Source organism: Christiangramia crocea, assembly GCF_022410465.1.
GTDB classification, from domain to species: domain Bacteria; phylum Bacteroidota; class Bacteroidia; order Flavobacteriales; family Flavobacteriaceae; genus Christiangramia; species Christiangramia crocea.
Window position 1 is genome coordinate 115343 of record NZ_JAJSON010000018.1, and the last position, 57671, is coordinate 173013.

Below are 57671 nucleotides of genomic sequence, written 5' to 3' on the forward strand. Positions count from 1 at the left end.
TATTGCAGAGACGACAAAATAAATTATGGCAATCCAGGTATTCTTAGAAAAGCTTCGAACTGCCTGGTATCCATAAATATCGACCAGAAAGTAAAAGGCAAGCAGGATGATCCAACGCATTGATAGAAATTTTTTACGAATATAAGTTTAATGCAAAGCTTTTTGATTTACATAATGATAATTTAATCTGATGGTTTTCCAAATATTATCGATAGTACACTAAGGTTTAGTCTTTCATTTTTCAAAATCCTATCTTTAAGAAATTTTTTTCAAAAATGAAACGTAGAAATTTCTTAAAAAATGCCGGAATGGCGGGAGTGGCTTTAAGTACTACACCCTCGCTCATTTCCCAATCTGCCTTAAATAATCTGAAAATGCTAAAACCATCCCCGGTAGCCGTGGCTACATGGAATTTTCAAAATGCGACCAAAATGGCCGGAACTATGCTTTACAGTGGTGCCAGTGCGCTGGATGCTGTAGAAAAAGGAGTAATGATAGAAGAATCTAATTTGAAAAACACCACAGTAGGGAATGGCGGAGCTCCAGATCGTGATGGAAATGTGACCCTGGACGCCTGCATAATGTCGCCGGAAGGAAATGCAGGATCTGTGGTTTACCTGAAAGAAATTGAACATCCGGTGTCGGTGGCCCGTAAAGTCATGGAAGAAACCCCTCATGTTATGCTCGCAGGAGAAGGCGCCCTTCAATTTGCGATTCAGCAGGGATTCAAAAAAAAGAACCTGCTTACGGAAGAATCTGAAAAGGCCTGGAAAGAATGGTTGAAAGATAAAGAATACAAACCCATTATCAATATTGAAAATCACGATACCATTGGGATGCTGTGTATCGATGAGAATGGCGATATGGCGGGAGCCTGCACCACTTCAGGCTTAGGTTATAAAATGAATGGAAGAGTTGGCGATTCTCCCATAATAGGAGCTGGATTATACCTGGATAATGAAGTTGGCGGTGCCGTTGCTACGGGAATGGGAGAAGCAATAATGAAAAGCCTGGGAAGCTTTTTGGTAGTAGAGTTAATGAGACAGGGAAAATCACCACAGGAAGCCTGTGAAGAAGCAGTAATGAGAACAGTGAATAAAGATCCGAATTATAAGGATTTCCAGATTGCTTTTGTTGCAATGAACAAAGCCGGAGAAATTGGTTCCTATTGCATTCATAAAGGATTTACTTATGCCAAATATTATGAGGGAGAGAGCACCAACAATCCAAGCTCTTCTTATTTAAATGAGTAACTATTCTGTCACGCTATTGAAATTTCAGATTTTTTTTGAAGAACTGAAAATTACTGCCTTCATTACTCCAGGGTTTCAGTCTTAATTAATTCGATTAACAAGGAAGAGTGATTTTATCTTTGTAGTTTTGAAATATTCTCAAATTCATTTTTAAACAATACACATGGCCGAGCAAAAACGCCTTTTTTTACTTGACGCATACGCCCTTATTTTTCGTGGATATTACGCTTTTATAAAAAATCCCAGGATCAATTCTAAAGGTTTCAACACCTCAGCGATCATGGGTTTCACAAATTCATTATTTGATGTAATTCGAAGGGAAAAACCAGATCATCTGGCCGTATGCTTTGATAAGGACGGAAGTGAGGCCAGAACTGAAATGTTTGAAGATTACAAGGCCCACAGGGATGAAACCCCCGAACCTATCCGGGATGCTATTCCCATTATTCAGGACATTTTAAGAGCCATGCACATTCCCGTGGTGGAATCCTCTGGGATGGAGGCTGACGACATTATAGGAACCCTTGCCAAACAAGCTGAAAAGGAAGGCTACAAGGTTTATATGGTAACTCCAGACAAGGACTTTGCCCAACTGGTTTCCGAAAACATCTTTATGTACAGGCCCGCAAGAATGGGCAATGGAATAGAGATATGGGGAATCCCTGAGGTTCAGAAGAAATTTGAAGTGGAACGCCCGGAGCAGGTTGTCGATTTTCTTGGAATGATGGGAGACTCCGCAGATAATATCCCGGGGCTGCCGGGAGTGGGAGAGAAAACTGCCAAGAAATTCATCAAGCAGTTTGGCAGCATGGAAGCCCTTCTGGAAAATACCGATCAGCTTAAAGGCAAGATGAAAGAAAAGGTGATGGAAAATGCGGAGCTTGGGCGGCTATCCAAAAAACTTGCCCGCATCTTCACAGATTGTGATGTGCAATTCCATGCTGAAGACTATGAGCTTTCGATGCCCGATGCTGAAAAGGTTCAGAAAATATTTGAAGAACTGGAATTCAGAAGATTGAAGGATCAGTTTATCAAATTGTTCAGCGGTGAAGAAGACACAACTCAAACCCAGGTGACCAATTCACCTTCAGCAAAAAAGAATGCCCAGGTAGCCGGGGCTGGCCAGTTCTCTTTATTTGGTGAAGAAGGAGAAAGCATTGAAAGCACTTCATCCAGAAAAAACCTTAAAGATACCGCACATATGTACCAGTCGGTGAAAACCGTTATGGCACGTAAGATCTTTATTGAGAAATTACTAAAACAAAAAAGCGTTTGTTTCGACACTGAAACCACCAGCCTGAATCCGCTGGAAGCTGAACTCGTGGGAATCGCTTTTTCATGGGAAGCCGGCAAGGGTTTTTACCTTCCGTTTCCCGCAGAAAGAGAAGAAGCACAGAGAATCATTGAGGAGTTGCGCGAATTCTTTGAAAATGACAAAATCGAAAAAATAGGCCAGAACCTTAAATATGATATTGAGGTGCTGGATAAATATAAACTTGAGATTAAAGGGCCGTTATTCGATACCATGATCGCTCATTACCTCATCAACCCGGATATGCGTCACAATATGGATGTGCTGGCCGAGACCTATCTTAATTACAGTCCGCAGCCTATTTCGGAATTAATAGGTAAAAAAGGAAAGAACCAGGGTAATATGCGGGATGTGCCATTAGAGCAACAAACCGAATATGCCGCCGAAGATGCTGATATCACCTTTCAGCTAAAGAACTTTTTTGAAAAGGAACTGGAAGATGCCCAGACCCGCAAATTATTTGATGAGATCGAGATTCCGCTGGTCGAGGTTCTGGCCGATATGGAGATTGAAGGTATAAAGCTGGACGAAAAGTATTTAAAATCCCTTTCCGAAGCCCTTTCGACAGACATCAAAGAGCTTGAAGCAAAGATTTATGAAGCTGCAGGTGAAGAATTCCTGATAAGCTCTCCTAAACAGCTTGGAGTAATACTGTTCGAGAAGATGGCCATTGCGAAAAAGCCGAAGAAGACAAAAACCGGGCAGTATTCCACCAGTGAAGATGTACTTTCAGCTCATATTAAGGATAATCCTATTATCCAGCATGTACTTGACTACCGCGGACTCGTAAAACTGCAAAACACTTATGTGGATGCGCTACCAGGCCAGGTTGAAAAGACTACCGGAAGAGTACATACAGATTATGTGCAAACCATTGCGGCAACTGGAAGGTTAAGCTCGAACAATCCAAACCTTCAGAACATTCCAATTAGAACCGAACGCGGAAGACAGGTTAGAAAAGCTTTTGTTCCAAGAGACGAGAATTATGTCTTGCTGGCAGCTGATTATTCTCAGATTGAATTAAGAATCATCGCCGCATTAAGCAAGGAAGAGAATATGATCAGGGCTTTTAAGGAAGGTGAAGATATTCATGCTTCAACAGCCGCGAAAGTATTCAATGTACCCATCGAAGAAGTCACAAGGGAGCAACGAAGCAATGCTAAAACAGTAAATTTCGGGATCATCTACGGGGTATCTGCCTTTGGGTTAAGCAACCAGACAAGTCTTTCCCGAAGGGAAGCAAAAGAACTGATCGATACTTATTACAAAACCTATCCAAAGCTCAGTAATTTTATTGGTGAGCAGGTGGAATTTGCCAGGGAACATGGTTATGTTTCAACCGTGCTAGGGCGAAGAAGGTATCTGAAAGATATCAATTCAAGAAATGCCGTGGTACGGGGAGCAGCAGAAAGGAACGCTGTAAATGCCCCGATCCAGGGAAGTGCAGCAGACATCATCAAACTGGCCATGATTAATATTCATAAGAAACTAAAAGAAGAAAACTACAAATCCAAGATGCTTCTTCAGGTACATGATGAACTGGTATTTGATGCGCATAAAGAGGAACTGGAGAAAGTAAAGACCATGATCAAATCTGAAATGGAAAATGCCTATAAACTGGAAGTTCCCTTAGATGTAGATCTTGGCGTTGGTGAAAACTGGCTGGAAGCCCACTAGTTGGTAGTTCCCAGTGGCAGCAGGCAGTAGGCAATAAAACTAAAATTTAGAAGTACGAAAAAAGAAATTAGAAATTCAATCTTGTAATTCGTACTTCTAAAATCTAACTTTTATAAGATAAACCTATAGGTTGCCTTAATAAGAAAAGTATTTTGTGGCCTCTGTCTTAAAAGCTGGTTATCTACGATCCCACTAAAGTCTCTATTCACATCTCCATAACCATTGATCCCCTGCGACCATACAAAATAGATCTCGCTTCCGGGTATATACTCCCAGCGAGCCACAAGGTTCGACCTGAACTGTACAAAAGCGAAATCTGGATTACTCACCCTATAGTCTACAACATCATCCCGGTTTTCATCAATTAGATAGCTCCCCTCTTCAAAGGACACCTGGTTTTCATCATACCAGTTTACCTTGTCATTTATGTCTTCAGCCGTGGCATCCACAACATAATTAAGATTGGAGTAATCTGCCTTAAAGATAAAGGGCTGTCCGTAATACTGGATAGTAAGATTAGGATTGATATTATAGTTTAATCTTAATGTTGCACTCAAAGTTTCCTGATCTATATTACCAAGAATGTAACGGGATTGATTATTGAAATTTCGTTCGGCCACATACTGGGTCCTGTTCGGGTTCGCTTCATATTCTAAATTAAGCGACAGGCTTAGAGAGTTCAAAGGCTGATACCTTGTCCTGAAAACATATCTCCTTAGACCAAAAGCATCCTGAGCAGCCTGTGAGTGTACATAACCCAAATCAAAACTCATTTTTTTCCGGCGATCGGTTCCTGAGAATACATAAAAATAATTTTCTTCATTGAAGCGCCATCTCGGGCCACCTCTTAGAAAAGAATTTATAAAGATCCTTGGTTTATGGGCTCCACCAAATTCGCTCCACCAGTTATTCTTATAATTTATAAAACCCTTTGTTTCATACTGAACCCTATTATAGTTCCCTTCAAAATCGAAAGCCGTCATCTGTTCCAGACCAATAACGGCACGTCTAAACCAGCTCGTTGGTTTATTGAAGAGCCTGCGAACTTCTGCATATTGCCGTATATCATCAGCCTGTCTTAAAAATCCTATATCATTGGTTTCGAGTTCGGGGGAAAGCCACTTTCCTCCCAGACTATAACGCCAGTTACCGCCTCCGCCTTTCCCTATTTCAAGTCGCCCACCGGTTCCGGTAAGCGAAGTTCTCGTAGGGTCAACCTCTATGTGACCGGCATCAACTCGTTGAAAAAGATGTACAATAGAATTTTGAGTGTTTTGAATTGCTTCTGCACTTCCGCGCACCTGACTCATTACCGCATTACCCTCCAAATAATATTCTCTATCCTTCCAGTTATGTTTGAAATCAATTCCGCCAGAAAATGCCTGCGTATGAAGGAAGGAGAGTTCATCTTCTATATTTCGGTGTGTGGCTGTAAACATTCCTCCTACATAGCTGTTCCGGTCATTAAGATCCTTCTGAATCCTTCCTACAAAATAATTAGTAAGTGGCTCAACCAGTTTCTCGGTTTCACTCCCGTTATCACCTATAACATCCGCAAACTCCCTTGCTGTAACCGATTCCAGGACTCCTATTGTCCAACCATTTTCTGTTTTTCCACTGAATTTTGCAGCTCCTAAAATAGTAGTATTATTTGGCTGATCTACATAGGCAACATTAGGTCCCATAGCACTACCCTGCGGAGTCCTGCCAATCCTTCTTGAGAAGAAAAGATTGTCCTGACTGTTCGCAAAACGGTAATCGAAGACACTTTTGTTCTCAACGAAAAAAGGTCGTCTTTCTTCAAAGAATATTTCAAATCCATCAAGTGAAACTGCTCCCGGATCAGCTTCTACCTGGCCAAAATCCGGATTTATAGTAAGATCTACGGTAAGGTCGTTGGTCACTCCTATTTTAGCATCCAGTCCCACGGTCAAATCCCCATCCTTTCCATCTTTAAAAGGATTCCCAGATACTGCTTCATAGGAATTATATTTGCCCACTGAGTAAGGCTGTATTTCCAATTGTTTTTGAGGTTTCAGGTTTTTCAAACCTCGCAGCTCTCCAAAAGAACTAACCCATCCAGCCGGGTTTGCCGGAACAGGCTGCCAGGTAGACCTTTCTTCATTATTAAAATACCTTCTTGTTGACTGAATTCCCCATACCTGATCTTTATCAGCACTAAAACGCAACTGACTAAGAGGAATTCTTACCTCTGCAGTCCAGCCTTCATCATCTATATTTGTTTTAAGATACCAGATTGGATTCCAGCTTGGATCAAAATTCCCATTATTTGAAACAAATTCATCTCCTTTAACCCCACTTGCAGACATTGTGAAAGAAAAGGCAGTCCGGTCATCATTATAACTATCAATGTTTAGTTCCACCCAATCACCGGGAAAATCATCACGTCTACCCATTCGCTGAACTATCATTTCAGGATTTGGCTCATAACACCGAAAAGCCGCATACAGATTCTTATCGTCATAAACGATCTTCATTTTTGTTTGATAAGTTGGCGGAGTATTGTTATCAGGCTCCCATTCCACATAATCTGAAGTCCATTCTACCGCATCCCAGGCCGCATCTTCAATAAGCCCATCAATTTTAATAGGTGTTTTCCCGGTTACAGAAGTAGTTGTGTAGGATCTTTTTGCAAAACTAAAGTTTGCTTCTGCTTTATTTGAATTACCCTGGGCATTGATTTTAAAAGAAGTAAAGGTTAGAACGAGAATAAGTAGGTTCAGCTTGATAAATTTCATTATTCTTTTGATTGATGATTTATTTAAGAGACTATAGAATTTTGAAAATGTGACAAAACCCGGGACCTTTTAATCTTTTTTTAACATTCAGGGGTGCAAATATAGCATATTCAATAAAAAACCTCACAGGTAAACACCTGTGAGGTTTTCCAACTAACACTAAAAACTACAATTAGGCTGGATTACTCTGCCTTAGTATACTCCAGCTCTAAAATTCTTATTTCTGATGCCTGCGTATTTCCCGGATCATCCACATATTGATCTGATTCAATTTTAGTAACATCAAAGGAAAAAGTATTGCTGGTCATGTCTATCGCTTTAGAATGAGTATATGTAAACCCATCGATATCCATAGTTAGCACCAGATTGTCATTCTCCACCTTCCAGTCGCCGGTGTCTATTCTATCGGCAATACAAGAGAACTGGTCCCCGTTGCTGCCTGACTCAAAAGTCATGGTCGCATTATTAGTTATAAACGTACCATCACTGTTAAATGTTATACTCATATTGTTAAAACATGAAGTTTCATCCATTAAATTGGTACTGTAGCTTCCATCCTGGTTTAAATTCACAGCGGTATCAGAAACCATTCTGGATAATTTCCAGTGACCAATAAGATCATTTGAGGTTATGGTAGCGTTACTCACTTTGATCATTTCATCTTCCATATAAGCTTCTTCCTTGCTACAACTCATCAGAAGCAAAGCTACGAGGGAAAAGAACGCTAACTTTTTAATTTCTAATACATTCATCATCGTCATTGGGATTAGATTTGGGATACAAAAGTAAAAAAGGGAAACAAATTTTATGACTTTTTTAACACTAAAAATGTATTTTATCGGACTTTAACGCTTTTTATCGGTTATAGATAAAATATTCTTACTTTAAATATATTTATCATTCTTACATTGGAAACAGACAGGATTAAAAATCCGGGGCAAGTAGATTTAATTGAGAATCAGCTCTTTTGAAGCATTTAAAATAATCATCACCCTATTTGCTATATGAATTTATAATTGTACATTTGCACCCCTGTTTTCCCGATTGAGATTCGGGCAAACGGGATTGGAATGTTTAATAATTAGTAAAATCAATTGGTGTGGACACATTAAGTTACAAAACAGTATCGGCCAATAAGGCCACCAGAACCAAGGAATGGGTTGTGGTAGATGCTGAAGGACAATCATTGGGTCGTCTTGCCTCCAGAGTAGCATACCTGCTTCGAGGAAAGCACAAGCCTAATTTCACCCCACATGTTGACTGCGGAGACAATGTAATTGTTCTTAACGCATTAGGAGTTAACCTGACAGGAAAAAAATGGGACGCGAAAGAATACATCCGTCACACAGGTTACCCGGGTGGACAGAGAAGTCTAACAGCTTCAGAATTATTCAATAAGAATCCGGAAAGACTTGTTGAAAAAGCCATTAAAGGCATGCTTCCAAAGAACAAACTTGGAGCAGATTTATTTAGAAATCTTAAGGTTTATGCAGGATCTGAGCACGATCACGAAGCGCAAAAACCTAAAACTATTAACTTAAACGACATTAAGTAATGGAGGTAATTCACAAAATTGGCCGTAGAAAGACTGCTGTGGCCCGTGTATACGTTTCAGAAGGAAAAGGAAACGTTACAGTAAACAAGAAAGACCTTAAAGATTACTTCACTACAGGAACCTTATTATATAAGGTGAATCAACCGATGATGCTTACCGAAAATGAAGGAAACTTTGATGTAAAAATCAATGTTTACGGTGGAGGTATCACTGGTCAGGCTGAAGCGATCCGTCTTGCACTTTCCAGAGCTATGGTAGCGCTTGACGAAGAAAACCACGGTGTTCTTAAACCGGAAGGTCTTCTAACAAGGGATCCACGTATGGTAGAACGTAAGAAATACGGTCAGAAAAAAGCCCGTAAGAAATTCCAGTTCTCTAAACGTTAATATTATTTGCCGGAATCATAACCGGAAAGTTCTTAAAAAATTAATCAATTTGTTGTTACTCTGTTCATGCCGAGCAGGGGTTAGTTTAGCATCTAAACAGTCAGGGCCGTACTTAATAGTAGCCACCTGAATGTTGCTATCTCAACAGAAAGTAAACTATTACAAAAATGGCAAACAAAGTAGAAGTAAAAGAATTACTTGATGCTGGTGTTCATTTTGGACACTTAACAAGAAGATGGAACCCAAATATGGCCCCGTATATCTATATGGAGCGCAACGGTATCCACATCATCAACTTATATAAGAGTGCTGCAAAAATGCAGGAAGCCGGTGAGGCCCTTGCAAAGATCGCAGCCAGTGGTAGAAAGATCCTTTTCGTAGCCACTAAAAAACAGGCTAAAGAAATCGTTGCTGAGCAGGCAGAAAAGGCAAACATGCCTTATATCACTGAGCGTTGGCCTGGTGGTATGCTTACCAACTTCGTGACTATCCGTAAAGCTGTTAAGAAAATGGCTTCTATTGATAGAATGAAGAAAGACGGAACCTTTAACTCTCTTTCCAAAAAAGAGCGTCTTCAGGTAGACCGCCTTAGAGCAAAGCTTGAAAAGAACTTAGGTTCTATTTCTGATATGTCCAGACTTCCTGGAGCATTGTTCGTAGTGGATATCACTCGTGAGCACATCGCCATCAAGGAAGCCCAAAAATTAAACATTCCAATTTTCGCAATGGTAGATACAAACTCAGACCCACGTGAGGTTGAGTACGTAATACCATCTAACGACGATGCTTCTAAATCTATTAGCAAAGTTGTTTCTTATGTTTCAGATTCTATCGTAGAAGGTCTTTCTGAAAGAAAGTCTAACAAAGACTCTAAGAAGAAAGAAGAAAAAGCGGATAAAGAGGAAGGTGCAGAAAATGCTCCTAAGAAAGCTAAGAAAGAAAAAGCGGAAGCTCCTTCTAAAGATGCCGAAGACAAAAAGGCGATGAAAGAAGCTAAGAAGGATACAAAGCTTGAATCTAAGCAGGAAACTCTTGAGAAAGCAAAAAAATCTTCTAACGACGAAGAAGAATAAAATAACATTTTGATAATTTCCAGAAGTCGTTTAGTTCCTTTCTTAACCGTTAGTTTCTAAACGACTTTTTAAATAAAAAACAATATTATGGCTAAGATAACCGCCGCTGAAGTAAATAAATTAAGAAAAGCAACCGGTGCTGGTATGATGGACTGTAAGAAGGCACTTGTTGAAGCTGATGGTGATTTTGATCAGGCAATCGAATTGCTACGTAAGAAGGGTCAGAAAGTTGCTGCTAAGAGAGCCGACAGAGATTCATCTGAAGGTGCAGCTATCGCACAGGTAAATGGAGATAACACTAAAGGTGTGATCATTTCTTTAAACTGTGAAACCGACTTTGTGGCAAAAAACGATGATTTCGTAAAACTTGCTAACGATTTCGCTGAAATGGCTCTTAACTACAATACTAAAGAAGAGTTATTAAAAGCAGATTACAATGGAATCTCTGTAGAAGATAAACTTACAGAGCAAACCGGAGTTATTGGGGAGAAGATCGAGATCGGTGCATTCAAAACTTTAGAAGCTCCTTTCGTAGGTTCTTACATCCACGCTGGTAACAAAATTGCTGTTCTTACAGGTCTTTCTAAAAATGTTGACGGAGCTGAAGAAGCTGCAAAGAACGTTTCTATGCAGGCTGCTGCTATGAATCCTGTGGCTCTTAACGAAGAAGGTGTAGACCAGGCCACTATCGATAAAGAGATCGAGATAGCTAAAGACACACTAAGAGAGGAAGGCAAGCCGGAAAATATGCTTGATAAGATCGCTCAGGGTAAACTTCAGCGTTTCTTCAAAGACAACACTTTAGTTCATCAGGCATACATTAAAGACAACAAGCAAAGCGTTGCAGAATATGTAAAATCTGTAGACAGTGACCTTGAAGTTGTAGGATTTGAAAGAGTAGCTTTAGGCTAAGCTAATTTTAAATAATTTCAATTAAGAGGTTTTATTTATTTAAAACCTCTTTTTTTATACACATATTTTTCCATAGTCCAATTGAAGCGTCACCTTGAGCGCAGTCGAAAGGTCAGCTTCACAACAGATCCTGCATTAAGTTCAGGATGACCTAATACCACTATAAAATGTCCGATCAAGCCTTCAAATTCAAACAATTCAGCATAGACCAGGACCGGTGCGCTATGAAGATTGGAACCGACGGAGTACTTCTTGGTGCCTGGTCTTCACTGGAACATAGTCCGAAAAGTATCCTTGATATCGGAACCGGGACCGGACTGATCTCTTTAATGATGGCCCAGAGATCTGATGCCCCCTTAATCGATGCCCTCGAAATTGAAGAGAATGCCTATGAGCAGGCTGTAGAGAATTTCGAAAAAAGTGACTGGGGTGACCGTTTGTTCTGTTATCATGCCGGTTTTGATGAATTTGTAGACGAAATGCAGGATGAAGAAAAATATGATCTCATTATTTCCAATCCTCCATTCCATTCTGAAGATTATAAGACAGGAGATGAAAACCGCGATCAGGCACGTTTTTCTGATGCTCTTCCATTAACCGAATTGATTGAGGGAGCTTCTCTCCTACTATCAGAAAAAGGACATTTTGATCTGATCATTCCCTTTTCAGAAGAACAAAAAGCTATAGAAATAGCCAGCTCCCATAGTTTATTTCCTAATAAGATCACCAGGGTAAAAGGCACAAAGGAATCCCCGGTTAAAAGGAGCCTGATAAGTCTTTGTTTTGATAAAAAAGACACAGTAGTTGATGAGCTGATTCTGGAAATTTCAAGGCACAATTACACCAAAGAATTCAAGGATCTAGTTAAAGATTTCTACTTAAAGTTATAATTCTCTCTACATGATGCCGTCATTATGAATTTGGGTCTGTAAGATGTACTGAAAAGATTCAGAACCAAGTTCAGCATGGCGATTCGACAAACCTTCAAAGTCTAAATAAAAGATTGCTTCACAATAAAGACTTGGTTACATTTGTTGGAAACACTACACAAATGAAACCAGATCAATTCCAGGCTCCTGATTATTACAATCTTGATGAGCTGCTAACCGACGAACATAAAATGGTACGCGATGCTACCCGCGAATTTGTAAAACGTGAAGTTTCGCCAATAATAGAGGAAGCCGCTCAAAAAGCCGAATTCCCAAAACAACTTATTAAGGGCCTTGCCGAAATCGGTGCTTTTGGTCCTTACATTCCTGAAGAATATGGAGGGGCAGGGTTAGACCAGATCTCTTACGGTTTAATCATGCAGGAAATTGAACGTGGCGATAGCGGAATTCGTTCCACAGCTTCTGTTCAATCATCTCTGGTAATGTATCCAATTTTTAAGTACGGAACCGAAGAACAAAAGAAAAAATACCTTCCAAAGCTGGCAACCGGAGAAATGATTGGTTGTTTTGGGCTAACCGAGCCTGATCATGGTTCCAATCCCGGAGGAATGACCACAAACTTTAAAGATAAAGGCGATCATTATTTACTAAATGGAGCCAAAATGTGGATCTCTAATTCACCCTTTGCGGATATAGCCATCGTCTGGGCGAAGAATGAAGAAGGACGAATTCACGGATTGATAGTTGAGCGTGGGATGGATGGCTTCACTACTCCCGAAACTCATAATAAATGGTCCCTTCGCGCAAGCGCTACCGGAGAGCTTATTTTCGACAATGTCATGGTTCCGAAAGAAAACCTGATGCCTGGGAAATCCGGATTGGGTGCACCTCTGGGTTGTTTGGATTCCGCCCGATACGGAATTGCTTGGGGTGCAATAGGAGCCGCTATGGATTGCTATGATACCGCTTTAAGATATGCCAAGGAGAGAGAGCAGTTTGGCTCACCAATCGCATCAAAACAGCTACAGCAAAAGAAACTGGCCGAGATGATAACCGAGATCACCAAAGCACAGTTGATGGCATGGAGACTTGGCACATTAAAAAATGAAGGGAAAGCCACCTCTGCACAGATCTCAATGGCAAAAAGGAACAATGTTGAAATGGCCATTAAAATAGCCCGCGAAGCACGCCAGGTCCTTGGCGGAATGGGAATCACCGGTGAGTATAGCATTATGCGCCATATGATGAACCTGGAAAGTGTGATCACTTATGAAGGAACACATGATATTCATCTATTGATCACAGGATTGGACATTACCGGAATTCCTGCTTTTTAGTTTGACACGATGAGCTTGACGAAGCGCATTTATCAAAACTCGGACTTCGACAGGCTCAGTCCGCAGAATTCATTTCAAACCAGTTGTCATTGCGATCCGCTACAGGCGGAGAAGCAATCTCATGAAGAGATTCCTTCGCTCATCACTTCCTCTCAGTGACTTATTAAAGTAGATCAAAGCAAGGGCAACGCTTACAGCGCTTGCCCTTTTTATATTTTTCGCAGCATTCATTTTTTAAAGGCTTCGGTTTTTTGGCAACCACACCTTCCACCCTTAGATAGTCTTTGGATTTCTTGGAATAAAAGATAATCACATTTATGATATATGCATTTTGGGCTGTCATTATTTTAAATTAATTCAATATGCTGATAATCTGCGTTAAACAAGCATTAAAAACTCGCTAAGATTTTATAATTCCTGCTCAGATTTTACCTTTGCAAAAAATTAGCAAGTATTATGATCAAAGAGATAAACGCAAGTTTAGGACCTCTCACCAATCAGTTAATAAACCACCCTTTATATAAGAAAATAAATACCCCTGAGCATCTTCAGATTTTCATGGAACATCACGTATTTGCGGTATGGGATTTTATGTCTCTTCTTACTGCCTTGCAGGAAAAACTTACAAAAACAACAAATCCCTGGCTACCGATAGGGGACCCGGAAACGAGATATCTCATTAATGAAATAGTTCTTGCAGAAGAAACCGATATCGACATTCATGGTAAAAGACAGAGTCATTTTGAGATGTATCTGGATGCCATGACCGCTGCAGGAGCAGAAAAGAAGAAAATTGAAGATTTTCTCATGCAGGTTTCACATGGAACCGATATATTCCTGATAATTGCTACTAGTAAATTACCCGTTAGCATTAAGAAGTTCCTTAAAAACACCTTTGAAGTGGTTTATAGCAGGGAGCCTCATAAGATCGCCTCGGCCTTCACCTTTGGACGGGAGGGACTCATCCCTGCAATGTTCTCTTCCATCATTAAAAAAGTTCAGGAAAGCTTTCCGGATGAAGATCTCAGCCTTTTCAAATATTACTTTGACCGCCACATCGAACTGGATGAGGAAGAGCATGGACCCATGGCTTATAAAATGGTTGAAGATCTTTGCGGAAAAGATCAGAAGAAATGGGATGAAGCCAAAGAAACTGCAGAAACATCTTTAAGGAGCAGACTGGAACTCTGGAATGGGATCGAAACTGAAATTGAGGAAAAGGCCAAACTTGAATACGCTTAATTAGCTAAGCTTTGCTTAACATAAGCAGAGACCGCTTCGATTAGCTCACAGGGATTATAAAAATTATTCTGAAGCGGGCGCGATCTTAACTTCAAGACCCTCCAGTTCATGGGTAATTGGAATCTGGCAACTCAACCTGCTGTTATCTTCCACTAAAAATGCCTGATCCAGCATGTCTTCTTCTTCAATACTCATTTCAGGAAGCATATGTTGCAGATTAAGCATATAACACTGGCATGAAGCACACATGGCCATGCCACCGCAAATGCCTATTGTTCCCTCAGGAGCCAGCTCATAAGAGCGAATCACTTCCATAAGGTTCATGTTCATATCGGTTGGAGCGTCGATGGTATGCGCTTCACCCTCCCTGTCAATAATTGTAATTTTTATATCAGACATAATTTCTAAAATCTGGCCGCAAATATCGTCATTCTGAATTTATTACAGAATTTTTTAGGTGTGGAATCTGATATTGTGTGAAGATGTTTACTTAATACTTCTTATAACCTCTTTTTTTGCTTCTTTTTTACTGCCATCAAACCCATTCACACCACTTACAGTTGTATATTTCATCACGTATTTCTTATCAGGATTTATTCGCTGATAAGCACTCTGGCACATAATAGCAGCTTCATGAAAGCCGCAAAGTATAAGTTTAAGCTTTCCTTTATAAGTATTCACATCCCCGATAGCATAGATCCCGGGAATATTGGTTTGATAATCGTATGAATTATCTACCTTTATCGCATTCTTTTCTATCTCAAGACCCCAATTCGCAATAGGTCCCAGCTTGGGAGATAAACCGAACAATGGTATAAAATAATCTGTTTCTTTCAACTCTTCCCCTCTGGCCTCATCTTTATGCCTGATAAGGACAGAATCGAGCTTATCTTCACCCTTAAGGTCAACTACTTCGGCATCCGTAACCAAGTTAATCTTACCGATCTTTGATAATTCCTCAACTTTTTCAACTGAATCCAAAGCGCCCCGGAAATCCTTTCTACGATGTACGAGTGAAACTTCCTTAGCGATCTCAGCAAGATAGATACTCCAGTCCAATGCAGAGTCCCCACCGCCAGCAATAACTATCTTTTTATCGCGATAAATCTCCGGATCCCGGATTATATATGCAACGCCATTATCTTCATAATTTTTTATACCCGGAATAGGTGGTTTACGAGGCTCAAAGCTTCCAAGGCCACCGGCAATCACCACGACCGGAGCATGATGTTTCGTCCCTTTACTGGTAGTAACAATAAAGCTGCCGTCTTCCTGCTTATCTATGGTTTCAGCCCTTTCCCCAAGAGTGAATCCCGGTTCAAAAGGTTTGATCTGTTCCATAAGATTATCTACCAGGTCCCCGGCAAGTACTTCCGGAAAACCAGGAATATCATAAATCGGCTTCTTAGGGTAAATCTCCGAGCACTGTCCTCCCGGCTGAGGAAGGGCATCAATCAGGTGACATTTGAGTTTTAATAATCCTGCTTCAAAAACGGCAAAAAGGCCGGTTGGCCCGGCACCAATGATAAGTATATCGGTTTTAATCATGTTCTGACTTCAATTAAACGCAGGCAGGTTCTACTTTTCGATGTTCACCACTTCCTCAATCTGAGGAACATATTTTTTTATGGTCATCTCCACACCACTTTTAAGTGTCATCTGGTTTACAGTACATCCAACGCATGCACCTTCCAACTGAACCTTAACCAGCCTGTCATCTTCAATAGCCACCAGAGAGATATTTCCCCCGTCACTTTCCAGGAACGGACGTATCTCTGCCAGAGCCTTTTCAACATTAATTTTAACTTCTTCGCTTGTCATTTATTTCTTATTAACAGCACTACATCCTGCCATGGTGGTAATCTTAATAGCTTCGGTTGGAGGCAGACTCTTATTCCTGTTTACGGTTTCCTGTACCATATTTCTAGTGATATTCTCAAAAGCCGCTTCCAGAGGAGTAGCTGTTTGTAAAGCTGCCGGTCTTCCTATATCCCCTGACTCCCTAAGGCTTTGAACCAGTGGAATCTCACCAAGGAACGGAACCTTAAGGTCTTCAGACAGATTCTTTGCTCCTTCCTTACCGAAAATATAATATTTATTATCTGGCAATTCTTCTGGAGTGAAATAGGCCATATTTTCCACGATTCCTAAAACAGGAACATTAATGCTTTCCTGCTGGAACATTGCTACCCCTTTTTTTGCATCTGCAAGGGCCACATTTTGCGGAGTACTTACGATCACGGAACCTGTAATTGGCAATGATTGCATGATTGAAAGGTGAATATCTCCTGTTCCCGGAGGAAGATCCACCAGCAGAAAATCAAGCTCTCCCCAGGCAGCATCGAAGATCATCTGGTTAAGGGCCTTCGCCGCCATTGGTCCTCTCCAAACTACCGCCTGATTAGGTTTAGTAAAAAATCCTATTGAAAGGATCTTCACTCCGTAATTTTCAACAGGCTTCATTTTAGACTTACCATCCACGTTTACAGAAAGTGGTCTTTCAGCTTCCACATCAAACATTATGGGCGTAGAAGGTCCATAAATATCAGCATCCAATATACCAACCTTGAATCCCATTTTGGACAGGGTCACGGCCAGGTTTGCGGTTACGGTAGATTTACCTACCCCTCCCTTACCGGAGGCTACGGCGATAATATTCTGAATACCCGGAATTGGTTTTCCCTTGATCTCAGGTTTCTTTTTCTCGGGAGCCTCTACTTTTACATTGACCTTAACCTTAGCTTTTTGGTAGACCTTTTCATGAATAACCTTCATTACGTCCACCTCTGCTCTTTTCTTGATATGGAGAGCTGGATTCTGAAGTACCAGATCAACCACTACTTCATCACCAAATGTCATTACGTTTTGCACGACCCCACTTTCCACCATATTTTTTCCTTCACCTGCTACAGATATGGTTTCGAGGGCTTTTAAAATTTCTTTTCTGTTCAATTTCATAGACTGGTTTTTAATCAGATCTTTAGCTTATGTAGATTGATTCTAAATGCAAATATAGGTGGAAAAGCTAAGAATACGAAGAATTTAGCAATATTAGATTTATTATGAAATAACCGGAAATTATAGGAAAATAAAAGGGCTTATTTTAAGGAAGTTCTTTCATGGGATCCCAAAAAAACTTCTCAAAATCCTGAACCTGTAAATTCTTTACAGGAACCCCTTCTTCTTCAAGGAGTTGTTGCATGGCATCGGTACCTCCAAAATGACTCTTCCCTGTAAGGACCCCATTTCTGTTAACCACCCTGTGTGCAGGGATATCTTCCATACTTTTTGACGAATTCATTGCCCAGCCAACCATTCTGGAACTTCTGGCCGATCCAAGATATTTCGCTATTGCTCCATAAGAGGTAACCCTTCCTTTAGGAATAAGCCGGCAAACCCCGTAAACCCTTTCAAAAAAGCCCTGATCCTTGTTCATCTTAAAGGTTATACATCCTTATTAACGTAATAAAAATCAATACCATCATTAAACTCGCCATGAAGTAATTGGAATATTTTGCAAAGGAGTCAACCTTTTCTTCAATTTTAGCAAAGGAAAGAACATACAAATAAAGTGTCGTGAAAGTGCCTAAGGCTGCGGCAGTGGAAAATGAAATTATCATCGACCAGTCATAAGTAACCGTATTACTAAGATCCATGGCTCCGGCTATAGCTACAAAATAAGGAATAGGAAAAAGATTCAGGACAGCCACAAGCATCCCCTTTAGAATGCTGTTTGCATTGGCCTTTTTTGTCGTATGTTCAAATTTTTTCTTTTTCCTTGCCTTCAGAAAAAAATAAATAAAAAGAATAGAAAAAATTACCAGGCCGGCCCTTAAAAGCATTTTTCGAACAAAAGGATGATCAAAAATGTACTTGGCGAGCATCACCGCAATAAATGCCTGAATTAATACGACGATAGCTGCTCCAAAGGCAACATACATCCCATTTTTCTTACCACGCTCCACACAGGTTTTGGCTACGGTCATATTCACCAAACCCGGAGGCACTACGCCCAGAAATGCCGCAAAGTAAGTAATGAGGAATAGTTTAGTTTCTTCCAATACCCCTTATTTAATCTTGAACCGAATATAAGTAATAGGTTTTCCTTTTTCAAGATACTGTTTTTCATAGAAAGTTTGTATCCCGGTAACCTCTTTTGGCGAATATTCGTTCCGGTAAATATCATGATGGGCATACAGCACCTCATGACCTTCACCATGCAGAAGCCCCAGAGTATAACCATGCATGAATTCTGAATCTGTCTTTAGATGAACAAAACCATCTTCTTTGAGGATATTCTTATATCTCTGGAGAAACTCGCTATTGGTAAGTCGGTGTTTTGTTCTCTTATATTTTATCTGAGGATCCGGGAAAGTGATCCAGATCTCACTCACCTCAGATTTACTGAACACATATTCAATGAGTTCAATTTGGGTTCTAACAAAAGCAACATTCTCAAGACCTTCCTCTAAAGCCGTCTTTGCACCCCGCCAGAAACGGGCTCCTTTAATATCGACGCCTATATAGTTCTTACCCGGATCCTGTTTTGCAAGTTCCACCGTATACTCCCCTTTTCCGCAACCCAGTTCGAGTACTATTGGGTTATCATTTTTAAAGAAATCCCGGCTCCATTTACCTTTTAATTCAAAAGATCCATCTAAAAGTTCTTCACGTGATGGCTGGATTACGTTATTGAATTCTTCGTTTTCCTTAAAGCGTTTCAGTTTATTCTTACTTCCCACGAAAATTTTAATATTTTGGTAAAATTAAAGAAAATTGAACACCTGTAGACAAGAATATATTTGTATTATGCGAAAGAAGAGGATACTGGTGGCAACACTCAATTGGGGACTTGGGCACGCAGCCCGTTGCATCCCAATAATAAGAGAGCTTCAGGATCATGGTTATGAACCTGTTATGGCTTCTGACGGTCAGTCGGGTACACTCCTGAAAAAGGAATTTCCTCACCTAATCTATATTGAACTTCCGTCGTACAATATTCAGTATTCCAAAAACGGAATTAATTTAAAATGGAAACTGATGATGAACAGCCCCAGGATCCTAAACGCGATCAAGGCTGAAAAGGCACTCACCAAAAGACTGGTAAAAGAATATGATCTAAAAGGAATAATTTCAGATAACCGGCTGGGGGTAAAAAGCAAGGAACTAAAAAAGAATGTTTTTATAACCCACCAGTTGAACGTTCTGAGCGGCAACACTTCTTTTCTTAGCAGCTATCTGCATCAGAGTTATATCAAAAAGTTTGACCAATGCTGGATCCCTGATGTAGAAGGTGAAGATAATCTAAGTGGTGTTTTGGGACATCTACCCAGGAAACCCGAAAATGTCAAATACATTGGCCACTTAAGCCGGTTTAAAAAAACCGGAGTTCCAGAGATCTATGATTATCTGGTTCTTTTAAGCGGACCCGAACCTCAGCGCAGCATACTTGAATCCATACTTCTGCAGGAATTAAAAGACACCAGTGATAAGGTTCTTTTTTTAAGAGGTGTGATTACCGAGGAAACTCAGAATCTGACAAATAATCCGAACATCAATATCAAGAATTATTTATACGGTAGCGCCCTTCAGGAAGCAATAAATTGTAGCAAGTACATCATTAGCAGATCGGGCTATACCACTTTGATGGATCTTTCCAAACTTGAAAAAAAAGCTTTCTTTATTCCCACACCGGGACAACCTGAGCAGGAATATCTGGCCGAAAGATTAAGAGAATTGAATATTGCGCCTTTCAGCACGCAGGATGAATTTAGAATTTCAAAATTAAAGAAAATAGAGAATTTTGAAGGCTTAAGTAATTTCGGGAATCACACTTTCTTCGGGGACCTCTTTACTTTTTTCGAGTGTGAATGAAAATTCACTACCCACGCCAAATACGCTTTCCACATAAATCTTTTCTCCGTGGGCTTCCAGAATATGTTTCACGATGGAAAGGCCAAGACCAGAACCTCCTTCTTTTCTCGATCCACTTTTATCAACCCTGTAAAAGCGTTCAAAAAGACGAGGGATATTATCTTTGGCAATCCCTTCACCATTATCGGTAACTCTTATGATCACTTTGTTCTTGATCAGGTTTTCTATACTTATTTCGGTGGTACCACCTTTCTTTCCATATTTGATGGAGTTCACTATAAGATTGGTAAGCACCTGCTGGATTCTTTCCTTATCGGCCCTCACCATAACGGGCTCTTCATATTCCATATCAAAGGTTAGAGTGATATTCTTTTTAGCTGCTTTCATCTCCAGAAGATCAAAAGATGCCTGGATAAGTTCCACAATATCGAAGCTCTCGTACCTTAAATGCAGATCACCAGTCTCCAGTTTGGTGATCATATCAAGATCCCTGACAATATAAATAAGTCTTTCCACTCCCTTACTGGCCCGATTAAGGTATTTTTTTCGTACCGCTTTGTCCTTATAAGCTCCATCCAGAAGGGTAAGTATATATCCCTGGACCGTAAAAAGAGGGGTTTTTAATTCATGAGAAACATTCCCCATGAATTCCTTCCGGTAAGCTTCCCTCACCTTCAGGGTCTCGATTTCCAGCTTTTTATCCTCGGCAAACTTCTTAACCTCCATAGTAAGACTGGACATATCTGTGGTTATCTGGTTTGGGTTTAATGTTTTGGAATCAAGAAGAGATACGCTGTCGTATACTTTTTTAATGCGACGGTAAATAAATCGTTCCACGCGATACTGAACGATCATAAAGGAAAAAACGTAAGAAAGAAGGATAAAAAGCAGCCACCAAAAAACTGAAAAGGCAGATTGGAGATACATGTACACTCCCATTAAGATCGCAAGGAATAAACTTATATAAAGCGATGTCCTTATTGCAAATCGATATGAGCGCTTAAATTTTTTTGGCATTAAATTACAAACTTATAACCTACCCCTTTTATGGTCTTGATTCTTTTATCCCCTATTTTTTCACGTAATTTCCTAATATGAACATCTATGGTTCTTCCTCCTACAACAATATCGTTACCCCATACTGTATCGAGGATATCCTCCCTTTTGAAAACCTTTCCAGGTTTGGAAGCAAGTAGGGATAGTAATTCAAATTCTTTACGAGGAAGGGCCATTTCTTCGCCCTCTGTCACGATCTTATATTCTTCCCTGTTTATGGTAATATCGCCTAATTTAACGATATTAGATGAATTTTCATCTTCCCGGTACCGCCTTAAAAGAGCCTTTACTTTACTCACCAGAACCTTAGGTTTAATAGGCTTGGTTATATAATCGTCAGCTCCGGCATCAAATCCCGCCATTTGAGAATAATCCTCTCCCCTGGCGGTAAGGAAAGCAATTATGGTGTCTTCCATATCTGGAATTTTCCTGATCTGTTCACAGGCTTCTATCCCGTCCATTTCAGGCATCATCACATCCAGTATAACTAGCTGTGGCTTATTCTTTTTTGCAAGTTTCACCGCTTCAGAACCATTATTGGCTGTGATTACCTTGTAACCTTCTGCAGACAGGTTATACCCAACTATTTCCAGGATATCCGGCTCATCATCGACCAGTAAAATTTGAATGTCTTTTTTCTTCATAATGATTTACGCTGTATTAACATGCCATAAAATTAACCATTAATTTGAATTAAAAAGGCTTCACGCAAATAGTAACATTAAGCTAACATTATAATGACAAACGGTTAATCCTCAGGTAATGCAGGCTTTACACCCCTGCCGTTAATTTGCATCGAGATTTTATAGCAAAAGACAGAAATGAAACGACTTTTAATTTTACTATTACTAACCGCATCAATTGTAACCGCACAGAATCCCAAAACCGGTTCTATTGCAGGAAAGCTTACCGACAGGGAAATGAGCGGAGAACCACTACCATTTGCAAATGTGATTATTAAAGAAACCTCCACGGGAACTACGTCAGACTATGATGGATTATATCAATTAAAGGGTCTTGAACCCGGAACATATACCCTGGTCTTTAGTTTTATTGGTTATGAAACCCTGAAAGTACCGGATGTGATTGTTGAACCAGGAAAAGTAACCGAAGTAAATACCGACCTTGGTTCCAGCGCTGCTTCCCTTGATGAAGTAGTGATCTCTACGGTTGCAAGACGTGATTCTGAGGTTGCCCTTCTTATAGAACAAAAGAATTCTGTTGAGATTAAAGAAAGTATCGGCGCCAGGGAACTTGCAAAACTGGGAGTTTCTAATGCGGCCACTGCCACCACGAAAATCTCCGGGGTAACCAGTAGTGAGGCTTCCGGTGATATATTCGTAAGAGGCCTTGGTGATCGATATCTATACACTACTATGAACGGGCTTCCGGTTCCCTCAGACGATGTGGAACGTAAGAATATCGATCTCGGATTGTTCCCAACGAGAGTAATTCAAAACATCAGCATTAGTAAGACTTATTCTGCCGAGAATTCGGCTGACCAGGCTTCGGGAACAGTTGATATCACATCAAGAGAACTTGCAGGAACCGAAGAACTTGACTTTGGCCTTCAGTTTGGCGTGAATACCAATTCAATCGGGGAATTCAGAAATTTCAAAGTTTCCCCAAACCAGGACGATGTATATTTCGGTTTTTACGATCAGGCGATCCCAATCCAACATTCCCTAAACAACCAGACCTGGAACACTCAAACCGATCCTTTTCCTCTTAACAGAAAGTATTCCATAACCGCAGGTAAAAAGTTTGGTGAGGACTTTCGTGTACTTTTAACAGCATCTCAGTCTGCAAAATTTGAGTACAACAAAGGTATGTTTCGTGAATACAGAAGTAACAACCTTTACGACTACTTTACCGATGTAGAGAATTACTCCAAAACTGATAACACAACCGGTTTACTGGATGTTACTTATAAATTAAGTGACAATCATCGTTTTAAGGCGACCAGCTTATTCATTAATAAGCTTGCAGACGAGGTATTCGAAGCGGGACGTAATGGAGAAGGTGTTGTATTTGAAGAAACCACTCCGAGTGAAAATCTCAATCAGTTTATACGTGACCAGAATATCAAACAAACCCGTCTTTGGGTAAATCAGTTACATGGTTATCATGACTTTCTTGACGGAAAGAACGAGTTAGACTGGGCTCTGGGTTACAACATTGTAAATGCAGATGAACCAAACCGTATTCGCAGCGAAGTGAACTTTGATGGCGGAGATTTTGTACAGTTGGCAAGAACCGGAGGCTATCAGCAAAGAAAATCTTCCCAGAAGATCGATGATACTGAATTGAATGCCTACTTACAGAACCAGTACAATTTTGTGAAGGATGAAGAATCTGGAAAGAATGTCTTTCTTAAGGCAGGAGGTAACTATAGAAACAAAGAAAGAGATTTCATCTCCCGTTTCTTTGGAGCTGATGAAGTAGAACTTAACAGTGTGAACCCACCATCGATCGATAACCTTACCACGGTATTCACCACTGAAAATTTCGAAAACGGAACTCTTGATTTCAACCGCCTTACTCCAGACAGATATAACGCAATATTGGAATCTTATGCTGGTTTTGCCAGTTTCAACTATGGAGCTGGTAAATGGAACATCAACCTTGGTGCAAGATATCAGCACGATAACCTGGATATAGTATTTGATGTAAATAACTATCCTGCAAACAAACCGGAGTTTTCGTTCAAATCTTATGACAACATCTATCCAAACCTGAATATTAAGTTTTCTCCTAGCGAGGATTCAAACATAAGACTGGCGGCAAGTAGAACGATTACCCTGCCTGAATTTAAAGAGGTTGCTCCTTTTGAGTATGTTTCTCAAACAGGACAGATCACCAGAGGAAATCCGGATTTAAATGCATCAACAAACCTCAACTTTGATCTTAAGTACGAGTTTTTTCCAAGTTCATCCCAGCTCATCTCACTTACCGGTTTCTACAAAAGAATTGAAGACCCTATCAACCGAGTTCAGGACAGAGGTTCTGCAGGTGTATTCTCTTATTTCAATGCTGGTGAAAGCGCAAATGTTTATGGCCTTGAGTTGGAAACCAGACTGGATGTAATTGAAAATGAAGTTCCGGAAGGAATAGATCTTGGGGTTTCCTTTAACGCATCAAGAATGTGGCATGAGCAGGATCTAAAGGAAGTATATAACGAAAATGGAACTTTTGTAAGAACCTTCAGATATAACGAAAAATCTGAAGTGGGACTTCAGGGAGCTTCAGACTGGATCTTCAATGGATCGCTTAACTTTTCCAATGAAACCGAAAATCCTTTCAGGGCTTCACTGGTAGCGAACTATGCTTCAGACAAGATATATGCACTTGGTGCTCCCGAAGTACAGACTCAGAACGATGTCTTCTATAATGATGAGATCATCGAAAAAGGTTTTATGACTTTAGATGCAGTCATTTCAAAAGAACTTAACGATCACTGGCAACTTGAATTAAAAGGTCAGAACCTGTTAAATCCGGAAATTGAAAGAGTACAGGCTATAAGGCCAAGTACCAGTGGAATAGAGAGTCTGGAAACCGTGAGATCATACACCAGGGGAGCCATTTTAAGCTTTGGAGCAAGTTATTCATTCTAATCTCAACTATTTATTAACCATTCAAAACCAGAATTTGAAAATTAAATTGAAAACAATGAAAAACGTATCGAAAAAAATCTTACTAATCTGGGGATTCACCTTTGGCCTTTTAACAGTAGGTTGTAGTAACGACCCGGTGATTGATCCAATTAACGATGGTAAAGAAAACCAATTACTAGGAAATGATCTTGAGGGTTCAGTTGAAGAAGACAGAACACTCGATCCCACCCAAACTTACAGCCTGACCGGAGTTCTTTCGGTGGAGTCTGGTGCAACTTTAACCATTCCTGCCGGAACCAGGATTGTAGCTAAGGATGATACCGATGCAACCGATGTTTATATCGTGGTTCAACAGGGAGGGAATATCGAGATCAATGGTACTTCTTCCGCTCCTGTAGTTATGACTTCAGCCAGTGGACAATCAGGTAGCTGGGGTGGTCTTGTGATCGCCGGTAACGGGGTGACTACCGAAGGTGTAGGAGCAACTGCCGAAGTTGGAGGAATTATATATGGAGGTAGTGATGCTGATGATAATTCAGGTTCCATTAATTACCTTGTACTATCTGATGCAGGGGCACAGATCAACTCTGAGTCTCAGTATAACGGACTTTCCCTGTATGCAGTTGGAGAAGGAACAACTATTCAGAACGTGGCTATCCTTAATGGAGCTGATGACGGAGTGGAATTTTTCGGAGGTTCGGTTGCTGTAACCAACCTTTATCTTGAGAATAATGAAGATGATGCCGTAGACTGGACTGAAGGATGGGACGGAAAGATTACCAATACTTACGTTCTACATACTATTTCGAATTTCTCAACCGCAATCGAAGCTGATGGTGTGAATAACATGCCTACTGTAGAGAAATTCACTGCTGTTTCTGAAACAGGAGGCACTGCCCTTCAGTTCAAAAAACAGTCTGGAGCAACCATTACCGGTCTTTCTCTAAGTGGATATGAAACTGTACTTGATATAGCTGAAAATGGCAGAACAGATCTTACCGGAATCCAGATTGAAGATATAACCGCCACTCCGGAAGCTACTTATGAAGTAGATGCTACCGTAGATGTATCTATTTTCTCCTGGGTAAATTAAAAAAACATTCTTTTTTGTTAATAATTTGATTATCAGCAATTAGTCATAAACCGGGCTGCTAAGCGCAACCCGGTTTTTTATTTATATTATTTTTAGATTTAATGACATTTTATTGGCAGGATTTTTGAAATTTTATTTGTAAGTTTGTTGAAATCTCTATCGCAAAGAATGAAGAAAAAGTACTTCTTAACTTTCTTACTTGTTGGTTTTCTGATGATTGCGGCACCCGCAATTGCTCAGGAAACTTCTCGTGCACCTCAGCGAACAGAGACACCAATTGATGGCTTATCCATATATCCTAACCCGGTAACAGGTGGAAAGGTTTATATTTCTTCAACCAAAAATCAGGATAAGATCATCGAGATTTTTAATGTACTTGGCAAGTCGGTATATAAAACCAGAATAAGAGGCAGGGAAATGGATGTTTCTACCCTTACTCCCGGCATATATATTCTTAAGATTCAGGAAGGAAAAGCGAAAGCCACAAGAAAACTGGTGGTAAAATAAAACTGATTCCTTTATTTTTTAGACAGCTTCTGTTTCAGAGGCTTTTTTTAATCCTTAATTTTGGATAAACTTTCCTTCTTCTCTATGCTTCAAGAAAGAATTTTTCAGATTTCAGAAGAAAAAGAATTCGAAACTCTATGCATGGAAGTTTTTAAACATCAGTTTAATAACAGCCCTGTCTACAGGCAATTCTGCAAACTCATCCATAGAACTCCTGAAAAAGTAGATTCTTATTCAGATATCCCATTTTTACCGATCGAGTTCTTTAAAAGCAAAAAATTAATATCCGCAAATAAACCTCCACAAATAACATTCACAAGTAGTGGCACTACAGGAAAAACAACCAGTAAACATTTTGTTACAGATCTTCGGCTTTATGAAAAAAGCTTTCTGTCTGCCTTCAAAAGTTTTTATGGAGATCCTTCAGAATATATATTTCTAGCACTGCTCCCATCCTATCTGGAAAGAAAAGGCTCTTCACTGATCTATATGGTAGATTCTTTAATTAAAAGATCGGATAAGCCTGAAAGCGGATTTTACCTTAACAATCTGGAAGAACTTGCCAGCAGACTTAAAGAACTGGACCAAAAGAACCGGAAAGTTTTTTTAATAGGCGTTTCCTTTGCTTTACTGGACCTTGTAGAACACCAGAATTTTAAGCTTAAAAATACCATAATAATGGAAACCGGGGGGATGAAGGGTCGTCGTAAAGAAATGATAAGAGAAGAACTTCACGCTATTCTTAAAAACGGTTTTGGAGTAGAGACCATACATAGCGAATATGGCATGACCGAATTGTTATCCCAGGCCTATTCCCGGGGCCATGGTATTTTTGAGTGTCCTCCCTGGATGAAAATCCTGATTAGAGATCCCGAAGACGCACTCTCATTTCAGCCCGAAGGAAGAACCGGAGGAATAAATGTAATTGACCTTGCCAATATTAATTCCTGCTCATTTATTGCCACTCAGGACCTTGGAAGAAAAAAAAATAAAAAAATTGAAATCCTCGGAAGGTTTGATAACAGTGACATTCGAGGCTGCAACCTTCTTTTGTTATAATTTTTTTAAAATTTATTTAGATTAAATGTAAAGAAGAGGAAATTTTTACGACCCAAAGGATGCAGAACGATATGACACTCAGGTCATTAAAATTCTGCAGGCTAAGTGAAATTTTTCATATTAGATTGGTTAGTTAGTTGCAAACCCCTTGAACGCCTGTTCAAGGGGTTTTGTATTTTAAACCACTCTGATTATATAGGTATTCTTTTTCCCTTTGTTCAGAATAATATATTTATTATTGATAAGGTCAGTAGCGGTGATCGTATAGTCCTCTTTCACTTTTTCCTTATTCACAGAGACTGAATTCTCCTTTAACGCCCTTCTCGCCTCTCCATTCGAATTCAAAAAACCTGTTTTGGCTGCCAGAGCCCCGATCATATCCAGGCCGTTTTCTATCTCGCTCTTTCCTACTTCAGCCTGAGGCACTCCTTCAAAAACATCTAAAAAGGTAGCTTCGTTCAGCTTCCTGAAATCATCTGCAGTACTCTTCCCGAATAAGACCTCAGAAGCGGTCACGGCATTCTCATATTCTTCTTCATTATGGACCGTTATCGTAACTTCTTTAGCCAATCTCTTTTGAAGCTTTCTCATATGAGGCGCTTCTTTATGCTCTTCTATTAAAGCCTCTATTTCTTCGCGTTCAAGAAAAGTAAATATTTTGATATACTTTTCAGCATCCTCATCACTGGTATTCAACCAGTACTGGTAGAATTTATATGGAGAGGTTCGCTTTGCATCCAGCCAGATATTTCCGCCTTCACTTTTACCAAATTTACTGCCATCGCTCTTGGTAATCAACGGGCAGGTAAGTGCAAAAGCCTTTCCGCCGGCTTTTCTTCTTACCAGCTCAGTACCCGTGGTGATATTCCCCCACTGGTCACTACCTCCCATTTGCAGTGTACAATCCATTTTGTCATACAGATAGTAAAAATCATATCCCTGCACAAGCTGGTAGGTAAATTCAGTAAAGGACATGCCATCGGTTCCTTCTCCAGATATACGATTCTTTACCGAGTCTTTGGCCATCATATAATTAACGGTGATATGCTTGCCCACATCCCGAATGAATTCAAGGAAACTTATTTCCTTCATCCAGTCGTAATTATTTACCAGTTCTGCATCATTCTCTTTTCCACTTTTAAAATCAAGGAACTGCGAAAGCTGATTTTTTACACATTCCTGGTTATGCCTTAAGGTCTCTTCATCCAGTAGGTTTCTTTCACTGGATTTACCACTGGGATCACCAATCATCCCCGTGGCTCCGCCTACAAGGGCAATAGGCTTATGGCCGCTTCTCTGTAAATGTGCCAGAAGCATGATCGGTACCAGATTTCCTATGTGCAGGGAATCGGCAGTTGGATCAAAACCCACATAGGCCGCTCTCATTTTTTCATTTAAATGTTCTTCAGTTCCAGGCATGGCATCGTGCAACATTCCACGCCAGCGAAGTTCTTCCACCAGGTTCTTAATCATTGTGCAAAATTATTTTCTTACTTAAAGCAGGCAAAATCCCTGGTTTTGGCTGGGTTTTGCCATAACATCTTTTATAAAAATTCAATTCTTTTTAAAAGCAGCCGTAAAGATACCATAAAGCTTTATTTTTCCTAAGTGCTTTAGCTATATTTACCCCATGATTCTGGTTACAGGAGGAACAGGTTTAGTTGGCACACATCTCTTATATGAGTTAGCGCAGAATAATGACAGGATTCGGGCGATCATGCGACCATCCAGTGATATCACGGTGGTGAGAAAGGTCTTCGGATATTATTCAGAAAAAGCCGAAGCCGATGAACTATTCAACAAAATAGACTGGATAACGGCGGATATCAATGATATTCCAGCCCTCACCAAAGCTTTTGATGGAATTGAATTCGTATATCACTGCGCGGCACTTGTCTCATTTGACCCTTCTGATGAAAAGAGGCTCCGAAAAATAAATATCGAAGGTACCGCCAATATTGTGAACCTCTGTATCACCAAAAAAATCCAGAAACTATGTTACGTGAGTAGTGTAGCCGCCATAGGTTCCGGACCCAGCAATACTGAAATAGATGAAAATGCCAAATGGAACCCCGAAGAAGACCATAATGATTATGCAATTTCAAAATACGGAGCGGAGATCGAGGTCTGGAGAGGCACCCAGGAAGGTGTAGATACAGTGATTGTGAATCCGGGAATAATCATAGGACCCGGTTTCTGGAATAACGGCAGTGGTCAAATATTCAGCAGAATAGACAAGGGGTTGAAATATCATTTCCCAAAAGTCACCGGATTTGTAGGAGTAGAGGATGTTGTTATGGCAATGACCCTTCTTATGAGATCTGAGATCAAAAATGAGAAATTCATCCTTGTATCCGAAAACTTAAGTTTTGAATACGTTTTCAAAAGCACTGCTGAATATATGGACAAACCAAAACCGTCCAGACAACTAAAAAAATGGATGATCACTCTTGGCTGGATATTTCAAAAAATTGGAAGCTGGTTTGGAGCTAAAAGACAAATCACCAGGGATTCGATAAGAAATCTTTACAATAGAACATACTATAATAGCTCCAGCATTTCAGAAGCAGTAAATCTGGAATTTACTCCCATGGCTGCAATTCTAAAGGAAACTTCCCATATTTATTTAAAAGAGACTGAAAGACAGAAGTAAGACTATATAGAATCTATTTCTCTTCTAACCGGAGTCGGAGGCAGCAAAAGGCTATCCTGATCTGGCCGTTCTACTTTTCTTATTTTAGCCCTCAAAGAGTCACTATCAATACCAAGAGAATCCAAAATTTTTAAAGAATCTTTTTGAGCAAGCTTGATACTATCCTCTCTTTTTGTTTCCACTTCCCTTAAGGAGTCGAGTCGGACTTTCATAGCCTGTATTCTAACTTTCACACTATCGAATATACGCTCATACTGCGTGTATTGCTCGGCATAATAATTATTGCTCCTTTCAAACTGCAAACTATCTATATTGAATTTCTCATAGATATACTCCTTCGGTTTTATACCGGTCTCCTCAAGTTTGAACTTATTATAATTTCTGGCTGCATGAAGCAGGGATAATTCCGTAAGCACATCTATCATCTTATTTTCCGGAATGAGATCATCCGGCTTTTCTGTCTTTTTCACATCCTGACAGGAAACCGAAAAGACCAAAAGAAGAAAAAGAGCAACAATATTTTTAAGGTTAACGGTCAAAGCTTAGTCGTTCTGCAATTTTAGAAAATGGCTGATGTTTAAAATTCTTGTAGACCAGTTTTCCGTTCACAAATGTATGGGTAACCCGCGATTTAAAGGTTGTTCCCTCAAAAGGCGACCATTTACATTTTGAAAATATATTGTCGGGTTGTACGGCCCATGGAGAATTAAGGTCCACCAGAACAAGATCGGCTTTATAGCCCTCCCTGATAAAACCTCTTTTTTCGATCTGGAATAAAATGGCCGGATTATGACAGGCTTTCTCCACAATCTTTTCAAGAGAAATCTTTCCCTGGTGATGCATTTGAAGAAGAGCCGGCAGGGCATGCTGAACCAAAGGTCCTCCGCTTGGCGCTTTGGTATACACATTCTTCTTCTCTTCCCTGGTATGTGGGGCATGATCTGTTGCTATAACGTCCAGATGATTATCCAAAAGTCCTGCAAGCAAAGCTTCCTGATCCTCTTTGGTCTTAACCGCAGGATTCCACTTTATAAAGGTTCCTTTACTTACATAATCTGAATCATTGAACCAGAGGTGATGAATACATACCTCGGCTGTGATCTTTTTATCTTTTAAAGCTTTCTTGTTATTAAAAAGACTTAATTCTTTCGCGGTTGATATATGAAAGACATGCAGTCTCGCACCGGTCTTTTGAGCCAGCTTTACGGCTTTGGAAGAAGATTTATAACAAGCTTCGGTACTTCTGATTTTTGGATGTAATTCAATAGGAATATCCTCCCCATAGCGCTCAATACATTCGGCAAGATTATCCTTAATGGTTTGTTCATCCTCACAGTGAACTGCTATTAACACCGGTGATTTCTTAAAGATCTGTTCAAGGATCTTTTCATCGTCTACCAGCATGTTCCCGGTAGAAGAACCAAGAAACAACTTCAAAGCTGCCACCGATTTTGGATCTATCTTCTCTATTTCACCAAGATTGTCGTTGGTCCCGCCAAACATAAAAGAATAGTTGGCATAAGAAGTTTCTGCCGCAAGCTTGAATTTTTCTTCCAGCAACTCTATAGTGGTAGTTTGTGGAAGAGTATTGGGCATTTCAATAAAAGAAGTAATTCCTCCGGCTACCGCCGCCTTTGAACCTGTCTCAATACACTCCTTATGAGTAAGGCCAGGCTCCCTGAAATGTACCTGATCATCAATAAGACCGGGCAGCAAATAAGTACCTTCGGCATCATAGATGCTCACATCGGGAGATTTGGCGCTAATACTTTCAGAAATCTCAGAAATAATTCCATCTTCTATAAAAACGTCACCATTCTGGATCTTTCCTTCGTTTACAATCTTTGCGTTCTTAATTAATACCTTTTTCATCAGATTTTTATCCTGTTAAACAGACTTTTCAGCTTCATTTTTATTACTCCAAAAGCGGCTTCTGAAATGATTGAGCCACTCATCTTGGAAGTTCCCTGTGTCCTGTCAGTAAAAATTACCGGGACTTCCACAATCTTAAATCCTAAAAGATGAGATTTGAACTTCATCTCGATCTGGAAAGCATAACCAACAAAGTGGATCTTATCCAGATTTATTGCTTCCAGAACCTTTCTTTTATAACAAACAAAACCGGCAGTTGTATCCTGTACATCCATTCCGGTTATAAACCTCACATATCTGGAGGCCAGCCAGGACATCAATACCCTGTTCATTGGCCAGTTTATAACATTCACCCCGGTTATATACCGCGAGCCTATGGCAACATCGGCTCCATCCCTTTTACAGGTGTTATATAAGCGCACAAGGTCATTCGGGTTATGAGAGAAATCGGCATCCATCTCAAAAATATACTCATAACTCCTGTTTAAAGCCCACTTAAAACCATGAATATAAGCGGTTCCAAGCCCCAGTTTACCCATGCGTTCTTCAAGGAACAATCGCTTCGGGAATTCAGCCTGTAAGGTCCTTACCCTTGTTGCTGTTCCATCAGGAGAATTATCATCTACTACCAGTATATGAAATTTACGTCTTTGAGAAAACACATTTCTTATAATGCGTTCAATGTTTTCAATTTCATTAAATGTGGGTATAATAATTATCCCATTTACCATTCCCAAAAATTTTGCACAAATGTAGGCAAATTAAATCTTCAAAACTTTATGTCATCCGCCGGGATTCAAGGTCAAAATTTTACATTTGTAAAAAAATTCTATGCAGGCCATTGAAAGAATTCATGAATATCAGGATTGGATCACTCTGGTATTTCTGGCATGCTTCATTCTTCTGGCTGTTGCAAAATTATTATTCCCTCAACGTTTTGCAGAATTTATATCCCTCTTAAACTCGGGTAAATTTATAGCCTTTAAAGGAAAGGAGAATAAGGCTTTTCATGGTTTTAACATTTTATTGTTATGCTTCCAGGCTTTAGCTGTTTCTATTTTTCTATTTATAGTCTATCGCTATTATTTTGAGCTTCGTCAACCGGCCTTAATTGTTTTTATAAGGATTTTCACAGCCTATATCTGCTTCATACTAATAAAAGCAGGAATAGAAAAAATCATCGGCAATATCTTTGAAATTGACGAAAAAATCGATTATTACCTTTTTCAGAAATTCAGCTACCGCAATTTCATATCAATTTTTCTACTGACAGCATCTTTATTTTTGATTTATAGTTTGAATCCAACAGCATTGCTCATTGGATTAACAGGGGGCATTACGCTCACTGCGAACTCTATTGCCCTTTTTATTATCTACAGAAGAAATCAAAGTGTACTTAGCGCAAATTGGTTCTATTTTATTTTGTACCTTTGCGCACTTGAAATTGCCCCTTATATTATTTTGTACAAGCTAATTACAATATAAAAAGGACCTAATAAAGTTTTATATATGAAAGTGAAAACAATTTTGGTTTCTCAGCCAGAACCTAAGGTTGAAAACTCGCCTTATTTTGAGCTGGAGGAAAAACAAAAAGTTAAAATTGATTTCATACCTTTTATTCATGTTGAAGGCGTGCCTTCTAAAGAGGTGAGACAACAAAAAGTAGATCTCACAAAGTATACGGCAATCGTTCTTACCAGCCGTAATGCCGTAGACCATTACTTTAGAATTGCTGAGGAAATGAGGTATAAGGTGCCTGATACTTTGAAGTATTTCTGCCAGAGTGAAGCTGTGGCCTACTACCTGCAAAAATATGTGGTTTACCGTAAAAGAAAGATCTATGTAGGAAAACGGACTTTTGCAGAACTAGCACCTTTGATCAAAAAATACAAAAACGAAAAGTTCCTTTTACCTTCATCAGATATGCTTAAGCCTGATGTTCCCAAGACTTTGAACAAACTTGGGATTGAATGGAAAAAGGCAACATTTTACCGAACCGTTGTGAGTGACCTTTCACATTTGAAAGATGTAACTTATGACATCCTGGTATTTTTTAGCCCAAGTGGAATTAAATCTCTTTTCGAGAATTTCCCGGATTTCAAACAGAACAATACACGAATAGCTGTTTTTGGCAACACTACAATCAAAGCAGCCAAAGAACATGGTCTGGTGGTGAACATCAAGGCTCCCACGCCTGAAACACCAAGTATGACCATGGCGATTAGCAAATATATAAGCGAGGTAAATAAGAAATAATCCGCTTCGGTTAATAAATAAAGTATAAACATAAAAAATCCGGTCAAATCAATGACCGGATTTTTCATTTACAACATCTAACAATTTAAAAAACTACTCTTTAGGAGCTCCATTCATTATTTCTTCATTTGCATAAGCTTCGAATTTGCTAAAATTCTTTCTGAAGAAATTTGCGAGTTCCTTTGCTTTTCTATCATAGGCTTCTTTATCTTTCCACGTATTCTTAGGATTGAGAATTTCTGAAGGTACTCCTTCACAGGATTTAGGCATTTGCAGACCAAAAATCTCATGGGTTTCATATTCCACATTATCCAGCTTACCTTCCAGAGCAGAACTTATCATTTCCCGTGTATACTTTAATTTCATTCTGCTTCCAACTCCATAAGGACCACCCGTCCAGCCTGTATTAACCAGCCAAACATTCACTCCTGCTGCCTTCATCTTAGCACTAAGCATTTCGGCGTATTTAGTAGGATGAAGAGGCATGAAAGGCGCTCCAAAGCAAGCAGAAAAACTGGGAATTGGTTCATCCACTCCTGCTTCGGTCCCCGCCACTTTCGCGGTATAACCACTAATAAAATGATAGGCAGCCTGGCCTGGATTAAGTTTACTTATTGGAGGCAAAACCCCAAATGCATCAGCCGTAAGAAAAAAGATATTCCTGGGATTCTTTCCTGAAGAAGGTTCCTGGATATTACTAATATGATGTATAGGATAGCTCACCCTTGTATTCTGGGTGATTTTAGTATTCTCGAAGTCAACATTGCCGCTTTCGTCAAGTACAACATTTTCAAGAATGGCGCCGGGTTTGATAGCCTGATAAATATCGGGTTCATTCTCTTCTGAAAGATTGATCACTTTTGCATAACAGCCACCTTCAAAATTAAAAATGGTATTATCTGCCGTCCAGCCATGTTCATCATCCCCGATAAGTCTTCTTTCAGGATCAGCCGATAATGTGGTTTTTCCTGTACCGGAAAGCCCGAAGAATATAGCCGTATCACCGTCTTCTCCTATATTGGCAGAGCAATGCATTGGCAGGGTATCTTTATAAACAGGAAGAATAAAATTAAGTGCGGAAAAAATTCCTTTTTTAATTTCACCGGTATAACCTGTACCTCCAATGAGAGCGATCTTTTTCGAAAAATTGAGAATAGCGAAGTTCTCCTGCCGGGTTCCGTCTACTTCCGGATCGGCCTTAAAGCCTGGCGCGTTCACTATGAGCCAGTCTTCCCTAAAATTCTCAAGCTGGTCATCATCAAGCCTCAGAAACATGTTAAAGGCAAACATATTGGACCACGGATACTCATTAACCACCCGTATGTTCAACCGATAATTCTTATCGGCACAGGCAAAGGCATCTCTAACATAAACTTCTTTCCCGCCAAGATAATCGACAACTTTTTTATAAAGTTTATCAAATTTCTCAGAATCAAAAGGAATATTGATATCTCCCCACCATACTTTATCTCTAGTTACTTCATCTTTAACAATGAATCTGTCCTTTGGAGATCTTCCGGTAAATTTACCTGTGTTCACAGCGAGGGCTCCAAATGAAGTTTCTACCCCCTGACCAAGTCTTAAAGTTTCTTCCTGAAGTTCCTGTGGAGATAACTGATAATGTACATTGGCATTATTGATCCCGTAACGCTCTAACGAAATCGTTTTCGTAATTTGGGTGTTTCCGACCATAAAAAAATCAAATCTGTGGTTTGTTTATGTGAACAAAAGTAAAAATCTTAGATAGATATACCGACAAACAGCCTTAAATTATTTCTTTTTTAACGTTATGAAATTGAGCAGTAAAATAAACCAGGCAATGATCAAAAGGGTTCCTCCCACCGGTGTGAGCAGGGCTATCCTTGTAAAATCGAAACTGGTCAGGGCATTGGTAGCCAGCAAATAGATAGACCCGGAAAAAAGAAATGTTCCGGTACATAACAAATAGAATATCCAGTTGAACTTTATATTCCAGACTCTACCAAATCCTCCAATGATCAAAAGTAAAAAGGCATGATACATTTGAAATCTCACACCTGTTTCAAATGAATCCAAAGAATTTTCAGAAATGATATCTTTCAGGCCGTGAGCTGCAAATGCTCCTAGAATAACGGCCAGTAATCCGAAAAGTGCTCCTGCAATTAAAAATCTTCTGTTCATACTTTCAATTTTATTTCATGCAAAGTTTTAATACATTCGTTTGCAACTACACAAAACTAACTTAATTTATGCGAGAAATTTTAATTGTGGGGGCTGGAAAATCTACCTCGGTCCTCATTAATTACCTGCTGCAACAGGCCGAAACTGAAGATCTCTTCCTTAGAATTGGCGATATAGATATCAACAATGCCAAAAAAACATGTAAGGATCATCCTAAATGTGAAGCATTTACCCTGGATGTGTTCAAGGCTGAAAGTCGTGAACCGGCGATCAAAAAAGCTGATATCGTTATCTCCATGCTGCCGGCAAGATTTCACATAGAAGTAGCTAAAGACTGCCTGAAATTTGGCAAAAACATGGTTACAGCATCCTATATAAGTGAGGAAATGAAAGCCCTGGACCCCGAGGTTAAGGAAAAAGGCCTTGTATTTATGAACGAGATCGGTGTGGATCCAGGCATAGACCACATGAGTGCCATGCAGGTAATAGACAGGATAAGAGATAAAGGAGGTAATATGTTACTTTTTGAATCTTTTACAGGTGGTCTGGTTGCTCCGGAAAGTGATACCAACCTGTGGAACTATAAATTCACATGGAATCCCAGAAATGTAGTGGTTGCGGGACAGGGCGGCGTTGCCGAATTCATCCAGGAGGGTAAATACAAATACATTCCATACCATCGTCTATTCCGTCGTACCGAATTCCTTGAAATTGAAGACTACGGAAAATTTGAAGGCTATGCCAACCGTAATTCGCTGAAATATCAAAGCATTTATGGTCTTGAAGATGCGCTCACTCTTTATCGTGGCACCATTAGAAAAGTGGGTTTCAGTCGGGCCTGGAACATGTTCGTACAACTGGGCATGACCGATGACAGCTTTACAATGAAGGGCTCAGAGGAAATGAGTTACCGGGATTTCATAAATTCCTTTCTTCCCTATTCACCAAGCGATTCGGTAGAATTAAAGACACGTCATAATCTTAAGATTGACCAGGACGATATTATGTGGGAAAAACTGCTGGAGCTGGATATTTTTAATCCCGGTAAGAAAATAGGACTAAAAGATGCCACCCCCGCTCAGGCACTTCAAAAAATCCTGATGGATAAATGGTCCTTATCACAGGATGATAAAGATATGATAGTTATGTACCACAAATTCGGTTATGAACTGAATGGAGAAAAAAGGCAGATAGATTCCACTATGGTGCATATAGGGGAAGACCAGTCCAAAACAGCTATGGCTAAAACAGTGGGCTTACCCGTAGCGATGGCAACCATAATGATACTGAATGGAGAGATCAAAACACCCGGGGTTCAGTTACCCATTCAGAAAGAAGTTTATGAGCCTTTGCTTAAAAAGCTGGAAGCTCATGATATAAAATTTAAAGAAAAAGAAACCGAATATCTGGGATATAATCCATTTGGAGAGGTAGGAAATTAAATTTAGAAAGCATTTTTCTTATTTTAGCTTAATTACCGAAAAATTAAGCTAATGAAGATAGTAAACGAAAATGTAAAGCTGGACGGGATAGACAAGACCATCCTGAACTTTTTGATGGAAGATGCTAAGAAGCCTATTCTTGAAATTGCAAAAAATATTGGAATAACAGGCGCTGCCGTACATCAGCGCTTAAGAAAACTTGAAAAATCGGGACTTATTGAGGGATCCAGGATGATGCTGGATGCCCGTCTTTTAGGATATAAGACCATGGCGTTTGTGGGAGTATATCTTGATAAGGCGGTTAGCAATCCGCAAGCTGTAAAACAGCTCAGTGAAATTCCGGAGGTGATCGAATGTCATTATACCACGGGGAACTGGTCAATATTCCTAAAGATACTCTGCCGGGATAATGAACATTTGATGAATGTTCTCAATAAGAATATTCAGGCAATAGATGGGGTTTCAAGAACTGAAACCTTTATATCACTTAATCAGCAGATCAACCGGCAGATCAAGATATAAAAAAGCTTACTTAAGTGTACCTGATTTTTCTACTCATAAAAATACCCCCAAATAGTGTCTAACTTTTTGGGGGTACGTCATTGATCGCAGCTTTTTATGATTGCATTATTTTTAATCCCTTCCCAAATAGATACTCAGGAAATACATGAGTGTTGCAAGCGAACCTATAGCAGCAACCACATAAGTCCTGGCTGCCCATTTCAGTGAGTCCTCTGCCGCATCATGCTCTGAACTGGTAAGCATATTTTCGTTCTCCAGCCACACCAGTGCTCTTTTACTGGCATCATATTCCACCGGAAGGGTAATAAAGCTAAAGAGCGTTCCCATTCCATACATAATGATACCAAGTAATAAAACGGTTTGACCTATACCCGATCCAACCATTACCATAAGCATAATACCTCCAAAAATGGCCCACTGGGAAAGTTTGGAAGCAACACTAACTACCGGCACGAGCGTACTTCTCATTTGCAGCCAGCTATAAGCTTTCGCATGCTGTACGGCATGTCCGCACTCGTGAGCAGCAACCGCAGCGGCCGCAGCATTCCTTTGGGAATAAACACCTTCACTGAGGTTCACCGTTTTCTTTGAAGGATTATAGTGATCTGAAAGCATTCCGGGGGTAGAGATTACCTCAACATCATGAATGCCATTATCTCTCAACATTCTTTCCGCTATTTCTTTTCCGCTCATCCCGTTTTGCAGATGGACCTTAGAATATTTCTTGAATTTGCTCTTAAGCTTATTGCTCACGAACATACTAACAAGAAAAATAAGTCCTGCTATTATATAATATCCCATCATAGGTTTAAAGTTTTATCTGTTTTTGGATTTCAAATATATCAAAAATCCGGCCACAGCATCTCTGGGGACAAAATTTGAAAAACACCCTGACATTAGTGGCATTTTCCACAATAAAAATGATTCCTTTCCAATTTAATGTCTTTATATTTCACAAATTCAGATATTAGTTATATTTGCAACGATTATCTAAAAATCAGCTATGCAATACAAGAGAATACTTTTAAAACTATCGGGAGAAGCATTAATGGGAAACCGCCAATATGGCATTGATCCTGAGCGCCTGGCAGAATATGCCGAGGAGATCAAATCGGTAGTCGATAAAGGTATTGAACTGGCCATAGTTATTGGAGGAGGTAATATCTTTAGAGGGGTTGCCGGTGCAAGCCGCGGAATGGATCGCGTCCAGGGAGACCACATGGGGATGCTGGCCACGGTGATCAATGGTCTTGCTTTACAAAGTGCCCTCGAAGATGCCGAAATTCAGACCAGACTCCAGTCGGCTATTAAAATCAATGAAGTTGCTGAACCTTTTATAAGAAGAAAAGCCATAAGACACCTTGAAAAAGGCCGCGTTGTTATCTTTGGTGGCGGGACCGGAAATCCTTATTTCACAACCGATTCTGCAGCCGTATTAAGGGCAATAGAGATAAAGGCCGATGTGATCCTGAAGGGCACACGAGTGGATGGCATCTATACTTCAGACCCTGAAAAAGATAAGGAAGCTACTAAGTTCGATTTTATTACATTTGAAGATGTTATTAAAAAAGGACTGAAAGTCATGGATACCACAGCTTTCACCCTAAGCCAAGAAAACGAATTACCAATTATTGTATTCGACATGAATAAGCCTGGGAATTTATTAAAAGTAGTAACCGGAGAACGTGTCGGAACCAAAGTGAACCTATAAAATTGTAAATCATATTAAAATGGATGAAGTTGAATTTATTCTAGAAGAAGCAAAGGAAGGAATGGAAAAAGCCATTTCCCACCTTAAAAAACAACTTTCAAATATACGTGCCGGAAAAGCCAACCCAAGTATGCTGGGAAGTGTTATGGTTGAATATTACGGGGCTCAGACTCCCCTTAACCAGGTAGCGAATGTGAATACTCCGGATGCGAGAACACTTTCTATCCAGCCTTTCGAAAAAAGCATGATCCAGGAAATCGAAAAAGGAATTATGCAGGCAAATCTTGGCTTCAATCCTATGAACAATGGTGAAAGCGTTATTATAAATGTACCACCACTTACCGAAGAAAGAAGAAAACAACTCTCCAAACAGGCCAAAGCCGAGGCTGAAGATGCCAAAGTAGGTGTGAGAAACGACAGGAAACAGGCCATGCAGGAGTTGAAAAAAGTAGAAATTTCTGAAGATGAGCTTAAAGATGCCGAAAATGATGTTCAGGAATTAACAGATAGTTATATCGAAAGGATTGACAATATACTTGCCACAAAGGAAAAAGAGATAATGACAGTTTAATGCTATCTTACTACATTTAAAATGCCGGTTTAGATCTGAATGAAGACCCAGATTTGATCCGGCATTTTTATTTTGTTTAATTTACCTGCAAAGCCTAAACCAGCCTGGGATGCGAAATTTCTTATTTATAGTATTATTCCTCTTATGCGGCATGAGTCTTTCAGCCCAGACCATCACTCCCGGAAGAGTTATAAATAAAGAAACCAGAAAGCCCCTGGCGTATGCCCAGATCCAGACTTCAGATGGCAGGCAGATCCTTACTAATATTGATGGAAGCTTTGAGATATCTATTCCAGGCGACAGCCTTTCGATAAAAATATCCTATGTAGGTTTTAAACCAATAACCACCCAGGTTCATAAATCAACCCGCTATCTGCAAATTGGTCTTAGTCCTTCTTACGAACAGTTAAACACCGTTCTAATTTCATCAGGGGCAGATCCCGCCGAAGAACTTATTAAAAGAACCATTGCAAGACGGGAACACAATGACCCGGAAAAAGTCCTGGGGGGTTTTAGCTACACCTCTTACTCAAAATTCATCATTGATAACGAATATAACCAGATGGAACTTAGGGCAGATTCTACTTCTGCAACGATTGAAACTATAATTGATGAAGGAAGAGCTTACCTTTCAGAAAAGCTATCGGAACACTTTTATACCGAAAAAGAGGGGCGCAAGGAAAAGGTTACAGGCATTAAGACCGCTGGTTTTGAAGAACCCGTATATAATGTTCTGGCCATGGAGGTGAATCCGCTTTCCCTGTACAAAAACGATTATCAGCTTTATAAAACCGAATATGCCGGGCCACTAGCCACTAATGCTCTCAAAAACTACGAATACAGGATACTGGACACCACAAGCACAGAAAGACCTGCCTACATGGTATATTTCAAACCCCGGCGGGAAAAGGTGGTTGCCGGCCTGGAAGGTATCCTTTATCTGGACACTTTAAACCTGGCCATCCAGAAAGCCAAAGCTCAGTTGCTGGGAGCAGTAAAACTAGAGGTGATCCATAACTATAAATACTATCCTGAAAAGGATATCTGGTTTCCTTCGGAACAGATCACCACTATTAGACCCGGATCTGGAGGAAAAGAAATAGCCGTTTTTGGAGGCACTATTTCGGTAGGAGCCGTTCAGCAAAAGAAAGGTATCCTTAGCAGCATTTTTGGATCGGAAGCGATATCCAATGATCTTTATCTTACTTCCTCTATCAGGAACTTTAATGTGAACCTTGATTTCAAAGGGAAAATTAGTAATCCGGGAGCTGAAATTGATGTTGAAGAAATGGCCGCGAAAAGAGATTCCGCTTTCTGGATACAGAATAGGAAGATGAAATTTACAGTCCGGGATGAAGCCACCCGGAAAAAAGTGGAGAGTCTACTGGATGCCGGAAATGTCAGGAGAAAGATCGAGGTAAAGAACGCTATAAAAACGGGCTCATATCCCATAGGGTTCTGGGATGCAGACCTGAGCAAGATATTCAAGTTCAACAACTATGAAGGAATAAGGCTTGGTTTTGGTGGCCGGACGAACAACCGGTTTTCCGGAAAATTCAACCTCAACGGCTACACTACCTATGGATTTAAGGATGAGGTCGTGAAATACGGGATAGGGTCCCAGATTTATCTCAACAAAAGGAACGGTACTAATCTCAATTTTTTCTTTTCCAGAGACATCCAGGAAATCGCTTCTTTCGATTATATAAAAGGCCGGAATACCTTTTCAATCCTGGAACCCAGATTTGTAAATATCAACTTTTTCTATAATTACCGCACCTACTGGTCAAGCCTTGAACACAGGATTACACCTAAAATGAACGCCGAACTCAGACTGGGCCGTGAAGAAATATGGCAAATTCAGGATTACAATTTCATAAAGGACGGAAACATCTATCAGGATTATGATCTAAACACAGCAACCCTGTCATTCTTATGGCAGCCATTCTCAAAATTCCTTAGTACTCCGGAAAAGAATATCCTTCTTGAAAAGATATTCCCTCAGTTCACAGGACAAATCCAGCAATCTTTTTCCACCCTGGGCGGGGATTTTAATTTCACCAGGATAGGACTAAAAGCAGAACATGAAATAAAACGGCTGGACCAGTCCAGAACAGAATTCATCCTGGAAGGGAATTATTCTTTTGGAGATCTGCCTCTTACCCACGCTTTCCATGCCTACCCTAACAATCCAAACCGGTCAAAGATATTCAGGAGATTTTCTGTAGCCGGCAGGAATAGTTTTGAAACAATGTATTTCAATGAATTTTACAGCGACAGGCAGGCAATGCTGCATATAAGGCATCAATTAAGGCCTTTCAGAATATCAGACAGTTTCAGGCCTGAACTGGTATTTATTTCCAGACATTCCATAGGCGATTTTGATGATATCGATTCTCACAGGAATATTCGTTTTAACACTTTGGAACATGGCTATTCTGAAGCAGGAATGGAAATTAACAAGATCTTCGCGGGATTTGGATTAAGTGCAGCATACAGATATGGAGCCTACCACCTGCCCACCTTTAAGCAGAATTTCTCATTTAAGTTCACCCTGCAGCTTCAACTATAAATGTTGGAAGATTAATCAGTTAATACCAAACTAATTAAAGGAGCTTTTTTTACCTTTGCGCCGCTAAAATACAGCCATGCATAAGATTTTTAGCTTTGGATTCTGGAACTCCATTGCCCGCCTAATTTTACGAAACAGGATCACCATCATTGTAATGATAGGGATTGCAACCTTTTTGCTTTCCACGCAATGGAAAAACATGCGTTTTTCCTATACGGAAGCAAATCTGATGCCTGATGACCATGAGGTGAATATCAAATACACTGATTTTCTTAACAAATTTGGTGAAGAAGGCAATCTTATACTTCTGGGAGTCCAGGATTCAGCACTTTTTACTCCGGAAAAATTCAGGGCATGGAACACTTTTACTGAAAAGCTTCAGGGATATCCCGAAGTAGACCATATCATCTCCCCTGCCAGCCTGCAGGAACTTAAGAAATTCGAAGACCCCAAGAGGTTCGAAATGAAGCCAATTCTGGAGGAAGAACCGGACAGCCTGGAACTGGAACAGTTTGAAAATAAACTTTTCACCGAACTTCCATTTTACGAGAACCTGGTTTATAGTTCGCATTCCAACACAATTCAATCTGCACTTTATCTGAATAAGGAACTGGTCAATACCAAGGCGAGAAAGATCTTCGTTCTGGAAGAGCTTAATCCTTTAATTGAGGAGTTCGAGGAAAAATATGATATAGATGTCAGGGTTTCCGGAATGCCTTACATAAGGACGCTGAATTCGCAGAATATCATAGATGAAATCGGGCTTTTTATTGTTGGCGCACTACTGGTAACCTCCCTTATTTTCTTCTTTTTCTTCCGTTCGGTAAGAGCTACCATGATTTCAATGTTCACCGTATGTATTGGAGTAATGTGGGCTTTTGGTGTCATTGGTCTGCTGCATTATGAAATAACCATACTAACGGCGCTTATTCCTCCGCTTATCATTGTAATAGGAATCCCAAACTGCATCTTCCTTATTAACAAATATCAGCAGGAGATAAAGAAACATGGGAACCAGGCCAAATCCCTTCAGAGAGTGATCACCAAGGTGGGGAACGCTACTTTGATGACCAACGTAACGACGGCTTCCGGTTTCGCTACATTTATTCTGACCGATAGCCAGCTTCTGCGTGAATTTGGTGTGGTGGCTTCCATCAATATTCTGGCAATTTTTGTCCTAAGTCTTTTGATCATCCCTGTGATCTATAGTTATCTGAAACCTCCCAAGGACCGTCATCTTAAACACCTCACTAAAAGATGGATCGGTGGTTTTGTAAACTGGATGGAAAAAATGGTAAGACATCACAGGATCGCAATTTACATCTCTTCTGTAGCACTACTGGCTCTAAGCATCATAGGCATTTATACCATCAGGATTTCGGGAAGTATCCTGGAAGACATGCCGCAAAACACCCAATTTTTTAAAGATGTAAAATTCTTTGAAAGTGAATTCGATGGTGTGATGCCACTTGAAATATTCATAGACACCAAAAGGCCTAAAGGAGTTTTAAAACTTTCCACTCTTAAAAGAATGGACGAACTGGAGAATTTCATTCAGGAAATTCCGGAACTTTCAAAGCCCCTTTCCGTCACCAGACTGGTAAAATATTCAAAACAGGCATACTATAACGGAAATCCAAAATATTATCAGCTGCCTACCTCCCAGGAAAGAAACTTCATCATGCCATACGCGAAGAATCTTTCCTCTGAAGAAGGCCTTATGCTGTCTTATGTTGATTCCACAGGCCGCTATGCACGCATCACAACTTTCATGCAGGATGTGGGGACAGAAAAAATGGAAAGCATAGAAGAGGATCTCATCCCTCAGATAAATAAGATATTTCCTGAAGATCGATACGAGGTTTCATTAACCGGTAAGGCCTTATTATTTCAGAAAGGAACGAGTTACCTGGTAAGAAACCTGATAATTTCACTGGGGCTTGCAATCCTTCTAATCGCTTTACTAATGGCCTGGATGTTCAGAAGTTTCAGAATGATCCTTATATCGCTCGTTCCTAACCTATTACCATTACTGGTAACGGCAGGAATGATGGGCTTTCTTGGCGTTCCCATCAAGCCATCAACAATTCTGGTATTCAGTATTGCATTTGGAATCTCTGTAGACGACACCATACATTTCCTGGCAAAATACCGCCAGGAACTTAAGGCCAATAACTGGAAGATAAAGAGGTCGGTATATGCAGCCCTGAGAGAGACAGGAGTTAGTATGTTCTACACCTCTATCGTGTTATTCTTCGGTTTTTCGGTCTTTATGATCAGTAGTTTTGGGGGAACTGTAGCGCTGGGAGGCCTGGTTTCGGCAACCTTGTTATTTGCCATGCTGGCAAATCTTCTCTTATTACCATCTTTACTGTTAACACTGGAACGCAGCATCGCCAATAAGGAGGTTCTGAAAGAGCCGGCAATGAAGATCATTGAGGAAGAAGAAAATGATGAAGAAATAGCTGAGACTAATTAAAATATTAATGAAATAGCCTGCTTGGTAAGCTTCAGGCTAAAAACTATCTTTGTTTTTTTAAAAATTTGGACTAAATGATACAAGCAAAAATCGCTGAAATACTGGAAAGTGATCAGTTTTTACAGGAATACCATGTTAAAGGTTGGGTGCGCTCTTTCAGGAGCAATCGTTTTATAGCCCTTAATGATGGTTCTACCTTGAAAAACCTTCAGTGTGTTATCGATTTTGAAAATACCGATGAAGAGCTTCTTAAAAGAATAAACGTAGGTGCAGCAATCTCTGTAAAAGGGACCCTTAAGGAAAGTATGGGGAGTCAGCAGCGGGTTGAGATTGAAGTGACTGAACTTGAAATACTTGGAGATGCTAATCCCGAAGAAGTGAAGTTCACTATCCTTTCTCCTAAGAAGCACAGCATGGAAAAGCTTCGCGAGCAGGCGCATCTCAGAGTGCGAACCAATACTTTTGGAGCAGTGATGAGAGTGCGAAGCAAACTGTCTTTTGCCGTTCATAAATTTTTTCAGGAGAAGAATTTCCATTATGTCAATACCCCCATAATCACCGGGAGTGATGCAGAAGGAGCGGGAGAAATGTTCAGGGTTACTTCTCTGGATTTGAAAAATCCGCCAAAAAATGAAGATGGCAGCATCAATTACAAGGAAGATTTCTTCGGAAAAGAGACGAATCTCACGGTATCCGGTCAGCTGGAAGCGGAAGCTTTCGCCATGGGGCTTGGGCAGGTCTATACTTTTGGGCCTACCTTCAGGGCTGAAAACTCTAACACTTCCCGTCATCTTGCTGAATTCTGGATGATCGAGCCGGAAGTCGCTTTTTGTGACCTTGACGGAAATATGGATCTGGCAGAAGAATTCATCAAATATGTACTTAAATATGTGATGAGACATTGCAAGGAAGATCTTGAATTCCTTGCCGAAAGACAGGCCAGTGAAGATAAACTGAAACCCAAGGCCGAACGAAGCGATATGAGCCTTCTGGAGAAGCTTAATTTTGTGCTTGATAACAATTTTAAGCGGGTAAGCTATACTGAGGCTATCGAGATCCTTAAGAATTCGAAGCCGAACAAGAAGAAGAAATTCAACTATATCATTGAAGAATGGGGTGCCGATCTTCAAAGTGAACATGAAAGATACCTGGTAGAGAAGCATTTTAAATCTCCGGTGATCCTTTTTGATTACCCGGCCAGCATCAAGGCTTTTTATATGAGACTGAACGAAGACCAGAAGACGGTAAGAGCCATGGACATCCTTTTCCCGGGAATTGGAGAGATCGTTGGCGGAAGTCAGCGTGAAGAGCGTTTAGAGGTTCTCAAAGAAAAGATGGAGGCACTCGATATTTCTGAAGAAGAGCTTTGGTGGTACCTTGATACGCGTAAATTCGGCACCTGTGTACACAGTGGTTTCGGTCTAGGTTTTGAAAGACTGGTACAGTTCACCACCGGGATGACCAACATCCGGGATGTAATTCCTTTCCCCCGTACACCGCAGAACGCCGAATTTTAGATTTTTGAAAATAATTGAATCGCATATTGTTCCTGCAGTCTCTGATAAAATTAGATTGCAGGAATATGCGGTTTCCATCTTTACCTCCATCCCTACCCGCAGTGGGATCAAAAAAGCCATAAAAAAAGGTCTTATCCTTATAAATGGCAAAAAAGCTCACACAGCAGACTGGATCAAAGAAGGCCAGAAAATAGAGCTTCTAAAACCAGATACTTCAGAAACCAAAGTCTTTAAATTAAAATTAGATGTCCTATTTGAAGATGAACATCTGGCCGTAATCCACAAACCACCAGGTTACCCAACCAGTGGAAACTACTTTAAGACCATCCAAAATGCCCTGCCCTATAATTTGGAGCCTTCAACAGCCCTGGATGCTCTGGCCTCCCCTCTTCCCGCCCATAGATTAGACAATCCCACTTCAGGAATATTGCTTTGTGCAAAAACAAGGAAGACCCTTACCGGACTACAGGAAGCCTTTGCGAAAAAAAAGATAGTAAAAACCTATTATGCACTGGTAAGAGGTGAAATTACTTCTCCAGTTGAGATATCTTCAGACATTCATGGTAAATCGGCCGTGACTAACATAACACCCAAAGAAATTTTTCAAATAGAAAAGGAAAAATATACTTTGGTAGAAGTGAATCCGTTAACAGGTAGAACACACCAAATAAGAATACATTTGGCAAGAATTGGCAACCCTGTAGTTGGAGATGTTGAATATGGAGACGAAGAAACAGGTTATTTCAAAGGAAAAAGCCTATACCTGTTTGCCGTTAAGATCTCCTTTTCTCACCCTCTGACTCAGGAGACCCAGAATTATAAAATCCGGCTCCCTAAAAAATTGAGAAGTCTTAAATACTACAGGCTACGTTAACAAAATTTTACCACAAACACGGGTCGTGCCAAAGCGAGTATGGTCTGGATTTTCCTTATTTTTGTTAGAGAAGCAAATGCAATATGCTAAAGCAACAATTAAATCTTAAACTATCTCAAAAACTGTCTCCTCAGCAAATCCAACTGATGAAACTGATTCAGTTACCTACCCAGGCATTTGAACAGAGGATCAAGGAGGAGTTGGAGGAAAACCCTGCCCTGGAGGATGGCAAGGAAGAGAGGATAGATGAGTATGATGATCTCAGTAATGAGAATAATGAAGATGATTATGACAACGAGACCATAGAGACAGAGATCGATGTTGATGAATATCTTAGCGATGACGAAATTCCCAGTTACCGGCTTCAGACAAATAATTATAGCCCCGATGATGACGATAAGCAGGTTCCTTATGCCGCAGGAACTTCCTTCACCCAACATTTAAAGACACAGCTTAGCACTTTCAGGTTTGATGAGACAGAACAACAGATAGCTGAATTTCTAGTAGGAAGCGTTGATGAGAGTGGCTATATAAGACGAAGTGTTCAGGACATTGTGGATGACCTTGCATTCACCCAGAATGTCTATACAGATGAGGAGCTCGTGGAAAAAGTACTTCAGAAAGTACAAAAACTGGATCCAGCGGGAGTTGGTGCTCGTAGCCTGGAGGAATGTTTACTCCTTCAGTTAAAAAGGAAAGAGCCCACAAAACAGGTGACGCTTGCCAAGGATATTATTGAAAGATCTTTTGATCACTTCAGCAAGAAACACTATAAAAAACTGCTTTCCAGACATGATATAAGCGAAGATGAGTTACGTGATGCCATTGAGGTAATAGAGCATCTTAATCCCAAACCGGGAGGTGCATATTCCGGTAATACACGCATAGTTGAGCATGTAATTCCCGATTTCACTATTAAGATCGAAGATGGAGAACTTCAACTTAGCCTGAATGGAAGAAATGCACCAGAAATGCATATCTCAAGGGATTACAGCAATATGCTTAAAGGCTACAAAGAGTCTAAGGAGAAGACCAAAGCCCAGAAAGATGCGGTAATGTTTATCAAGCAGAAACTGGATGCCGCCAAATGGTTTATTGAGGCTATCAAGCAACGCCAGCAAACATTGATGGTGACCATGAGCTCTATCATGAATTATCAAAAGGAATATTTCCTTACCGGGGATGAGCGTAATCTCAGACCTATGATCCTGAAAGATATCGCTGATGAAATAGAAATGGATGTCTCCACCGTTTCTCGTGTTGCCAATTCTAAATATGTGGATACCCCTTACGGCACAAAACTTATCAAAGAGTTTTTCTCCGAATCGATGAAAAACGACCAGGGTGAGGATGTATCTACAAGAGAGATTAAGAAGATCCTTGAAATGTCTATTGAAGAGGAGAATAAAAGAAAGCCTCTTACCGACGAAAAACTGGCCAAGGTATTAAAGGATAAAGGATACCCGATAGCGCGGAGAACGGTGGCCAAATACAGGGAACAACTTGATATTCCCGTAGCAAGATTACGCAAAGAAATTTAATGAAATTAATACTTAAGCTTGCCTCCTACTTATTCCATCCGTTATGGATGCCTTTTGCCGGAAGTCTTTTTTACTTCCTGTTTATTCCACGTTATTTTCCCGGGGAGATTATCAAGGCTAAACTGCTGGCCATTGCTATCATAACGATTTTTATTCCCGTGGTCTTCCACTTCTTATTGAAAAACCTGGGCAAGGTGCGCAACATATTCCTGGAAAAAGTAGAGGAAAGAAAATGGCCCCTTTTTTTCTTTGTGTTATTAAGCTTTATGGTGCTCAACCAGATTCTTAATATATACAATTATCCTGGTCTTTATTATTACTTCGTAGGCATCCTGATATCTTCTGTGATCACTTACATTCTAACCTGGTTCAGGATAAAACCCAGCCTGCATATGGTAGGCATGGCCGGCCTTTTAATGTTCGTGGCAGGCTTCTGTATCTATTTCCGCCTGTACTTCATCTATACGATAAGTTTTCTGATCATTGCAACAGGTCTTACCGCATCATCCCGGCTATATTACAAAGCTCATTCAAACTGGGAAATAGTGCTTGGATTACTCACCGGACTAATTCCTCAATTAGTAGTATTTAACTTCTGGTTTACAGAATATAGAATGTCAGACCTATTTTTAAGGTAGAAAGCCCGAGTTCCTTTTCATCTACCGTAGAATCCTTAAAGAAAGGATTGAACGCATAATAGAATTGGAAATTAAAGGTATTATATCCGAAAGTGAAAGTAGTTCCAAGGCGAAAACGATTCAACTCTGAAAGGTCAGTTATAACAACCTGTGTATCCTGATCTTTATAATTACTTCTGAAACTATAAATATACCCCAACCTTAAACCCGTATATATTCGCCAGAATTTATACGTTTCGGGGCTTGAAGTACGCCACCGAAACTCTATTGGAGCCTCTACGAGTTGCGTGGTAAAACGATTCGTTTCGTAATCCTCATTATCTTCTAAACTCCTATAAAGAGTATTGCCTTCCTGATCTTTTCCAATGAATAAGTTCTGCCCGTAACTGTTGATAGACCAACCTATGCCAAGACCCAAAGCTATATTCCTTCTTTCATTCAAAGGAAAATCCCTGATAAAACCCAGATGCAAACCACCGGAAAAACTTTCCTGTGAGATTGTAGATGGTTTATTGGTAACCAGGTTAAAACTAAAACCTACATAAAATTGATCTTCCCTGTAAAGACTATCCAGGGAAAAGGGAATGGTATCTGGTATCTTATAGCGATCCTCATTTTCCTGGGCCTTCATAAAAAGCGGAAAAAGAACTATAAGTATAGCAAGGTATTTTTTACACTTCATTAGCCTTTATAATCTGAAGTCTAAATATAAAAAAACATCCTGTCTGATTTTACCCAGACAGGATGCTTTATATAATTAAATCGAAAAGATTAGTCAACGTTTTGCATCGCATCTCCAACTACTACAGTGTAGTTGATCTTAAGCGCTTCAGCCTTTCTTAATTCCTGTTTAATATCTGAAACAAGTCCCATGTTGGTCTCCTCGTCAACTTTAAGTGCCGTTGTAAGGTAAGGAATCAATTCTTCCCTTTTTGATTCACGCTCAGAGTAAATGAACTGCTGAACTTCTTCAATACTGGCAAACTTATCGTTTAACTGGATACGGGCTTCGTTTCCATATTGTGCTCTATATCTCTGGCTTGGTTTCCCGGCATAGATATACATGATCAAATCTTTCTTATCAAGTTTTTCAACCTGATCAGCGAACGGTAATTTATTTTCTACCATCAGGGTATTCTGACGCATTACCGTAGCCACCATAAAGAAAAACAGAAGCATGAAAACGATATCGGGTAAAGATGCCGTACTAATAGCAGGCAGATCTCCAGATTTTTTCTTTTTAAATTTAGACATAATTAAAGTCGTTTTCGGTTTTTAAAGCTCTATTAGCTTGTTGGTTCGGCTTCAGATAACTTTTGCGGGATCATATCGGTAATCACATCGATCTTTTCCTTTAGTGCATCTTTATCACCATTATAGTTTGGATCGTTGTAATTCTTCTCCATCTGCGTAAAGGTCGTTCCATACATACGCTGGGCTTCACGATCTCTAAGCTGATTGTAAGCAGCCACAAGTTCATTTTGTACAGCGATATATGTACCGTATTCTGTTCCCCGGTTATTCACCAGTGAAATAATAGCCTTTTGAGGGTTCACAGAAGAATTTGGATCTTTAGCACCCTGGCAAAAGCTACAAGCTTCGTCCCCTGTACCAGCTCCGTTATCTAGGAACTCTACAGCAGCTTCCCGTAGTTCAGAAAGCTCCATCTCTTCATCTTCTACAAGTAACTGATTGTTACTATTCACCAATACTGTAAAGATGTTACGTTGTTTAATAACCGGTGGCTCCACGTCTTCAGGCTGCCATGGCGGCAATTTTCTACTTATCCCGCTATCTGTTTCAATGGTAGTCGTTACCAGGAAAAAGATTAAAAGCAGGAAAGCTATATCTGCCATGGACCCAGCGTTCACTTCCGGTGCTGATCTCTTTGCCATAATTATTTAGCCAATTTTTTAATTCCTGAGAATATCATTGATGCAACGGCAATTCCGGCCAGGATGTAGAAGGTAACTAAACCTGCTCCCACCCAGTGATCTCCAGATGCTGAAAGCATACTACCGTCTTTCAATTCTCTTGCAGTACCATCACTTAATAAGTAAGCAATAGCTATAATCAATAAAAATGATCCTACTGCAATTATTGTGGTCTTAATACTGCCTCTAAATAAACCTACTATCACAAATATTGCCACTAACACAATAACTGCAAGTAAGACCAGGTAAGCAATCCACATATATGGATCCAGATGACTGGCCTGAAGGTCTGCCGAGGCTTTAATGGCATCGTCACCGGTAGCGATAATCCTTCCAAGAAAGATCATTCCTACCACACCAATAACAAGTGCCAGATATTTTAATATTTTATGTAAGGTCATAATTTACTTTGTCTTAGATTCTTTTTTTATTCTTGTAAGCTACTAACATATCGATAAGCAGGATAGACGCGTCTTCCATATCGTTTACGATACTGTCTATCTTAGCGATAATATAGTTGTAGAAAATCTGAAGAATAATCGCAACAATCAAACCAAATACTGTAGTAAGAAGTGCTACCTTAATACCTCCTGCCACAAGTGATGGCTGCATATCTCCTGCTGCCTCAATACGGTCAAAGGCCTGAATCATCCCGATTACAGTACCCATGAATCCAAGCATAGGAGCAAGTGCGATAAATAAAGAAACCCAAGATACGTTCTTCTCAAGTTGCCCCATTTGAACACCTCCGTAAGCAACAACTGCTTTTTCAGCAGCTTCGATGCTTTCATCTGCTCTGTCAAGACCCTGATAGTAGATGGAAGCAACAGGTCCTTTTGTATTTCTACAAACTTCTTTAGCTGCTTCAATTCCACCACTATTTAAAGCGTCCTCAACATTTTGAGCAAGTTTTCTGGTGTTAGTTGTGGAAAGGTTTAAAAAGATAATTCTCTCAATGGCGATTGCCAGGCCAAGAATTAAACATAGAAGAACGATTCCCATAAAGACAGGACCTCCCTCGATGAATCGCTTTTTAAGTTCCTGGTGGAAACCAAGTTCTTCTTCTTCAAGTTCATCACCGGCTGCGGCTTGTTCGTCGTCTTGGACAAAAGTCACAATCGTTCCTGGCATTGTATTCGCGCTGTTAGCCGCCTTTAGATTATAGGCCCCAAGAACCGTAATCGCGGCGATTACCAAAATAGAAAATAATCTTTTCATTACTGTTTGTCTTAATTTAATTAGTTAAAGGGTTAAAGATATAAATTATTTTTAATAAAAACACTTAGCAGAGAGGAAGGGATTCGAACCCTCGATACGCTTGTGACGTATACACACTTTCCAGGCGTGCGCCTTCGACCACTCGGCCACCTCTCTGTTTCTCTGTTCGGGGCGGCAAATAACAAAAAAAAAACATTCCCGTCAAGTAAGAAGCCATTAATTTTTAAGTCATTTCGCCTCGCAAAGAGGTTTCAAAGATAGTTTTAAATACTTTTGGGGATAGATCTTTCCCTAGTAAATACATCAATTTTGATACCGCGGCCTCTGTGGTAATATCCTTTCCGGAGACCACTCCTATCTTTTTTAATCCCACGCTGGTCTCATATTGCCCCATCATAACACTCCCCGCCACGCACTGGGTCACATTCACTATTTTCAAACCATTCCTGATCTTCTCTCTTAGAATATCAATAAACCAGGTATCATTTGGAGCGTTTCCGCTACCATAAGTTTCCAGTACCACCCCCTGAAGATTTTTCTTGGACAGGATGTGTTCTACTGTACTTTCACTGATTCCCGGAAACATCTTTAGCACAAGTATCTCATCATTAAAACCCGTATGTAATTTCCTCTTCTGTTTTGGATTAGGCTTCCAAAGTGCCTTGTGATTCACTGAAAGGTATACACCCGACTCCACCAGCGGCGGATAATTCATAGAAGCAAAAGCCTGAAAATGTTCGGCATTGAGCTTGGTAGTCCTGTTGGCGCGATAAAGCTTATATTCAAAATATAAACCAACTTCAGATATCACCGGTTTTCCATTCTTTTGAAGTCCTGCAATCTGAATACTGGTAATAAGGTTTTCCTTTGCATCTGTCCTAAGATCTCCAATGGGTAATTGAGAGCCTGTGAATATCACAGGTTTGGTGAGATTCTCGAACATAAAGCTAAGCGCTGAAGCCGTATAAGACATGGTATCGCTTCCATGCAACACCACAAAGCCGTCATAATCATCATAATTCTCAGCGATTATGTTGGCAATCTTAAACCAGTACACCGGATTCATATTGGATGAATCTATAGGCTCCTCGAAACTTAAGGTCTCTATTTCATGTTCCAGGATCTTAAGCTCCGGGATATTCTGCAGGAGTTCGTCAAAATTAAAAGCTTTCAGGACACCGGTATCATAATCCTTTATCATACCAATTGTTCCACCCGTATAAATTAGAAGTATCCTGGCCTTATTCTTCATCTAAAGAAATTTTATTGATCACGGGATTCGCATACATCAATAAATAACTGTTCAGAGCAAGTGGATTTTTCACATCCACCCTTCGGCTTATTCGTCTCTCGAATTTTCTTTTTTCCTTTTCTGAATAATTATCGGCAAACCTTTCTTCGTTCTTGAGAAGATCATAGGCGATATAATTCGCCGGCCATAATTTGAAATTTCTGTAAATAGCCCGATCTATAAGCTTAGCCACTTCCTTTAACTGGTCGTTCACCGAAAGTTCCTTTCCCCTGATCTCTGTAAAATCTTCTTGAGTGAGCACTTTCCCGGCATTTAGCTGAATTCGCCCTTTCTGCCCCATAGCCCCCTGCATGATACTGTTGAAGTCTTCATTGGCAGTCTTTTTGTATTCTTCCTTCATTCTTTTTGCAAGAACTTCGGGCATCTTCAGCATATCGGTAGGGTCAAACTCATAAGAAATGGCCACAGGCACAATCTTAAGTTTTGAGAAATAGTCCAGAATATCAGTCTTGCCTTTGGCCATTGCCAGCATTTTGAGCACTCCCTGTTGGGTAAAGTCATTTCCATCTTTGGTTCTACCTTCTCGCTGAGCCATCCAAACTGACCGGCCTTCATCCATCAACAGGTGTCGAATATATTCAGAAAGCTTCATTGAGCTTTTCAGCATTTCCCTGGGAGACTGATTTCTAAGCACCAGAAAGTTACGATTAAGTCTGGACAGGGCCATTAAAAAAGGCTTCTGCACCAGATTATCCCCAATGGCCGATGCCGTCATAACCAGGTCATGATTATATAAGGTATAATTGATAAGCGAGGTATCAAGGATGATATCCCTGTGATTGGAAATAAAAAAATAAGACTCAGAAGAGTCTAGTTTATCAAAGCCATTATCGGTCAGGCCATCGCTGGTTCTCTCCAGGACCTTCTCCACGCTCAGGTAAATTACCCTGGTTTGAAAATCCTCTATGGAATTACAGGTCATTACAATCTCCTCTATCTCTCTGAATTTCAGATCAGGAAAAGTAAACTTCAGTAAGGCCTTGATCATAGGATGTCGCACATACTCCCGCAAGGCAACATTCACCTCCTTTGCGTCATAAAATCTTATATCATCAAAATTTTGCACCTATACCTCAATTATTTTAACAAATGAACAAAATTTCTGATTAACAACTTTAAATTCCAAATATTTCCTTTGAATTTGCGGTGGTTATTTTCGCAACTTCCTCTAGACTAATATTATAAAGATCGGCCAGTTTTTCAACAACTTTTAAAAGATAAACGGGATCATTTCTTTTACCGCGATATGGCTTGGGAGCCAGGTAAGGAGAATCTGTCTCCAAAACAATATTATTGATAGGTATCTGACCAAGGAATTTATCAATACCTCCATTCTTAAATGTTACCACCCCGCCAATTCCCAGCTTCATATTATAGGAAAGAGCCTTTTCTGCCTGTTCATGTGTTCCGGTAAAACAATGAAAAATCCCAAATAACTTCTCATCTTTTTCCGATTCCAGGACTTCAAATATCTCATCAAAAGCTTCCCTGCAATGGATAGCTATTGGAAGATCATATTTCTTTGCAAGCTGAATCTGCCTTTTAAAGGCTTTCTTTTGAATATCCAGGGTCGACTTATCCCAGTAAAGATCTATTCCTATTTCTCCCACCGCATAGAATTCTCTTTTCTGAAATTCTGCTTCAACATGGTTCAGCTCTTCTTCATAATTTTCCTTAACATGCGTAGGATGAAGCCCCATCATTAAGAAGATATTTTCAGGGAAGCTTTTCTCCAGCTCATACATTCTCTGCGTATATTCAGAATCTATGGCCGGAATAAAAAAGCGTTTGATATCATTTTCAATCGCCTTTTTAATTACTTCATCCCGATCATCATCAAAGGCTTCACTATATAAATGAGTGTGGGTATCGGTTATTATCATAAATGCAAAAGTAAGAGAAGATTGCTGAATGATAAAAGAGACGAACTTAAAAACCAATACATGTCACCCCAGAAATATTCTGAATTTATGAAAACCCACTAAAAAAACAGTATCAACTCACAGTGGCAATGAGATTTCCATTACTAATACTAATGGCGTAGACTTTCAGGTCTCTCGTAGTTCCAGCTGCATTCTGAGGTCCCCTAATGGTATCACCATCGGATTCATATCTCGAAAAATGTAACTGGCATTCTATATAACCATTTTCCTGCTCCCATACCAACTGTCCTCCCTGGTGCGGACAAACAGCTTCGGTAGCTACAAAATCACTGGTGGTCTGCCCCTCTCCTATCCTAAAAAAGAGCACTCCGCTCTTGGTGGTTTGAGCCCCCACCTCACTTAAACCGGACAGACTTACACTTACCGTGGTAGGCCCTCCATTGCCCGGTGGCTGAGTACCACCGCCATCATCGCCAGAACTACAACTGGCGAGCATGCAGGATCCGGAACACATTAATAACACTCCTTTTCCCGTAGAAATTAAAAATTCTCCTCTTTTCATAATGGTGATATTTAGTTAGGTGATATTTTAATAATCATTTCTTTCTTTAGGTCCCAGGTTGAAATTCCTTGATATCGCAAACCCAAATCTCACTCCACCATCAGACCAGCTTTTGGTAGTATTCGGAATAAAGTTGTTTGCAGTGATATACCGGGAATTCTGGAAATTCAGACTAAAAACATGTCCACCCGTTTCGATCTCAACTCCCACTCCAAAAGGATTATGATAATCGGTCTGTAGATCATCGGGTCTGCTCAAACCATTTACGAAGGTATAATCAGTGATTATGGAAACCCGTTTAAGTATCTTAAAACGTCCTCCAATTCCCAGGACAAAAAGATTTTGCTCATCACCC

At 40.0% G+C, this 57671-nt stretch carries 56 protein-coding genes and 1 tRNA gene (2 of these 57 running past the window's edge); 27 read left to right on the plus strand and 30 right to left on the minus strand.

The features are described 5' to 3' along the window. Window positions 1-120 carry the 5' portion of a metallophosphoesterase gene (locus tag LU635_RS08030; protein WP_240097958.1) on the minus strand. The gene continues 1107 nt to the left of window position 1, outside the view, so the window shows 120 of its 1227 coding nt (coding positions 1-120); its start codon is at window positions 118-120; the stop codon falls past the left edge of the window. 155 nt (window positions 121-275) lie between these two features. On the opposite strand from LU635_RS08030, the gene LU635_RS08035 reads away from it, so the two are divergent. Beyond that, entirely contained in the window at window positions 276-1253 is a 978-nt protein-coding gene (locus LU635_RS08035) for an isoaspartyl peptidase/L-asparaginase (RefSeq protein ID WP_240097960.1), read from the plus strand. Window positions 1254-1416: 163 nt separating this feature from the next. Beyond that, window positions 1417-4242 (plus strand): DNA polymerase I, encoded by a 2826-nt coding sequence (gene polA, locus LU635_RS08040; protein WP_240097962.1) that lies wholly within the window; start codon window positions 1417-1419, stop codon window positions 4240-4242. Between the two features lie 110 nt (window positions 4243-4352). Here polA and LU635_RS08045 read toward each other — a convergent pair whose 3' ends face one another. Both LU635_RS08045 and LU635_RS08050 read right to left on the minus strand, forming a co-directional pair. Then, window positions 4353-7001, minus strand: coding sequence for a DUF5916 domain-containing protein (locus LU635_RS08045; protein WP_240097964.1), 2649 nt, complete (start codon window positions 6999-7001; stop codon window positions 4353-4355). A 182-nt stretch (window positions 7002-7183) separates the two neighbouring features. Next, window positions 7184-7756: a DUF5004 domain-containing protein gene (locus tag LU635_RS08050; protein ID WP_240097966.1), complete on the minus strand. Its 573-nt coding sequence runs from the start codon at window positions 7754-7756 to the stop codon at window positions 7184-7186. A gap of 344 nt (window positions 7757-8100) precedes the next feature. Between LU635_RS08050 and rplM the strand changes: the two genes are divergently transcribed. The 7 genes from rplM to LU635_RS08085 all read left to right on the plus strand — a co-directional run bounded on the left by rplM (window position 8101) and on the right by LU635_RS08085 (window position 14396). Further along, window positions 8101-8556 carry a 50S ribosomal protein L13 gene (gene rplM / locus LU635_RS08055; protein WP_240097968.1) on the plus strand — a complete coding sequence of 152 codons (456 nt, stop codon included), beginning with the start codon at window positions 8101-8103 and terminating at the stop codon, window positions 8554-8556. Beyond that, window positions 8556-8942 carry a 30S ribosomal protein S9 gene (gene rpsI, locus LU635_RS08060; protein ID WP_240097970.1) on the plus strand — a complete coding sequence of 129 codons (387 nt, stop codon included), beginning with the start codon at window positions 8556-8558 and terminating at the stop codon, window positions 8940-8942. The genes rplM and rpsI overlap by 1 nt, the downstream gene beginning before the upstream one ends. 167 nt (window positions 8943-9109) lie before the next feature. Beyond that, on the plus strand, window positions 9110-10015 hold the full coding sequence (gene rpsB / locus LU635_RS08065) for a 30S ribosomal protein S2 (protein ID WP_240097971.1): 906 nt from the start codon (window positions 9110-9112) through the stop codon (window positions 10013-10015). Window positions 10016-10102: 87 nt separating this feature from the next. Continuing rightward, on the plus strand, window positions 10103-10927 hold the full coding sequence (tsf, locus tag LU635_RS08070) for a translation elongation factor Ts (protein WP_240097973.1): 825 nt from the start codon (window positions 10103-10105) through the stop codon (window positions 10925-10927). A 167-nt stretch (window positions 10928-11094) separates the two neighbouring features. After that, entirely contained in the window at window positions 11095-11817 is a 723-nt protein-coding gene (locus LU635_RS08075) for a tRNA1(Val) (adenine(37)-N6)-methyltransferase (RefSeq protein ID WP_240097975.1), read from the plus strand. A gap of 161 nt (window positions 11818-11978) precedes the next feature. After that, window positions 11979-13154: an acyl-CoA dehydrogenase family protein gene (locus LU635_RS08080; protein ID WP_240097977.1), complete on the plus strand. Its 1176-nt coding sequence runs from the start codon at window positions 11979-11981 to the stop codon at window positions 13152-13154. Between the two features lie 456 nt (window positions 13155-13610). Continuing rightward, on the plus strand, window positions 13611-14396 hold the full coding sequence (locus tag LU635_RS08085; RefSeq protein ID WP_240097979.1) for a DUF3050 domain-containing protein: 786 nt from the start codon (window positions 13611-13613) through the stop codon (window positions 14394-14396). A gap of 63 nt (window positions 14397-14459) precedes the next feature. Here LU635_RS08085 and LU635_RS08090 read toward each other — a convergent pair whose 3' ends face one another. The 7 genes from LU635_RS08090 to trmB form a co-directional block, all read right to left on the minus strand. Continuing rightward, window positions 14460-14795: a 2Fe-2S iron-sulfur cluster-binding family protein gene (locus LU635_RS08090; RefSeq protein ID WP_240097981.1), complete on the minus strand. Its 336-nt coding sequence runs from the start codon at window positions 14793-14795 to the stop codon at window positions 14460-14462. A gap of 87 nt (window positions 14796-14882) precedes the next feature. Next, window positions 14883-15944, minus strand: coding sequence for an NAD(P)/FAD-dependent oxidoreductase (locus tag LU635_RS08095; RefSeq protein WP_240097982.1), 1062 nt, complete (start codon window positions 15942-15944; stop codon window positions 14883-14885). Between the two features lie 30 nt (window positions 15945-15974). Continuing rightward, window positions 15975-16217 (minus strand): NifU family protein, encoded by a 243-nt coding sequence (locus LU635_RS08100; protein ID WP_240097984.1) that lies wholly within the window; start codon window positions 16215-16217, stop codon window positions 15975-15977. Further along, the gene (locus LU635_RS08105) at window positions 16218-17354 is read right to left on the minus strand and encodes an Mrp/NBP35 family ATP-binding protein (RefSeq protein WP_240097986.1); all 1137 of its coding nucleotides are present in this window, start codon (window positions 17352-17354) and stop codon (window positions 16218-16220) included. It lies immediately after the preceding gene. 145 nt (window positions 17355-17499) lie between these two features. Continuing rightward, on the minus strand, window positions 17500-17832 hold the full coding sequence (locus LU635_RS08110) for an MGMT family protein (protein WP_240097988.1): 333 nt from the start codon (window positions 17830-17832) through the stop codon (window positions 17500-17502). 1 nt (window position 17833) lies between these two features. Then, complete coding sequence (locus LU635_RS08115) at window positions 17834-18457, minus strand: LysE family translocator (RefSeq protein ID WP_240097990.1); 624 nt, start codon at window positions 18455-18457, stop codon at window positions 17834-17836. A 6-nt stretch (window positions 18458-18463) separates the two neighbouring features. Beyond that, entirely contained in the window at window positions 18464-19138 is a 675-nt protein-coding gene (gene trmB / locus LU635_RS08120) for a tRNA (guanosine(46)-N7)-methyltransferase TrmB (RefSeq protein WP_240097993.1), read from the minus strand. 67 nt (window positions 19139-19205) lie between these two features. On the opposite strand from trmB, the gene LU635_RS08125 reads away from it, so the two are divergent. Further along, entirely contained in the window at window positions 19206-20270 is a 1065-nt protein-coding gene (locus tag LU635_RS08125; RefSeq protein WP_240097995.1) for a glycosyltransferase, read from the plus strand. Here LU635_RS08125 and LU635_RS08130 read toward each other — a convergent pair. Both LU635_RS08130 and LU635_RS08135 read right to left on the minus strand, forming a co-directional pair. Next, window positions 20208-21287: a sensor histidine kinase gene (locus tag LU635_RS08130; RefSeq protein ID WP_240097997.1), complete on the minus strand. Its 1080-nt coding sequence runs from the start codon at window positions 21285-21287 to the stop codon at window positions 20208-20210. The genes LU635_RS08125 and LU635_RS08130 overlap by 63 nt on opposite strands. Beyond that, on the minus strand, window positions 21287-21970 hold the full coding sequence (locus LU635_RS08135) for a response regulator transcription factor (RefSeq protein ID WP_240097999.1): 684 nt from the start codon (window positions 21968-21970) through the stop codon (window positions 21287-21289). The genes LU635_RS08130 and LU635_RS08135 overlap by 1 nt, the downstream gene beginning before the upstream one ends. Before the next feature lie 177 nt (window positions 21971-22147). Between LU635_RS08135 and LU635_RS08140 the strand changes: the two genes are divergently transcribed. The 4 genes from LU635_RS08140 to LU635_RS08155 all read left to right on the plus strand — a co-directional run bounded on the left by LU635_RS08140 (window position 22148) and on the right by LU635_RS08155 (window position 27599). Then, window positions 22148-24940, plus strand: coding sequence for a TonB-dependent receptor (locus LU635_RS08140; protein WP_240098001.1), 2793 nt, complete (start codon window positions 22148-22150; stop codon window positions 24938-24940). Between the two features lie 55 nt (window positions 24941-24995). Continuing rightward, window positions 24996-26033, plus strand: a complete 1038-nt coding sequence (locus LU635_RS08145) for a hypothetical protein (RefSeq protein ID WP_240098003.1) — start codon at window positions 24996-24998, stop codon at window positions 26031-26033. A 168-nt stretch (window positions 26034-26201) separates the two neighbouring features. After that, complete coding sequence (locus tag LU635_RS08150; RefSeq protein WP_240098005.1) at window positions 26202-26540, plus strand: T9SS type A sorting domain-containing protein; 339 nt, start codon at window positions 26202-26204, stop codon at window positions 26538-26540. An 84-nt stretch (window positions 26541-26624) separates the two neighbouring features. Beyond that, window positions 26625-27599, plus strand: a complete 975-nt coding sequence (locus LU635_RS08155; protein ID WP_240098007.1) for a LuxE/PaaK family acyltransferase — start codon at window positions 26625-26627, stop codon at window positions 27597-27599. 177 nt (window positions 27600-27776) lie between these two features. Here LU635_RS08155 and tyrS read toward each other — a convergent pair whose 3' ends face one another. Next, on the minus strand, window positions 27777-29072 hold the full coding sequence (tyrS, locus tag LU635_RS08160) for a tyrosine--tRNA ligase (RefSeq protein WP_240098009.1): 1296 nt from the start codon (window positions 29070-29072) through the stop codon (window positions 27777-27779). Between the two features lie 157 nt (window positions 29073-29229). Between tyrS and LU635_RS08165 the strand changes: the two genes are divergently transcribed. After that, window positions 29230-30252, plus strand: coding sequence for an NAD-dependent epimerase/dehydratase family protein (locus LU635_RS08165; protein ID WP_240098011.1), 1023 nt, complete (start codon window positions 29230-29232; stop codon window positions 30250-30252). A 2-nt stretch (window positions 30253-30254) separates the two neighbouring features. Here the strand turns inward: LU635_RS08165 and LU635_RS08170 are convergent, their stop codons facing one another. The 3 genes from LU635_RS08170 to LU635_RS08180 are packed head-to-tail and all read right to left on the minus strand — an operon-like array spanning window position 30255 to window position 32855. Next, window positions 30255-30791 carry a DUF4296 domain-containing protein gene (locus LU635_RS08170; RefSeq protein WP_240098013.1) on the minus strand — a complete coding sequence of 179 codons (537 nt, stop codon included), beginning with the start codon at window positions 30789-30791 and terminating at the stop codon, window positions 30255-30257. After that, a complete protein-coding gene (locus LU635_RS08175; RefSeq protein ID WP_240098015.1) occupies window positions 30781-32124 on the minus strand; it encodes a dihydroorotase in 1344 nt (447 codons plus the stop codon). Before LU635_RS08175 ends, LU635_RS08170 begins: the two co-directional genes overlap by 11 nt. Continuing rightward, a complete protein-coding gene (locus LU635_RS08180; RefSeq protein ID WP_240098017.1) occupies window positions 32124-32855 on the minus strand; it encodes a polyprenol monophosphomannose synthase in 732 nt (243 codons plus the stop codon). The genes LU635_RS08175 and LU635_RS08180 overlap by 1 nt, the downstream gene beginning before the upstream one ends. 100 nt (window positions 32856-32955) lie before the next feature. On the opposite strand from LU635_RS08180, the gene LU635_RS08185 reads away from it, so the two are divergent. Together LU635_RS08185 and LU635_RS08190 are read left to right on the plus strand one after the other, a co-directional pair. Next, window positions 32956-33609: a DUF4271 domain-containing protein gene (locus tag LU635_RS08185; protein WP_240098019.1), complete on the plus strand. Its 654-nt coding sequence runs from the start codon at window positions 32956-32958 to the stop codon at window positions 33607-33609. A 24-nt stretch (window positions 33610-33633) separates the two neighbouring features. After that, window positions 33634-34380, plus strand: coding sequence for a uroporphyrinogen-III synthase (locus LU635_RS08190; RefSeq protein ID WP_240098021.1), 747 nt, complete (start codon window positions 33634-33636; stop codon window positions 34378-34380). Window positions 34381-34473: 93 nt separating this feature from the next. Here the strand turns inward: LU635_RS08190 and pckA are convergent, their stop codons facing one another. Beyond that, the gene (gene pckA / locus LU635_RS08195; protein ID WP_240098024.1) at window positions 34474-36072 is read right to left on the minus strand and encodes a phosphoenolpyruvate carboxykinase (ATP); all 1599 of its coding nucleotides are present in this window, start codon (window positions 36070-36072) and stop codon (window positions 34474-34476) included. 78 nt (window positions 36073-36150) lie between these two features. Continuing rightward, window positions 36151-36540, minus strand: a complete 390-nt coding sequence (locus LU635_RS08200) for a DUF423 domain-containing protein (RefSeq protein WP_240098026.1) — start codon at window positions 36538-36540, stop codon at window positions 36151-36153. 68 nt (window positions 36541-36608) lie between these two features. On the opposite strand from LU635_RS08200, the gene LU635_RS08205 reads away from it, so the two are divergent. After that, a complete protein-coding gene (locus LU635_RS08205) occupies window positions 36609-37982 on the plus strand; it encodes a saccharopine dehydrogenase family protein (protein WP_240098028.1) in 1374 nt (457 codons plus the stop codon). 51 nt (window positions 37983-38033) lie between these two features. Then, on the plus strand, window positions 38034-38504 hold the full coding sequence (locus tag LU635_RS08210) for an Lrp/AsnC ligand binding domain-containing protein (RefSeq protein WP_240098030.1): 471 nt from the start codon (window positions 38034-38036) through the stop codon (window positions 38502-38504). 111 nt (window positions 38505-38615) lie between these two features. Here the strand turns inward: LU635_RS08210 and LU635_RS08215 are convergent, their stop codons facing one another. Next, window positions 38616-39308, minus strand: coding sequence for a zinc metallopeptidase (locus LU635_RS08215; RefSeq protein ID WP_240098032.1), 693 nt, complete (start codon window positions 39306-39308; stop codon window positions 38616-38618). Window positions 39309-39507: 199 nt separating this feature from the next. On the opposite strand from LU635_RS08215, the gene pyrH reads away from it, so the two are divergent. From pyrH to LU635_RS08255, 8 genes are all read left to right on the plus strand, one after another. Continuing rightward, window positions 39508-40215 carry a UMP kinase gene (gene pyrH, locus LU635_RS08220; RefSeq protein WP_240098034.1) on the plus strand — a complete coding sequence of 236 codons (708 nt, stop codon included), beginning with the start codon at window positions 39508-39510 and terminating at the stop codon, window positions 40213-40215. 19 nt (window positions 40216-40234) lie between these two features. Continuing rightward, window positions 40235-40786 carry a ribosome recycling factor gene (frr, locus tag LU635_RS08225; protein ID WP_240098036.1) on the plus strand — a complete coding sequence of 184 codons (552 nt, stop codon included), beginning with the start codon at window positions 40235-40237 and terminating at the stop codon, window positions 40784-40786. Between the two features lie 109 nt (window positions 40787-40895). Then, entirely contained in the window at window positions 40896-43358 is a 2463-nt protein-coding gene (locus tag LU635_RS08230; protein WP_240098038.1) for a DUF5686 family protein, read from the plus strand. 76 nt (window positions 43359-43434) lie between these two features. Then, complete coding sequence (locus LU635_RS08235) at window positions 43435-45837, plus strand: efflux RND transporter permease subunit (protein ID WP_240098040.1); 2403 nt, start codon at window positions 43435-43437, stop codon at window positions 45835-45837. Between the two features lie 74 nt (window positions 45838-45911). Beyond that, on the plus strand, window positions 45912-47354 hold the full coding sequence (gene asnS, locus LU635_RS08240) for an asparagine--tRNA ligase (protein ID WP_240098042.1): 1443 nt from the start codon (window positions 45912-45914) through the stop codon (window positions 47352-47354). A gap of 4 nt (window positions 47355-47358) precedes the next feature. Next, the gene (locus tag LU635_RS08245; RefSeq protein ID WP_240098044.1) at window positions 47359-48228 is read left to right on the plus strand and encodes an RluA family pseudouridine synthase; all 870 of its coding nucleotides are present in this window, start codon (window positions 47359-47361) and stop codon (window positions 48226-48228) included. A gap of 83 nt (window positions 48229-48311) precedes the next feature. Then, on the plus strand, window positions 48312-49769 hold the full coding sequence (gene rpoN, locus LU635_RS08250; protein WP_240098046.1) for an RNA polymerase factor sigma-54: 1458 nt from the start codon (window positions 48312-48314) through the stop codon (window positions 49767-49769). Then, on the plus strand, window positions 49769-50407 hold the full coding sequence (locus LU635_RS08255) for a hypothetical protein (RefSeq protein WP_240098048.1): 639 nt from the start codon (window positions 49769-49771) through the stop codon (window positions 50405-50407). Before rpoN ends, LU635_RS08255 begins: the two co-directional genes overlap by 1 nt. Here LU635_RS08255 and LU635_RS08260 read toward each other — a convergent pair. From LU635_RS08260 to LU635_RS08310, 11 genes are all read right to left on the minus strand, one after another. After that, window positions 50370-51089, minus strand: coding sequence for a porin family protein (locus LU635_RS08260; RefSeq protein WP_240098050.1), 720 nt, complete (start codon window positions 51087-51089; stop codon window positions 50370-50372). The two genes, LU635_RS08255 and LU635_RS08260, sit on opposite strands and share 38 nt — an antisense overlap. 89 nt (window positions 51090-51178) lie before the next feature. Continuing rightward, a complete protein-coding gene (locus LU635_RS08265; RefSeq protein WP_240098052.1) occupies window positions 51179-51661 on the minus strand; it encodes an ExbD/TolR family protein in 483 nt (160 codons plus the stop codon). 32 nt (window positions 51662-51693) lie between these two features. Beyond that, window positions 51694-52302 (minus strand): ExbD/TolR family protein, encoded by a 609-nt coding sequence (locus tag LU635_RS08270; RefSeq protein ID WP_240098053.1) that lies wholly within the window; start codon window positions 52300-52302, stop codon window positions 51694-51696. A 2-nt stretch (window positions 52303-52304) separates the two neighbouring features. Further along, window positions 52305-52742 (minus strand): hypothetical protein, encoded by a 438-nt coding sequence (locus LU635_RS08275; RefSeq protein ID WP_240098054.1) that lies wholly within the window; start codon window positions 52740-52742, stop codon window positions 52305-52307. 13 nt (window positions 52743-52755) lie between these two features. After that, window positions 52756-53559 carry a MotA/TolQ/ExbB proton channel family protein gene (locus LU635_RS08280; RefSeq protein ID WP_240098056.1) on the minus strand — a complete coding sequence of 268 codons (804 nt, stop codon included), beginning with the start codon at window positions 53557-53559 and terminating at the stop codon, window positions 52756-52758. Between the two features lie 68 nt (window positions 53560-53627). After that, window positions 53628-53715 (minus strand) — tRNA-Ser (locus tag LU635_RS08285). A 67-nt stretch (window positions 53716-53782) separates the two neighbouring features. Further along, window positions 53783-54811 (minus strand): asparaginase, encoded by a 1029-nt coding sequence (locus LU635_RS08290; RefSeq protein ID WP_240098058.1) that lies wholly within the window; start codon window positions 54809-54811, stop codon window positions 53783-53785. Next, window positions 54801-55937: a 1-acyl-sn-glycerol-3-phosphate acyltransferase gene (locus LU635_RS08295; RefSeq protein WP_240098061.1), complete on the minus strand. Its 1137-nt coding sequence runs from the start codon at window positions 55935-55937 to the stop codon at window positions 54801-54803. The genes LU635_RS08290 and LU635_RS08295 overlap by 11 nt, the downstream gene beginning before the upstream one ends. A 49-nt stretch (window positions 55938-55986) precedes the next feature. After that, window positions 55987-56754 carry a TatD family hydrolase gene (locus tag LU635_RS08300; protein ID WP_240098063.1) on the minus strand — a complete coding sequence of 256 codons (768 nt, stop codon included), beginning with the start codon at window positions 56752-56754 and terminating at the stop codon, window positions 55987-55989. Between the two features lie 112 nt (window positions 56755-56866). After that, a complete protein-coding gene (locus tag LU635_RS08305) occupies window positions 56867-57316 on the minus strand; it encodes a QcrA and Rieske domain-containing protein (RefSeq protein WP_240098065.1) in 450 nt (149 codons plus the stop codon). A 27-nt stretch (window positions 57317-57343) separates the two neighbouring features. Next, window positions 57344-57671, minus strand: the end of a protein-coding gene (locus tag LU635_RS08310) for a DUF5777 family beta-barrel protein (RefSeq protein ID WP_240098067.1). It continues 584 nt past the right edge of the window; only the last 328 of its 912 coding nucleotides appear in the window; the start codon falls outside the window, past its right edge — the gene reads right to left on this strand; it ends in the stop codon at window positions 57344-57346.

What these genes read in the sequence shown, in the direction of transcription:
- LU635_RS08035 (WP_240097960.1), top strand. Translation starts at nt 276, where the DNA reads ATGAAACGTAGAAATTTCTTAAAAAATGCCGGAATGGCGGGAGTGGCT.
- polA (WP_240097962.1), top strand. Translation starts at nt 1,417, where the DNA reads ATGGCCGAGCAAAAACGCCTTTTTTTACTTGACGCATACGCCCTTATT.
- LU635_RS08045 (WP_240097964.1), bottom strand. Translation starts at nt 7,001, where the DNA reads ATGAAATTTATCAAGCTGAACCTACTTATTCTCGTTCTAACCTTTACT.
- LU635_RS08050 (WP_240097966.1), bottom strand. Translation starts at nt 7,756, where the DNA reads ATGATGAATGTATTAGAAATTAAAAAGTTAGCGTTCTTTTCCCTCGTA.
- rpsI (WP_240097970.1), top strand. Translation starts at nt 8,556, where the DNA reads ATGGAGGTAATTCACAAAATTGGCCGTAGAAAGACTGCTGTGGCCCGT.
- rpsB (WP_240097971.1), top strand. Translation starts at nt 9,110, where the DNA reads ATGGCAAACAAAGTAGAAGTAAAAGAATTACTTGATGCTGGTGTTCAT.
- tsf (WP_240097973.1), top strand. Translation starts at nt 10,103, where the DNA reads ATGGCTAAGATAACCGCCGCTGAAGTAAATAAATTAAGAAAAGCAACC.
- LU635_RS08075 (WP_240097975.1), top strand. Translation starts at nt 11,095, where the DNA reads ATGTCCGATCAAGCCTTCAAATTCAAACAATTCAGCATAGACCAGGAC.
- LU635_RS08080 (WP_240097977.1), top strand. Translation starts at nt 11,979, where the DNA reads ATGAAACCAGATCAATTCCAGGCTCCTGATTATTACAATCTTGATGAG.
- LU635_RS08085 (WP_240097979.1), top strand. Translation starts at nt 13,611, where the DNA reads ATGATCAAAGAGATAAACGCAAGTTTAGGACCTCTCACCAATCAGTTA.
- LU635_RS08090 (WP_240097981.1), bottom strand. Translation starts at nt 14,795, where the DNA reads ATGTCTGATATAAAAATTACAATTATTGACAGGGAGGGTGAAGCGCAT.
- LU635_RS08095 (WP_240097982.1), bottom strand. Translation starts at nt 15,944, where the DNA reads ATGATTAAAACCGATATACTTATCATTGGTGCCGGGCCAACCGGCCTT.
- LU635_RS08100 (WP_240097984.1), bottom strand. Translation starts at nt 16,217, where the DNA reads ATGACAAGCGAAGAAGTTAAAATTAATGTTGAAAAGGCTCTGGCAGAG.
- LU635_RS08105 (WP_240097986.1), bottom strand. Translation starts at nt 17,354, where the DNA reads ATGAAATTGAACAGAAAAGAAATTTTAAAAGCCCTCGAAACCATATCT.
- LU635_RS08110 (WP_240097988.1), bottom strand. Translation starts at nt 17,832, where the DNA reads ATGAACAAGGATCAGGGCTTTTTTGAAAGGGTTTACGGGGTTTGCCGG.
- LU635_RS08125 (WP_240097995.1), top strand. Translation starts at nt 19,206, where the DNA reads ATGCGAAAGAAGAGGATACTGGTGGCAACACTCAATTGGGGACTTGGG.
- LU635_RS08130 (WP_240097997.1), bottom strand. Translation starts at nt 21,287, where the DNA reads ATGCCAAAAAAATTTAAGCGCTCATATCGATTTGCAATAAGGACATCG.
- LU635_RS08135 (WP_240097999.1), bottom strand. Translation starts at nt 21,970, where the DNA reads ATGAAGAAAAAAGACATTCAAATTTTACTGGTCGATGATGAGCCGGAT.
- LU635_RS08140 (WP_240098001.1), top strand. Translation starts at nt 22,148, where the DNA reads ATGAAACGACTTTTAATTTTACTATTACTAACCGCATCAATTGTAACC.
- LU635_RS08145 (WP_240098003.1), top strand. Translation starts at nt 24,996, where the DNA reads ATGAAAAACGTATCGAAAAAAATCTTACTAATCTGGGGATTCACCTTT.
- LU635_RS08150 (WP_240098005.1), top strand. Translation starts at nt 26,202, where the DNA reads ATGAAGAAAAAGTACTTCTTAACTTTCTTACTTGTTGGTTTTCTGATG.
- LU635_RS08155 (WP_240098007.1), top strand. Translation starts at nt 26,625, where the DNA reads ATGCTTCAAGAAAGAATTTTTCAGATTTCAGAAGAAAAAGAATTCGAA.
- tyrS (WP_240098009.1), bottom strand. Translation starts at nt 29,072, where the DNA reads ATGATTAAGAACCTGGTGGAAGAACTTCGCTGGCGTGGAATGTTGCAC.
- LU635_RS08165 (WP_240098011.1), top strand. Translation starts at nt 29,230, where the DNA reads ATGATTCTGGTTACAGGAGGAACAGGTTTAGTTGGCACACATCTCTTA.
- LU635_RS08175 (WP_240098015.1), bottom strand. Translation starts at nt 32,124, where the DNA reads ATGAAAAAGGTATTAATTAAGAACGCAAAGATTGTAAACGAAGGAAAG.
- LU635_RS08180 (WP_240098017.1), bottom strand. Translation starts at nt 32,855, where the DNA reads ATGGTAAATGGGATAATTATTATACCCACATTTAATGAAATTGAAAAC.
- LU635_RS08185 (WP_240098019.1), top strand. Translation starts at nt 32,956, where the DNA reads ATGCAGGCCATTGAAAGAATTCATGAATATCAGGATTGGATCACTCTG.
- LU635_RS08190 (WP_240098021.1), top strand. Translation starts at nt 33,634, where the DNA reads ATGAAAGTGAAAACAATTTTGGTTTCTCAGCCAGAACCTAAGGTTGAA.
- pckA (WP_240098024.1), bottom strand. Translation starts at nt 36,072, where the DNA reads ATGGTCGGAAACACCCAAATTACGAAAACGATTTCGTTAGAGCGTTAC.
- LU635_RS08200 (WP_240098026.1), bottom strand. Translation starts at nt 36,540, where the DNA reads ATGAACAGAAGATTTTTAATTGCAGGAGCACTTTTCGGATTACTGGCC.
- LU635_RS08205 (WP_240098028.1), top strand. Translation starts at nt 36,609, where the DNA reads ATGCGAGAAATTTTAATTGTGGGGGCTGGAAAATCTACCTCGGTCCTC.
- LU635_RS08210 (WP_240098030.1), top strand. Translation starts at nt 38,034, where the DNA reads ATGAAGATAGTAAACGAAAATGTAAAGCTGGACGGGATAGACAAGACC.
- LU635_RS08215 (WP_240098032.1), bottom strand. Translation starts at nt 39,308, where the DNA reads ATGATGGGATATTATATAATAGCAGGACTTATTTTTCTTGTTAGTATG.
- pyrH (WP_240098034.1), top strand. Translation starts at nt 39,508, where the DNA reads ATGCAATACAAGAGAATACTTTTAAAACTATCGGGAGAAGCATTAATG.
- frr (WP_240098036.1), top strand. Translation starts at nt 40,235, where the DNA reads ATGGATGAAGTTGAATTTATTCTAGAAGAAGCAAAGGAAGGAATGGAA.
- LU635_RS08230 (WP_240098038.1), top strand. Translation starts at nt 40,896, where the DNA reads ATGCGAAATTTCTTATTTATAGTATTATTCCTCTTATGCGGCATGAGT.
- LU635_RS08235 (WP_240098040.1), top strand. Translation starts at nt 43,435, where the DNA reads ATGCATAAGATTTTTAGCTTTGGATTCTGGAACTCCATTGCCCGCCTA.
- asnS (WP_240098042.1), top strand. Translation starts at nt 45,912, where the DNA reads ATGATACAAGCAAAAATCGCTGAAATACTGGAAAGTGATCAGTTTTTA.
- rpoN (WP_240098046.1), top strand. Translation starts at nt 48,312, where the DNA reads ATGCTAAAGCAACAATTAAATCTTAAACTATCTCAAAAACTGTCTCCT.
- LU635_RS08255 (WP_240098048.1), top strand. Translation starts at nt 49,769, where the DNA reads ATGAAATTAATACTTAAGCTTGCCTCCTACTTATTCCATCCGTTATGG.
- LU635_RS08260 (WP_240098050.1), bottom strand. Translation starts at nt 51,089, where the DNA reads ATGAAGTGTAAAAAATACCTTGCTATACTTATAGTTCTTTTTCCGCTT.
- LU635_RS08265 (WP_240098052.1), bottom strand. Translation starts at nt 51,661, where the DNA reads ATGTCTAAATTTAAAAAGAAAAAATCTGGAGATCTGCCTGCTATTAGT.
- LU635_RS08270 (WP_240098053.1), bottom strand. Translation starts at nt 52,302, where the DNA reads ATGGCAAAGAGATCAGCACCGGAAGTGAACGCTGGGTCCATGGCAGAT.
- LU635_RS08275 (WP_240098054.1), bottom strand. Translation starts at nt 52,742, where the DNA reads ATGACCTTACATAAAATATTAAAATATCTGGCACTTGTTATTGGTGTG.
- LU635_RS08280 (WP_240098056.1), bottom strand. Translation starts at nt 53,559, where the DNA reads ATGAAAAGATTATTTTCTATTTTGGTAATCGCCGCGATTACGGTTCTT.
- LU635_RS08290 (WP_240098058.1), bottom strand. Translation starts at nt 54,811, where the DNA reads ATGAAGAATAAGGCCAGGATACTTCTAATTTATACGGGTGGAACAATT.
- LU635_RS08300 (WP_240098063.1), bottom strand. Translation starts at nt 56,754, where the DNA reads ATGATAATAACCGATACCCACACTCATTTATATAGTGAAGCCTTTGAT.
- LU635_RS08305 (WP_240098065.1), bottom strand. Translation starts at nt 57,316, where the DNA reads ATGAAAAGAGGAGAATTTTTAATTTCTACGGGAAAAGGAGTGTTATTA.